The 54,262-nt window shown below is 61.0% G+C and carries 60 protein-coding genes and 4 tRNA genes (1 of these 64 only partly in view); 5 read left to right on the plus strand and 59 right to left on the minus strand.

Going from position 1 to position 54,262, the window contains the following annotated elements; translation table 11 throughout:
* The 4 genes in view from HDG32_RS21880 to pilM are tightly spaced (each overlapping or abutting the next) and all read right to left on the minus strand, a layout consistent with a single transcriptional unit that may run on beyond the window.
* On the minus strand, positions 1-260 hold the beginning of the coding sequence (locus HDG32_RS21880; RefSeq protein ID WP_184070658.1) for a type IV pilus secretin PilQ. 1,459 nt of this gene lie to the left of the window's left edge; only the first 260 of its 1,719 coding nucleotides appear in the window; its start codon is at positions 258-260; the stop codon falls past the left edge of the window.
* Positions 257-1,189, minus strand: coding sequence for a hypothetical protein (locus HDG32_RS21885; protein ID WP_184070660.1), 933 nt, complete (start codon positions 1,187-1,189; stop codon positions 257-259). Before HDG32_RS21885 ends, HDG32_RS21880 begins: the two co-directional genes overlap by 4 nt.
* Entirely contained in the window at positions 1,186-1,872 is a 687-nt protein-coding gene (locus tag HDG32_RS21890) for a fimbrial assembly protein (RefSeq protein WP_184070662.1), read from the minus strand. The genes HDG32_RS21885 and HDG32_RS21890 overlap by 4 nt, the downstream gene beginning before the upstream one ends.
* Positions 1,869-2,858, minus strand: a complete 990-nt coding sequence (gene pilM / locus HDG32_RS21895; RefSeq protein WP_184070664.1) for a pilus assembly protein PilM — start codon at positions 2,856-2,858, stop codon at positions 1,869-1,871. The genes HDG32_RS21890 and pilM overlap by 4 nt, the downstream gene beginning before the upstream one ends.
* Positions 2,859-3,128: 270 nt before the next feature.
* Between pilM and HDG32_RS21900 the strand changes: the two genes are divergently transcribed.
* On the plus strand, positions 3,129-5,525 hold the full coding sequence (locus HDG32_RS21900) for a penicillin-binding protein 1A (protein ID WP_184070666.1): 2,397 nt from the start codon (positions 3,129-3,131) through the stop codon (positions 5,523-5,525).
* 94 nt (positions 5,526-5,619) lie between these two features.
* Here the strand turns inward: HDG32_RS21900 and cyaY are convergent, their stop codons facing one another.
* Positions 5,620-5,940 (minus strand): iron donor protein CyaY, encoded by a 321-nt coding sequence (cyaY, locus tag HDG32_RS21905; protein ID WP_090802140.1) that lies wholly within the window; start codon positions 5,938-5,940, stop codon positions 5,620-5,622.
* A gap of 35 nt (positions 5,941-5,975) precedes the next feature.
* Between cyaY and lptM the strand changes: the two genes are divergently transcribed.
* Positions 5,976-6,320, plus strand: coding sequence for an LPS translocon maturation chaperone LptM (lptM, locus tag HDG32_RS21910; protein ID WP_184070668.1), 345 nt, complete (start codon positions 5,976-5,978; stop codon positions 6,318-6,320).
* Between the two features lie 9 nt (positions 6,321-6,329).
* Entirely contained in the window at positions 6,330-7,592 is a 1,263-nt protein-coding gene (gene lysA, locus HDG32_RS21915) for a diaminopimelate decarboxylase (protein ID WP_184070671.1), read from the plus strand.
* 111 nt (positions 7,593-7,703) lie between these two features.
* On the opposite strand, the gene msrQ is transcribed toward lysA, so the two are convergent.
* The 5 genes from msrQ to HDG32_RS21940 form a co-directional block, all read right to left on the minus strand.
* Positions 7,704-8,405, minus strand: coding sequence for a protein-methionine-sulfoxide reductase heme-binding subunit MsrQ (gene msrQ / locus HDG32_RS21920; protein WP_184070673.1), 702 nt, complete (start codon positions 8,403-8,405; stop codon positions 7,704-7,706).
* A 10-nt stretch (positions 8,406-8,415) separates the two neighbouring features.
* Positions 8,416-9,411, minus strand: coding sequence for a protein-methionine-sulfoxide reductase catalytic subunit MsrP (gene msrP / locus HDG32_RS21925; protein ID WP_184070675.1), 996 nt, complete (start codon positions 9,409-9,411; stop codon positions 8,416-8,418).
* Between the two features lie 207 nt (positions 9,412-9,618).
* Positions 9,619-10,830, minus strand: coding sequence for a c-type cytochrome biogenesis protein CcsB (ccsB, locus tag HDG32_RS21930; RefSeq protein ID WP_184070678.1), 1,212 nt, complete (start codon positions 10,828-10,830; stop codon positions 9,619-9,621).
* A gap of 4 nt (positions 10,831-10,834) precedes the next feature.
* The gene (locus tag HDG32_RS21935; RefSeq protein WP_184070680.1) at positions 10,835-13,045 is read right to left on the minus strand and encodes a cytochrome c biogenesis protein ResB; all 2,211 of its coding nucleotides are present in this window, start codon (positions 13,043-13,045) and stop codon (positions 10,835-10,837) included.
* 118 nt (positions 13,046-13,163) lie between these two features.
* Entirely contained in the window at positions 13,164-13,817 is a 654-nt protein-coding gene (locus tag HDG32_RS21940; protein ID WP_184036008.1) for a cytochrome c, read from the minus strand.
* 220 nt (positions 13,818-14,037) lie between these two features.
* On the opposite strand from HDG32_RS21940, the gene yihA reads away from it, so the two are divergent.
* Together yihA and hemB are read left to right on the plus strand one after the other, a co-directional pair.
* Positions 14,038-14,700 (plus strand): ribosome biogenesis GTP-binding protein YihA/YsxC, encoded by a 663-nt coding sequence (gene yihA / locus HDG32_RS21945; protein ID WP_184070682.1) that lies wholly within the window; start codon positions 14,038-14,040, stop codon positions 14,698-14,700.
* 278 nt (positions 14,701-14,978) lie between these two features.
* Positions 14,979-15,977, plus strand: a complete 999-nt coding sequence (gene hemB / locus HDG32_RS21950) for a porphobilinogen synthase (protein ID WP_184065475.1) — start codon at positions 14,979-14,981, stop codon at positions 15,975-15,977.
* Between the two features lie 123 nt (positions 15,978-16,100).
* Here hemB and dsbD read toward each other — a convergent pair whose 3' ends face one another.
* From dsbD to HDG32_RS22195, 49 genes are all read right to left on the minus strand, one after another.
* Entirely contained in the window at positions 16,101-17,981 is a 1,881-nt protein-coding gene (dsbD, locus tag HDG32_RS21955; protein ID WP_184070685.1) for a protein-disulfide reductase DsbD, read from the minus strand.
* Positions 17,974-18,300, minus strand: coding sequence for a divalent-cation tolerance protein CutA (gene cutA / locus HDG32_RS21960; protein WP_184070687.1), 327 nt, complete (start codon positions 18,298-18,300; stop codon positions 17,974-17,976). Before cutA ends, dsbD begins: the two co-directional genes overlap by 8 nt.
* A gap of 189 nt (positions 18,301-18,489) precedes the next feature.
* Positions 18,490-18,882: a 50S ribosomal protein L17 gene (gene rplQ, locus HDG32_RS21965; protein WP_013090750.1), complete on the minus strand. Its 393-nt coding sequence runs from the start codon at positions 18,880-18,882 to the stop codon at positions 18,490-18,492.
* Positions 18,883-19,077: 195 nt separating this feature from the next.
* Positions 19,078-20,055, minus strand: a complete 978-nt coding sequence (locus tag HDG32_RS21970) for a DNA-directed RNA polymerase subunit alpha (RefSeq protein WP_007730697.1) — start codon at positions 20,053-20,055, stop codon at positions 19,078-19,080.
* A gap of 124 nt (positions 20,056-20,179) precedes the next feature.
* The gene (gene rpsD / locus HDG32_RS21975) at positions 20,180-20,803 is read right to left on the minus strand and encodes a 30S ribosomal protein S4 (protein WP_013090752.1); all 624 of its coding nucleotides are present in this window, start codon (positions 20,801-20,803) and stop codon (positions 20,180-20,182) included.
* A gap of 147 nt (positions 20,804-20,950) precedes the next feature.
* A complete protein-coding gene (gene rpsK, locus HDG32_RS21980) occupies positions 20,951-21,355 on the minus strand; it encodes a 30S ribosomal protein S11 (protein ID WP_006052224.1) in 405 nt (134 codons plus the stop codon).
* A gap of 28 nt (positions 21,356-21,383) precedes the next feature.
* On the minus strand, positions 21,384-21,749 hold the full coding sequence (rpsM, locus tag HDG32_RS21985) for a 30S ribosomal protein S13 (protein WP_013589830.1): 366 nt from the start codon (positions 21,747-21,749) through the stop codon (positions 21,384-21,386).
* A gap of 41 nt (positions 21,750-21,790) precedes the next feature.
* The gene (gene rpmJ / locus HDG32_RS21990; protein WP_004199844.1) at positions 21,791-21,907 is read right to left on the minus strand and encodes a 50S ribosomal protein L36; all 117 of its coding nucleotides are present in this window, start codon (positions 21,905-21,907) and stop codon (positions 21,791-21,793) included.
* 20 nt (positions 21,908-21,927) lie between these two features.
* A complete protein-coding gene (gene infA / locus HDG32_RS21995; RefSeq protein WP_004521905.1) occupies positions 21,928-22,146 on the minus strand; it encodes a translation initiation factor IF-1 in 219 nt (72 codons plus the stop codon).
* An 8-nt stretch (positions 22,147-22,154) separates the two neighbouring features.
* Positions 22,155-23,501, minus strand: coding sequence for a preprotein translocase subunit SecY (gene secY / locus HDG32_RS22000; RefSeq protein ID WP_013090753.1), 1,347 nt, complete (start codon positions 23,499-23,501; stop codon positions 22,155-22,157).
* A 46-nt stretch (positions 23,502-23,547) separates the two neighbouring features.
* Positions 23,548-23,982 carry a 50S ribosomal protein L15 gene (gene rplO, locus HDG32_RS22005; RefSeq protein WP_018420156.1) on the minus strand — a complete coding sequence of 145 codons (435 nt, stop codon included), beginning with the start codon at positions 23,980-23,982 and terminating at the stop codon, positions 23,548-23,550.
* A 29-nt stretch (positions 23,983-24,011) separates the two neighbouring features.
* On the minus strand, positions 24,012-24,194 hold the full coding sequence (gene rpmD, locus HDG32_RS22010; protein WP_008923335.1) for a 50S ribosomal protein L30: 183 nt from the start codon (positions 24,192-24,194) through the stop codon (positions 24,012-24,014).
* Between the two features lie 11 nt (positions 24,195-24,205).
* Positions 24,206-24,724, minus strand: coding sequence for a 30S ribosomal protein S5 (gene rpsE / locus HDG32_RS22015; RefSeq protein ID WP_075303262.1), 519 nt, complete (start codon positions 24,722-24,724; stop codon positions 24,206-24,208).
* Positions 24,725-24,738: 14 nt separating this feature from the next.
* On the minus strand, positions 24,739-25,104 hold the full coding sequence (rplR, locus tag HDG32_RS22020) for a 50S ribosomal protein L18 (protein ID WP_008923336.1): 366 nt from the start codon (positions 25,102-25,104) through the stop codon (positions 24,739-24,741).
* A 12-nt stretch (positions 25,105-25,116) separates the two neighbouring features.
* Positions 25,117-25,647 carry a 50S ribosomal protein L6 gene (gene rplF / locus HDG32_RS22025; protein ID WP_018420154.1) on the minus strand — a complete coding sequence of 177 codons (531 nt, stop codon included), beginning with the start codon at positions 25,645-25,647 and terminating at the stop codon, positions 25,117-25,119.
* Positions 25,648-25,665: 18 nt separating this feature from the next.
* Complete coding sequence (gene rpsH / locus HDG32_RS22030) at positions 25,666-26,061, minus strand: 30S ribosomal protein S8 (RefSeq protein WP_006052216.1); 396 nt, start codon at positions 26,059-26,061, stop codon at positions 25,666-25,668.
* A 14-nt stretch (positions 26,062-26,075) separates the two neighbouring features.
* Positions 26,076-26,381: a 30S ribosomal protein S14 gene (rpsN, locus tag HDG32_RS22035; RefSeq protein WP_090802162.1), complete on the minus strand. Its 306-nt coding sequence runs from the start codon at positions 26,379-26,381 to the stop codon at positions 26,076-26,078.
* Between the two features lie 7 nt (positions 26,382-26,388).
* On the minus strand, positions 26,389-26,928 hold the full coding sequence (gene rplE / locus HDG32_RS22040) for a 50S ribosomal protein L5 (RefSeq protein WP_090802163.1): 540 nt from the start codon (positions 26,926-26,928) through the stop codon (positions 26,389-26,391).
* 16 nt (positions 26,929-26,944) lie between these two features.
* Positions 26,945-27,253 (minus strand): 50S ribosomal protein L24, encoded by a 309-nt coding sequence (gene rplX, locus HDG32_RS22045; RefSeq protein ID WP_184035555.1) that lies wholly within the window; start codon positions 27,251-27,253, stop codon positions 26,945-26,947.
* A 9-nt stretch (positions 27,254-27,262) separates the two neighbouring features.
* Positions 27,263-27,631, minus strand: a complete 369-nt coding sequence (gene rplN / locus HDG32_RS22050; RefSeq protein ID WP_006998478.1) for a 50S ribosomal protein L14 — start codon at positions 27,629-27,631, stop codon at positions 27,263-27,265.
* A gap of 290 nt (positions 27,632-27,921) precedes the next feature.
* The gene (gene rpsQ / locus HDG32_RS22055) at positions 27,922-28,194 is read right to left on the minus strand and encodes a 30S ribosomal protein S17 (RefSeq protein ID WP_184052225.1); all 273 of its coding nucleotides are present in this window, start codon (positions 28,192-28,194) and stop codon (positions 27,922-27,924) included.
* Complete coding sequence (gene rpmC, locus HDG32_RS22060; protein ID WP_007180130.1) at positions 28,191-28,385, minus strand: 50S ribosomal protein L29; 195 nt, start codon at positions 28,383-28,385, stop codon at positions 28,191-28,193. Before rpmC ends, rpsQ begins: the two co-directional genes overlap by 4 nt.
* 10 nt (positions 28,386-28,395) lie before the next feature.
* On the minus strand, positions 28,396-28,812 hold the full coding sequence (gene rplP / locus HDG32_RS22065; protein WP_008923342.1) for a 50S ribosomal protein L16: 417 nt from the start codon (positions 28,810-28,812) through the stop codon (positions 28,396-28,398).
* 2 nt (positions 28,813-28,814) lie between these two features.
* On the minus strand, positions 28,815-29,621 hold the full coding sequence (gene rpsC, locus HDG32_RS22070; protein ID WP_012434570.1) for a 30S ribosomal protein S3: 807 nt from the start codon (positions 29,619-29,621) through the stop codon (positions 28,815-28,817).
* Positions 29,622-29,632: 11 nt separating this feature from the next.
* Positions 29,633-29,962 carry a 50S ribosomal protein L22 gene (rplV, locus tag HDG32_RS22075; protein ID WP_004199272.1) on the minus strand — a complete coding sequence of 110 codons (330 nt, stop codon included), beginning with the start codon at positions 29,960-29,962 and terminating at the stop codon, positions 29,633-29,635.
* A 12-nt stretch (positions 29,963-29,974) separates the two neighbouring features.
* The gene (gene rpsS / locus HDG32_RS22080) at positions 29,975-30,250 is read right to left on the minus strand and encodes a 30S ribosomal protein S19 (protein ID WP_006998484.1); all 276 of its coding nucleotides are present in this window, start codon (positions 30,248-30,250) and stop codon (positions 29,975-29,977) included.
* A gap of 10 nt (positions 30,251-30,260) precedes the next feature.
* Positions 30,261-31,088 (minus strand): 50S ribosomal protein L2, encoded by an 828-nt coding sequence (gene rplB / locus HDG32_RS22085; RefSeq protein WP_018420149.1) that lies wholly within the window; start codon positions 31,086-31,088, stop codon positions 30,261-30,263.
* 2 nt (positions 31,089-31,090) lie between these two features.
* The gene (rplW, locus tag HDG32_RS22090; RefSeq protein WP_008923345.1) at positions 31,091-31,405 is read right to left on the minus strand and encodes a 50S ribosomal protein L23; all 315 of its coding nucleotides are present in this window, start codon (positions 31,403-31,405) and stop codon (positions 31,091-31,093) included.
* Entirely contained in the window at positions 31,402-32,022 is a 621-nt protein-coding gene (gene rplD, locus HDG32_RS22095; RefSeq protein ID WP_090802165.1) for a 50S ribosomal protein L4, read from the minus strand. Before rplD ends, rplW begins: the two co-directional genes overlap by 4 nt.
* Positions 32,022-32,681, minus strand: coding sequence for a 50S ribosomal protein L3 (rplC, locus tag HDG32_RS22100; RefSeq protein WP_090805499.1), 660 nt, complete (start codon positions 32,679-32,681; stop codon positions 32,022-32,024). The genes rplD and rplC overlap by 1 nt, the downstream gene beginning before the upstream one ends.
* A 201-nt stretch (positions 32,682-32,882) precedes the next feature.
* Entirely contained in the window at positions 32,883-33,194 is a 312-nt protein-coding gene (gene rpsJ, locus HDG32_RS22105; RefSeq protein WP_006998489.1) for a 30S ribosomal protein S10, read from the minus strand.
* Between the two features lie 127 nt (positions 33,195-33,321).
* A complete protein-coding gene (gene tuf, locus HDG32_RS22110; protein ID WP_184070689.1) occupies positions 33,322-34,512 on the minus strand; it encodes an elongation factor Tu in 1,191 nt (396 codons plus the stop codon).
* Between the two features lie 48 nt (positions 34,513-34,560).
* The gene (gene fusA, locus HDG32_RS22115) at positions 34,561-36,663 is read right to left on the minus strand and encodes an elongation factor G (protein ID WP_090802169.1); all 2,103 of its coding nucleotides are present in this window, start codon (positions 36,661-36,663) and stop codon (positions 34,561-34,563) included.
* Positions 36,664-36,794: 131 nt separating this feature from the next.
* Complete coding sequence (gene rpsG, locus HDG32_RS22120) at positions 36,795-37,265, minus strand: 30S ribosomal protein S7 (protein ID WP_006053291.1); 471 nt, start codon at positions 37,263-37,265, stop codon at positions 36,795-36,797.
* Between the two features lie 180 nt (positions 37,266-37,445).
* Positions 37,446-37,826, minus strand: coding sequence for a 30S ribosomal protein S12 (rpsL, locus tag HDG32_RS22125; RefSeq protein ID WP_006053290.1), 381 nt, complete (start codon positions 37,824-37,826; stop codon positions 37,446-37,448).
* Positions 37,827-38,043: 217 nt separating this feature from the next.
* A complete protein-coding gene (gene recQ / locus HDG32_RS22130) occupies positions 38,044-39,891 on the minus strand; it encodes a DNA helicase RecQ (protein ID WP_184070691.1) in 1,848 nt (615 codons plus the stop codon).
* A gap of 224 nt (positions 39,892-40,115) precedes the next feature.
* Positions 40,116-44,354 (minus strand): DNA-directed RNA polymerase subunit beta', encoded by a 4,239-nt coding sequence (gene rpoC, locus HDG32_RS22135; RefSeq protein WP_184070693.1) that lies wholly within the window; start codon positions 44,352-44,354, stop codon positions 40,116-40,118.
* Between the two features lie 21 nt (positions 44,355-44,375).
* Positions 44,376-48,482, minus strand: a complete 4,107-nt coding sequence (gene rpoB, locus HDG32_RS22140) for a DNA-directed RNA polymerase subunit beta (RefSeq protein WP_090802173.1) — start codon at positions 48,480-48,482, stop codon at positions 44,376-44,378.
* A gap of 369 nt (positions 48,483-48,851) precedes the next feature.
* On the minus strand, positions 48,852-49,229 hold the full coding sequence (gene rplL, locus HDG32_RS22145) for a 50S ribosomal protein L7/L12 (protein WP_018420143.1): 378 nt from the start codon (positions 49,227-49,229) through the stop codon (positions 48,852-48,854).
* A 63-nt stretch (positions 49,230-49,292) separates the two neighbouring features.
* Positions 49,293-49,796 carry a 50S ribosomal protein L10 gene (gene rplJ / locus HDG32_RS22150; protein ID WP_062129470.1) on the minus strand — a complete coding sequence of 168 codons (504 nt, stop codon included), beginning with the start codon at positions 49,794-49,796 and terminating at the stop codon, positions 49,293-49,295.
* Positions 49,797-50,099: 303 nt separating this feature from the next.
* Positions 50,100-50,798: a 50S ribosomal protein L1 gene (gene rplA / locus HDG32_RS22155; protein ID WP_184070695.1), complete on the minus strand. Its 699-nt coding sequence runs from the start codon at positions 50,796-50,798 to the stop codon at positions 50,100-50,102.
* On the minus strand, positions 50,799-51,230 hold the full coding sequence (gene rplK, locus HDG32_RS22160) for a 50S ribosomal protein L11 (RefSeq protein ID WP_008922976.1): 432 nt from the start codon (positions 51,228-51,230) through the stop codon (positions 50,799-50,801).
* A 163-nt stretch (positions 51,231-51,393) separates the two neighbouring features.
* Positions 51,394-51,951, minus strand: a complete 558-nt coding sequence (gene nusG, locus HDG32_RS22165) for a transcription termination/antitermination protein NusG (RefSeq protein WP_013090767.1) — start codon at positions 51,949-51,951, stop codon at positions 51,394-51,396.
* Position 51,952: 1 nt separating this feature from the next.
* Complete coding sequence (secE, locus tag HDG32_RS22170) at positions 51,953-52,333, minus strand: preprotein translocase subunit SecE (RefSeq protein WP_184040841.1); 381 nt, start codon at positions 52,331-52,333, stop codon at positions 51,953-51,955.
* 34 nt (positions 52,334-52,367) lie between these two features.
* Positions 52,368-52,443: transfer RNA gene (locus HDG32_RS22175), tRNA-Trp, on the minus strand.
* A 64-nt stretch (positions 52,444-52,507) separates the two neighbouring features.
* Positions 52,508-53,698, minus strand: coding sequence for an elongation factor Tu (gene tuf, locus HDG32_RS22180; protein WP_129958904.1), 1,191 nt, complete (start codon positions 53,696-53,698; stop codon positions 52,508-52,510).
* A 62-nt stretch (positions 53,699-53,760) separates the two neighbouring features.
* Positions 53,761-53,835, minus strand: a tRNA-Thr gene (locus HDG32_RS22185).
* A gap of 16 nt (positions 53,836-53,851) precedes the next feature.
* Positions 53,852-53,925: transfer RNA gene (locus HDG32_RS22190), tRNA-Gly, on the minus strand.
* 40 nt (positions 53,926-53,965) lie between these two features.
* Positions 53,966-54,051: transfer RNA gene (locus HDG32_RS22195), tRNA-Tyr, on the minus strand.
* Positions 54,052-54,262 lie beyond the last annotated feature (211 nt).

A 54,262-nucleotide genomic window follows, 5' to 3' on the forward strand; every position in this document is an offset into this window, starting at 1 on the left:
TCGCCGAACGGATTCGCCGCCTGGCCGATGCCGCCGCTCGGCAGCGGCGCCGTCTCGTAGGCGGTGTTGGCCCATACGGCCGGGTCGTCGAGCGCCGCGTAAGTCGGCAACGGCGGCAGCAGCAGTGGCGTCGCTGCCTGTGCGACGCCGGCACCCAGCGTCGCGGCGACGTAGAGCCCGAAACACCGTCCGCAGACGACGCGGACCTCGCGTCCGACACCCAGCGTCGCGACGCTCCATCGCTTGAGCGTGCGCATCATGACGCCTCCGTCAGCGTCAGCGTGCGCGTCGCGCCGCCGTTCGCGAGCGTAATGCCAAGCGCGTCGAGCTGTGTGACCCGCTCGACGCCCAGTCGTTGCCCGGCCGCGACCGTCGTCGTGCCGTCTGGCGTGTCGAGCAGCGCGAGCCCGCGGGTACGATCGCGCAGCAAACCGACAAGGCGCAACTCAGAAGCATCACCCAGCTCGCCGCTCGCGGAGATCTGCGACTTCGCAAACGGATCGAAGAACACGAGGCCTTCGTCGTCATCGTCGGCAACCTCGTCGGCGTCAGGGCTCGCCTCGGCGCTCGCAGCCGGGGTGTCGGGCACCGGTCGCAGCGCGGCGTACACCTGCAGCGTCGCGGCCACCGCGAGCCCTTTGCCGTCCTGCTTGACGGTCACGTCGACGGGAACGATCAGCACCGGCAGTTGCGCGAGCCCGTGGAAAAACGCCATCAGGTGAACGAAGTCGGTGCGCGCGGTGAGCTGCAGCACGCGCATCCGCTCGACGCCCTCGCCGCTCGCCGCGCCCGGTTCCACCGCAAGCAGCGCGACGCCGCTTTGCGTGGCCAGCTCGGAGACGATGCGCACGTCGTCGGCGGAGTTCCACGACACGGCGCTCGACGCCGTGGCCGGCATCGCCGCGGCTGCACGGCGCAGCGACGGCAGCTGTGCGAGCGTGTGCCGCGCGTCCGCGAGACGCTGTGTGCTGAGCGCGAGCGCCGCGCGGCTCGCTTCCAGTCCGGCGAGATCAGCCGCGTTCCAGCCGTACGCGCCGACACCGAACACGAGCGCGGCAAGCGTCGCCGCGACGAGCCAGCGACGGCGCCGGCTCCACGCCTCGAGCGGCATACGCGCCCGCTTGACCCAGCGCGAAAAACCCGCGGACCCATGCGCCGCACCACCCGCCTCGAAAAAGGTCGTGCTCATCGCGCACCTCCCGTTGGTGCGGCCTTCAGGGCGCGCGTCGCTTTATGCGGCGGATCGCCCCAGCGCAGGCGCGCATCGAACTCCACGGGTCCGCCTATCGCCTGTTCCGTCGACGCGCCGCCCTTCCCCGTCGGCCGATGCAGATCGCGCATCTCCGCGCCCTGCACGCCGTGGATCGCGCCGAGCCGCTTGAGCCACTCAGCCGACGCGATATGGCCACTCGAAGTCGCCAGCAATTCAGTCTCGTACTCGCGCTGGCGCAACTGCCGCAACACGACGCGATCGCCGGGTTCGAAGCTCAGCGCGTCGAGCAGATCGCGCAGATGTGCGAGCGGCCTTGCGAGACTCGCGGCGCGCGCCGCGGCTTCGCGCTCGTCCTGTTCGGCCCGCGACAGCTTCGCGTGCTCCGCGAGCGGCACGGCGAGCGGAGTCAGCGCCTGCCCGGCCGCCGCGCGCCGCGCATCGAGCCGCGCTGCGGCGAAGCTCTGCCAACCGGCGACGAGCAACACACCCGCGGCACCGACACAAGCGGCCACAGCCCAGTCGCGCATACAGCGGCGCCGCGCGAGTCGCGCGTTGCGTTGGCGATACGGCAGCAGATTGAAGCCGCCCAGCCACGGTACAGCGGCGCGCTGATCGGCATTCGCGGCGACGCCAGACGAAAACGACAGAACGGCCTTCATTCCAGCACCCCGCGCAACGCGAGCCCAAACGCGACCGCGCCAGCCGGCTCGTGCAGCAAGGCGTCGTCGAGCGGCCGCGCGTGGCTGCCGAGCAGCGCGCATTCGAACGGCAGCGCCGAGCAGCCGAGCACGTCGCCAATATCGGCGAGTGAAAAGCCGACGCCGTCGAGCAGATCGATTTCGCCGCCAATCAGCGCGCAGTCGAACTCCGGCCCGTGCGTGAGATCGCGCAACGCGTCGGCGAGATCGGCATGCTCGGGCGCCGGGTAGCGCATCTCGCCGACGCTCGCGCCATCGACGACGCTCCAGCCGTACACGCCGTCCGTACCGACCCACACCGCCGCGTACGGCTCGTTCGGGTCGAGCTCGCGACTGGCCGCGTGGCGCAGCGCGCGCAATGCCGCGTGCGGTTCGCCATCGATCGCGGACAGCGAAATCCCTGCGGTCGCGGCGCATTCGATCCGCGCTTCGAGATGCTGACGCGCGGTCGCGGCGATCTTCACCGAGCGCACCGGCGACGGCGTCTCGTCGACGTACCAGTCGACCGCGAGCGCATGACGCTCGAGGCCCGCGATGCGCTCCGCCTCTCCCATCACCGCGGGCGCAAGTCCGGCGAGCGCAACGCCGCCGTCCTCCGCCTCGCAGTCGCTCTGAGCGGCGAGCCGCGCGAGCGGCACTGTCGTCGTCAGCGTGGCCGACGAAGGCACGGCCATCGCGCAGCGCAGCGCGTGCGTCGCGCATACGCGCGGCAAACCGGCGAACGCATCGCGCAACGCCCGCGCGACGGCCTGCCGATCGACGATCTCGGCGCCCGCCATGGTGCCGGCCGCGAACGGCACCGTGCTCATATGTTCGAGATGCAGCGCGCCCCGGGCGCGTTGACTCACCACGACGAGACGCACGTTTTGCGAACCGACATCGATGCCGGCGGCGAAACGCTGCCGGCCCTCCCGCACCGCCTGAAGCCACGAATTTGTATAGGCCATACCGCCCTCCCTCTGACTCACGCGACGAACCATTCGAACGCGAGTAACGAGGGATCATTGTCGGCAGACGCACGTCCTAACGACATTCAGCCGAATGGCTAACGCGGATGCGAAGCCGCCCCGAGCGACATCAAAGCGACTACAGTTGGGACTACGGCGAAGTCATTCCCGCGCCGCCTGGCGTGTGCCGATTGCGCGTTATTCGTAAGCTTGTCGAAAGCAGAAAAACCCTGGCGGCTATAATCGCGGGACTGTTTTTCCGGTACTCCTATGCAAGCCACGTCTCCTGCGTCCCCACCGCCCGCGCCGAAAAAGCGCAAACGTCCGTTATGGCTGAAGCTGATCCTTGGCTTTGTCGGGTTGATCGTGGCGGGCATCGTATGCGTGGCGCTGGTGCTCGGCTATGCGCTCGTCGTCGCGACGCCGAACCTGCCGTCACTCGATGCATTGACTGACTATCAGCCCAAAGTGCCGCTGCGAATCTATACGGCCGATCACGTGCTGATCGGCGAATTCGGCGCGGAGCGGCGCGACATCGTGCACATCCAGGACGTGCCCGACAGCCTGAAGAAAGCGATCCTCGCGATCGAGGACGCGCGCTTCTATGAGCACGGTGGCGTCGACCTCACCGGCATCGCGCGAGCCGGCTTCGTCGCGCTGACCAACGGTCATGCGACGCAAGGCGCGAGCACGATCACGATGCAGGTCGCGCGCAACTTCTTTCTGTCCAGCGAGAAGACGTACACGCGCAAGATCTACGAGATGCTGCTCGCGTACAAGATCGAGTCGAAGCTGAGCAAGGATCAGATTCTCGAGGTGTACATGAATCAGATCTATCTCGGTCAGCGCGCGTACGGTTTCGCGAGTGCCGCGCGCGTGTACTTCGGCAAGGATCTGAAGGACCTGACGCTCGCCGAATCGGCGATGCTCGCCGGTCTGCCGAAGGCGCCCTCCGCGTATAACCCGGTCGTCAATCCGAAGCGTGCGAAGGTGCGCCAGGAGTACATCCTGCAGCGCATGTACGAATTGCACTACATCACTCAGGAACAGTACGACGAGGCGAGCCGGCAGCGGCTCGTCGTGAAGGGCATGGGCAAGGAGTACAGCGTACACGCGGAATACGTCGCGGAAATGGTGCGGCAGATGATGTACGCGCAGTATCGCGAGGAAGCCTACACGCGCGGCCTGAACGTCGTGACCACGATCGACTCGGCCGATCAGGACGTCGCCTACCACGCGGTGCGCAAAGGCTTGATGGACTACGAGCGCCGTCACGGCTATCGCGGCCCGGAGGCGTTCATCGATCTGCCGGCCGACGCCGACGAGCGCGAGCAGGCCATCGACGACGCGCTGCTCGAACATCCCGACAATGGCGAAATCATCGCGGCCGTCGTCACAGCGGCGAGCCCGAAGCAGGTCCAGGCGGCGTTCATCGACGGCAATGTCGCGACCATTCAGGGCGACGGCCTGCGCTATGCGCAGTTCGCGCTCGGCCCGCGCGCGCAGCCGAATCAGCGCATCCGGCCCGGCGCGATCGTGCGGCTCGTGAAGAACGACGAGGGCGACTGGTCGATCACGCAATTGCCCCAGGTGGAAGGCGCGTTCATCTCGCTGGTGCCGCAGGACGGTGCGATCCGCTCGCTGGTCGGCGGCTTCGACTTCAACAAGAACAAGTTCAATCACGTGACGCAAGCGTGGCGTCAGCCGGGCTCCAGCTTCAAGCCGTTCATCTATTCGGCGTCGCTCGAAAAGGGCCTCGGGCCCGCCACGATCATCAACGACGCGCCGCTCTTCTTCAGCGCCGCCGAAACCGGCGGCCAGGCGTGGGAGCCGAAAAACTACGGCGGCGGCTTCGACGGTCCGATGACGATGCGCACCGCGCTGCAGAAATCGAAGAACCTCGTGTCGATCCGCATCCTGAACCAGATCGGCCCGAAGTACGCGCAGCAATACATCACGCGGTTTGGCTTCGACGCGGACCGCCATCCCGCCTATCTGCCGATGGCGCTCGGCGCGGGTCTCGTGACGCCGCTGCAGATGGCCGGCGCGTTCTCGGTGTTCGCCAACGACGGCTACCGGATCAATCCGTATCTGATCGCGGAGGTCACCGATCAGCGCGGCGTCGTCGTCGCGCACGCGCAGCCGCTCGTGGCCGGGCAAAGCGCGCCGTTCGCGATCCAACCGCGCAACGCCTACGTGATGAACAGCCTGCTGCAAAGCGTCGCGCAGCACGGCACCGGGGCGAAGAGCAACGTGCTCAAGCGCACCGATCTCGCCGGCAAGACCGGCACGACCAACGATTCCCGTGACGCGTGGTTCGCCGGCTATCAGCACACGCTCACCGCGATCGCGTGGATCGGCTACGACAACCCGCGCAGCCTCGGCGACAAGGAAACCGGCGGCGGCCTGGCGCTGCCGGTGTGGATCGAGTACATGGGAAGCGCGCTGAAGGGGGTGCCCGAGTACAAGATGCCACGCCCCGACGACGTCAGCGAAATCGGCTCGGAGCTTTATTTCGACGAGTTCACGCCGGGCCACGGTTTCATCGCGACGGTCGGCGTCAGTCAGGCGACGCTCGATGCGGAGGCGAGCGCGGCAGCCGCCGCTCCGGAACAGGTTGGCGAACAGGAAAAGCAGGACATCATGAATCTGTTCCGCGGGCACTGAGGCTGCGTCGATGTCCCGCCAGAAAAGAAAAAACCGCCGCGTTCGTTACGCGGCGGTTTTGTTTTGAGAGCGTCTCGCGCTCATTACACCGCGCTCATAGCGCGGCGATCCGCACCGGCTCGCCAGCCTGCTGCGTCGCATACTGCGACAGCGCCGCGAAAAACTCCGCGCCGCTGCGCGTGTCGCGCCATTCACCGTCGACGAAACGGAAGTGGAAACCGCCGGCCTTCGCCGCGATCCAGATCTCGCTCATCGGCGGCTGAAGGTTGACGATGATCTTCGTGCGGTTCTCGAATTCGAGCGTCAAAACGTTGCCGCTGCGCTCGAGCTCGATGTCGGCGTCGATGTCGTCGAGCGCGCTCTCGATGGCGGCCAGCACGGCTTCCGCACGGGTCAGGTAATCACTATCGGACATGCTAAACTCCATCGATTATTCATTCAGGGACAGTCATGCGAGTCGTAACTCGGATGCGCGCGGCAGCGCCCGGCCGCGCGATTGTAGCGGTTTTAGTCATTCTCGCAGGTTGTGCGCTTACCGGCTGCGGCCAACGCGGCTCACTCTATCTGCCGACCGTACCGCCGATGCCTGCCCCGCCGGCTCACCGCACGCAAACGCCATCGACCGATCGAACGCAACCGGCTAGCGGCAGCGCGGCCGACACGGGTTCGATCCCGGACACCTCGGGCACGCCGCTCACGCTCGCCCCCGAAGACCAGCTCGCGGCGCCGCCCGCTTCGGCGGCATCGGCTCCCCCAGTGCCGCTGCCCGCCTCTGCCGTCCCTTCCGTTCAATAAGACTTTCGCATGACTCGATCCGCATTTGACTACGTCGACGGCGTATTGCACGCCGAAGGCGTGTCCGCCGTTTCTCTCGCCGAGCAGTTCGGCACGCCGCTCTACGTCTATTCGCGCGCCGCGCTCACCGCTGCCTGGAACGCCTATGCGGGCGCCTGCGCGGGGCGTCGCGCGAGCGTGCACGTGGCCGTCAAGGCCAACAGCAATCTCGCGGTGCTGAACGTGTTCGCGCGCCTCGGCGCGGGCTTCGACATCGTGTCGGGCGGCGAGCTCGCGCGCGTGCTCGCGGCCGGCGGCAAAGCGCAAAACACCGTGTTTTCGGGCGTTGGCAAGCAGGCAAGCGAAATGCGCGACGCGCTCGCGGCGGGCGTCAAATGCTTCAACGTCGAATCGATTCCCGAACTCGCCCGCCTCAACGCGGTGGCGGGCGAGATGGGCAAGAAAGCGCCGGTGTCGCTGCGCGTGAATCCCGATGTCGATGCGAAAACGCATCCGTACATTTCCACCGGACTCAAGACCAACAAGTTCGGCGTCGCGTTCGAAGATGCGCGTGCCACCTACCAGGCGGCCGCGGCGATGTCGAATCTCGAGGTGATCGGCATCGACTGCCATATTGGCTCGCAGATCACCGAAGTCGCGCCCTATCTCGACGCGATCGACAAGGTGCTGGAACTCGTCGAGCAGATCGAGGAGGACGGCGTGTCGATTCGCCATATCGACGTCGGCGGCGGTCTGGGCATCACCTACGACGACGAAACGCCGCCGGAAATCGGTGAGTTCGTGCGCACGGTGCTCGATCGCATCGAAGCGCGCGGCCACGGTCACCGCGAAGTCTATTTCGAGCCGGGCCGCTCGCTGGTCGGCAATGCGGGCGTGCTGCTCACACGTCTCGAGTTTCTGAAGCCGGGCGAGGACAAGAACTTCGCGATCGTCGACGCGGCGATGACCGATCTCGCGCGCCCCGCGATGTACGACGCCTATCATGCCATCGAGCCGGTCGTGAAGCGCGACGTCCCCGCGCATGTGTACGACGTGGTCGGCCCGGTCTGCGAAAGCGGCGACTGGCTCGGCCGGGAGCGGTTGCTCGCGGTCGAACCCGGCGATCTGCTCGCGATCCGCTCGGCCGGGGCGTACGGCTTCGTGATGAGTTCGAACTACAACACCCGTGCGCGCGCCGCCGAGGTGATGGTGGATGGTACACAGGCGCATGTGGTTCGCGCGCGCGAAGAGGTCAAGCAGCTGTTTGCGGATGAAACGATACTGCCGGCGTAAACGTCAGTACCTGCGACAGAGCGCGAAGGTCGAGCGCAGCAACGAAAATGGCGATGCCACGGTGGCATCGCCATTTTTATTTGAAACAGCGTGACGCCAATAAACTCGCCATCATCGTCGGCGCGTTCCCATCCTCCGCTCACGTATCCACACCACCAGCCGCCATCCCAGCAACGCGATCATCACCGCGCCGTAGATCTTCGGCAGCAGCAGGTCGTGCTTGCCCGCCTTCATCCACCAGAAATGCAGGATCGCGAGCACGCCGATCGCATAGATCGCGCGATGCAGCGTCTGCCAGCGACGTCCGAGCTTGCGCACCATCGCGCGCGGCGACGTGACCGCAAGCGCGATCAGCAGCACGAACGCGGTGAAGCCCACCGTGATGAACGGCCGCTTGCCGATGTCCTTCAGAATCTCCGCAACATCGAACCACTTGTCGAACCACAGGTACGTGGTGAAATGCAGCGTCGCGTAGAAGAACGTGTAGAGCCCGAGCATGCGGCGGAAACGCACGAACGCGGCGACGCCGGTCAGACGGCGTAGCGGCGTCACCGCGAGCGTGATGCACAGGAACACGAGCGTCCACAGGCCGGTCGAGCGCGTGATGAATTCAATCGGATTCGCGCCGAGCCGGTCGGTCAGGCCGAACAGCACGAGACGCGCGAGAGGATAGAGCGCCGCGATGAAGACTGCGACTTTGGTGGGCACGACCCAGCGCGCGCCGCCGGTGGAACGCGGCTTCACCGCCGACGCCGACGACGTCCGCCGCGTCGCAGGCTCGGTGCGGGTGACAGTTTGCGTATCGGAAACCATCGCGCTCGCCCTAGAAGTTCTTCTTCAGGTCCATGCCCTGATAGAGCGACGCGACCTGATCGCCGTAACCGTTGAACATCAGCGTCTTGCGTTTCGGCGTGAAAAAGCCGTCTTCGCCGATGCGCCGTTCAGTGGCTTGACTCCAGCGCGGATGATCGACATTCGGATTCACGTTCGAATAAAACCCATATTCGTTCGACGCGTACGTGTTCCAGCTCGTCGGCGGCTGCTTCTCGACGAAGCGGATTTTCACGAGCGACTTCGCGCTCTTGAAGCCGTACTTCCACGGCACCACGACGCGCACCGGCGCGCCGTTCTGATTCGGCAGTACCTGGCCATAGAGGCCCATCGTCAGTAGCGTCAGCGGATGCATCGCCTCGTCCATCCGCAGGCCTTCGGAGTACGGCCAATCGAGTATGGGTGCCGACAACCCTGGCATCTGCGACGGATCGGCGAGCGTGATGAACTGCACGTACTTTGCATTGCCGCTCGGTTCGACGCGTTTGATCAGCTCCGACAGCGAGACGCCGATCCACGGCACCACGATCGACCAACCTTCGACGCAGCGATGCCGGTACACACGCTCCTCGAGCGGCGCGAGCTTCAGCAGATCGTCGATGTCGTACACCTTCGGATTCTTGATCTCGCCCTCGACGCTCACCTTCCACGGATGCGGCCGCAACGTGCCCGCGCGCTGCGAGGGGTCGGATTTATCGGTGCCGAACTCGTAGAAATTGTTGTAGGTTGTGATGTCCTTGTACGGCGTGATCTTGTCGAGCGCGACGAACCTGGTGTTGGTTTTCGCCGCGAGCTTCTGCGCCTTCGGATCGGGCGACGAGTAGGTCGCGAGCGCCTCGCCGCTCACGCCGATCAGGCTGCCGAGCGCCATCGCGCCCGCCGCCTGCAGGATGCGTCGCCGGTTTTCGAACACGTGCCGCGGCGCGATTTCGCTGCGCGCGATGTCATCGCCGGTCAGTTGAATTCTGTCGCTTCGCTTGATCCACATCGTGCTGCTCCTTGCCGGCCCGCCGCGTCGCGCGCGTTGCGGAGCCTTATTGATGATCGCCCCTTTGGGGGCGTCTGTCATCCATGGGTAGTTGCTCCAGGTGCTCGACTGGCGAACACCGGGGCGCAACGAATATTCCATCGGCCATAAAAAAACCGCCGGTGCGAAAGCACGCGGCGGTTCTTAGTCGGTTCAGCGCGGCGGATCTTACAGCTTGCCGTAGCTATGCAAGCCCGACAGGAACATGTTCACGCCGAGGAACGCGAAGCTCGTGACCAGCAGCCCGGTCAGCGCCCACCACGCGGCGAGCGCGCCGCGCAGGCCCTTCATCATACGCATGTGCAGCCAGGCCGCGTAGTTCAGCCACACGATCAGCGCCCACGTCTCCTTCGGGTCCCAGCTCCAGTAGCCGCCCCAGGCTTGGGCGGCCCACAGCGCGCCGAGAATCGTCGCGATCGTGAAGAACGCGAAGCCGACCGCGATCGACTTGTACATCACGTCGTCGAGCACGTCGAGCGCCGGCAGACGATCCGCGAGCACGCCGCGTTCCTTCGCCAGATATGCGACGCCGACCATCGCCGACAGCGCGAAGCTGCCATAGCCGATGAAGTTCGCCGGCACGTGAATCTTCATCCACCAGCTTTGCAGCGCCGGCACGAGCGGCTGGATCTGCTGCGCGTCGCGCGCGACCGAGTACCACATCAGGAAGCCGACGGCTGCGCTGATCACGAGCAACACGAACGCGCCGAGCGCGCGCGTGTTGTAGTGCTGCTCGTAGTACAGATAGAACAGCGCGGTGATCAGGCTGAACAGCACGAACACTTCATAGAGGTTCGAAATCGGAATATGGCCGACGTCCGCGCCGATCAGATACGACTCGTACCAGCGCACCATCATGCCGACGAAGCCCATCAGCACCGCCGCCCACGTCATCTTCGAGCCGATCGCGGCGCCGGTCGGCGAGCGCGACAGCAGCGCGATCCAGTAGAACCCGGTCGCGAATACGAAGAGCGCGCTCATCCACAGGATCGCGGACTGGCTCGACAGGAAATACTTGAGGAAGAAAGCGTTGTCGGCGCGGCTCAGATCGCCGTGGTAGATCTGGATTGCGAGCAGCGACAGCGCGGCGATTCCCACCATCAGCGGACGCACCGGCTTCCAGCGCCAGCCGAGCACGACGAAAACCGGCACCGAGCACATCAGCACCAGTTTGTCGTAGTAGTTCATGAACGGGTGATAGCGCGACAGCGCGAACCCGGCGCCCCCGACGAGCGCGAGCGCGAACAGCCAGTCGACGATACCCAGGCGTTTCAGGAACGGCCGTTCGTCGAAGTTCGGGAGTTCGGGCGTGCTGCTCGCAAACGCCTTGTCGGCGCGTGGAGCAGAAGAAGAGGAGGAGGAAACCTGAGTCAAGTCCATGATCTTACCGGGTCGAATCCTGTGAGCTTGCCGACGCAGCGGCGGCCTGACCGGCCGGGCTGGCATCGGCTGCTTCGATGAGTTTCGCGCCCAGTGCGGCGCTCACGGCGGCCCGCGTCTGGACGAACTCTTTCTCGAAGTCTAGCGTCTTACGCGCGCTCGACATCGCCATTACGACGCTCGTGCCGTGGTCCGTGTCCTTGAGCCAGAACCATAGACGCCGTTCGCGAACGTAGAACATCGAGAAGATGCCCAATACGAGAAGCAGGCTGCCAAGATACACGACTTTTTTGCCCGGCGCGCGCGTCAACTGAAATACCGAAGCTTGCACCTGCTTGAATGAGTCAAGCTGCAAATAGACCGGCGATCCATACAGAAAGCTGTCGGAAATCGCATTAAGCGAGCTCTGGATGAAGCGGCTCGTGTCCGTATCGGCCGGCGCGGCGGGCTCGCCGAGCCGCTGGCGCGACAGTTGCCACAAGTCCCACGTCACGCCTTCGAGCATGCGAAGCAGCAGGCCCGCGGCCTTTTCCTGCTCGCCCTTCGGTACCGAGCGGTCGATAAACCCAGCGACCGCCTGGAAGCCGCCGAGCGTTTCGCCATTCGGCATCTTCATGCTGCTGTCGGCGCCCGCAAAAAGGGTCAGGACCCGCAAGGCGCTTTCCTCCAGATGTTGCTGCAACTCCGCATTTGAAACCGGCACCGAACGCTGCGCGAATTGATGAGCGGCGATGGCCCGTTGGTTCGGGTCTTCCAGCGTGGCGCGCAGATTCATCCATTCCTTGAGCGTGCCGCCGCTATCGGCGGGAATTCGCAGATAGCGGAACGGGTCGTCGGGATTCAAGCGCATGCCGGCGAGGAACATTTTCTCGCCGTTCACGTCGACGGGCAGCATGTAGTTGTTGTATTCGCGCGCCTGGCCATCCTTGCCGCGAATCTTGTACTGCACCGACGGGCCGACGTTGTGCAGATCGAGCGGCTTCGACGTTTTCGCGCCGGAGCCGAGGCGCTCGTCGAACGCTTCCTTCAGCGAGTGCTGCGCGACAACCCCGCGCGCATCGCTCTGCCCGTTGCCGTTCGAGATGTTTTCGACGTTGATCGCGCGGAAGTCGGTGAATTCGACGCTCTGGCCATCGGCCAGCGGCGTGGCCGAGCTCAACGGCGCGCTGCCGCCGATCGTGCCGCCAAACGGCGCGGGCTTAGCACTCGGGCCGGACATCGGGAAGGCAGTCATCTGCATCTGCGAGCCGCCGTCCTGGAAGCTCGATTGATAAATCGACACGCCGTCGTATTCGAACGGCTTGTTGACCTCGACGCGCGCCGGCACGCGTGCGCCGGTCTTGTGATCGATCACGACGATGTCGCTCGCGAACAGCTTCGGCATGCCGGTCGAGTAGTAATCGACGATGAACTTGTTGAGCTCGATCGAAAACGGCAGGTCCTGGATCAGCGAACCATTGGGCTGATTCAGGATCGCGGTCGACACGTGCTGCCCTTCGGGTACCCACGCGTAGCCGCGGAACGTCGGGTTCGATTGCGACAGCCGATGCTCGGGCGAAATCTCGTTGATCACCGTGTTCGAGTTGATCGGCGACTTGTCGAACAGCCACATTTGCAGCTTGATCGGCAGATTGCTGTCGAGCAGGCCGCCCAGGCAGATCACGACGATCGCGAGGTGCGCGAAGATGTAGCCGAACTTCGTCAGCGCGCCACGCTTCGCGGCGATCAACGTCGCGCCGTCCGACTCGCGCGTGACGAACTTGTAGCCGAGCTTCGCCGACAACCTTGCGAGCACCGCCGCCGACTGCGCGCGCGTGCCGTGCACCGCGAACTCACCCTTGTGATGGAACGCGCGCAGGCTGCCTTCTCGAACCTTGTCCTTCCAGCTCTTCGCGTCGGCGACCATCTTCGGCGCATTTCGGATCACGCAGAGCGACACAGACACCATCAGGAAGCCGAGAATCAGCATGAACCACCACGAGCTGTACACCGTGTAGAGGCTCAGCGCGCGGAAGATGTCCGCCCAGAACGGACCGAACTGGTTGACGTAGTTGGGATACGGATCGTCCTGCGTGAGGACGGTACCGATGATGCTGGCGATCGACAGAATGACCAGCAGCGCAATGGCGAAACGCATCGAGCTCAGGAGCTCGATGGCGCTGCGCATGACGCGATTGCCCGACTTCGACTGCAGACCCGACGTGGTGACGCTCATTCAAACTCCGACTGAACAGCAAAAAAGGGTGAAGGGCTGTCGTAGCGACGACACCCTCACCCTTTTCTTGTTTTTCACCGGCCTCGCCGGGCCGGTTGGATTTGCGCGGACGAAGCGCTTAATGCAGGCCCGCGATGTAGTCGGCAACCGCTTTGATTTCGTTGTCCGACAGACGCGATGCTATCGCATGCATCGCGTCGTTGTTATTACGAGCGCCCGGACCTTGCGTGAACGCGGTCAATTGCGTCACCGAGTACTCGGCCCACTGCCCCGACAGGCGTGGATACTGGATCGGAATACCCTGCCCCGTGGGCCCGTGACAGGCCGCGCAGGCCGGCACCCCGCGGTCGGCAATTCCACCGCGATAGATCTGCTGCCCCACCGCGACGGTCTTCTTGTTGTGCGCATAGCCTGGCTTGGGCGTCTGCGTCGAGAAGTAAGCCGCGACGTTGATCATGTCCTGATCGGAAAGCGCGGCGGCCATGCCCGCCATGATCGCATTGTTGCGCGCTGCCTGTTTGGCGCCCGGCTGCGCCTTGAAATCTCTGAGCTGCTTGACGAGGTACTCAGGATGCTGGCCCGCCAGTTTCGGGTATGCGCCGCCGGCACTGTTGCCGTCTGCGCCGTGACATGACGCGCATACCTGTACCGCGATTGCCTGCCCCCGATTGATGTCCGGCTTTGCCGGATCTGCTGCTCGTGCCTGAATTGCCAAACCTGAAAGACCTGCCGTTACATGAAGCACCATCAGAGTCTTGCACAGTCGATTCATTCGCACACCCTGTCTCGTCTTGTGGGATTTTAGATGTTCTGCAAAGTACGACGACGGCGACCGAGTGACCGCCAGGAGCCGCCAAGGCACGTGGGGCGGCCTCCTAAGGTTTTCAGTAAACCATCGTATTGTACAATAACTCGCTAATCGCTTAGACGCCAGTCGGGCTTGACCCCGTTCCCGCTGCGGGCTCCGCAGCTTCTCCAATCTGGCTTCCACCATGCCCTTCCTGCTCCACGAATCCCGCTTCTATACCACCGTCAATCATCTGCGCGACCTGCCGGCCACCGCGCAGCCCGAGATCGCTTTCGCGGGACGCTCGAACGCGGGCAAATCGACCGCGATCAACGTGCTCTGCAATCAGAAGCGACTTGCATTCGCAAGTAAGACGCCTGGCCGCACGCAGCACATCAATTATTTTTCGGTTGGCAAGGCGGATGAGCCGACCGCCTATCTGGTCGACCTGCCGGGCTACGGTTATGCGGAAGTGCCGGCTGCGGCGAAGGCGCACTGGGAAGCGCTGCTGTCCACGTATCTGCAATCGCGCTCGCAACTGCGCGGCATGATCCTCATGATGGATTCGCGCCGCCCTCTGACGGATCTCGATCGGCGCATGATCGAGTGGTTCGCGCCGACCGGCAAGCCGATCCACACGCTGCTCACCAAATGCGACAAATTGACGCGCCAGGAAAGCACGAACGCGTTGCGCACCGCGCAGAAGGGACTGGCCGAATATCGGGCTGCGGGCTATCGCGGCGAACTCACCGCGCAACTGTTTTCGGCGCTCAAGCGAACGGGGCTCGATGAAGCGCATGAGCTGATCGAGAGCTGGCTGATCCCGGAGGCAGCGGGCGAAACAGGCGAAACGCCGGCCGCGGGCTGAACGCATATCAATGCAGGAATCCCGCGGCACGCGTGATATGCCTGTAAAACCCGCGTCAGAGCGCGTTTGCGGCCGCGCATAAAAAAACCCGCCGCTTGAACGGCGGGTCAAACAGCCTAATCGAAAAACGACAGGCACCCGCTCAGGGAGGAGAAGCGGGGAGGTCAGCGCTAGGCGCCTTGCTCGATCGGTATGATATACCATTGTCTCGAAAAGTTTCCGGGAGCGGAGCCAGGTGCTATTTGTCCACTCCACCTATCCACGATCTTCGATTCGATATGAGCTTCTACCCGCACTACCGTCCGCGCCGCATGCGCCGTGACGACTTCTCGCGCCGCATGATGCGCGAAAACATCCTCACGACCAACGATCTGATTTACCCCGTGTTCATCGTCGAGGGAACCAACGTGCGGCAAGCCGTGCCGTCGATGCCGGGCGTCGAGCGTGTGTCGGTCGATCTGCTGATGGGCGTCGCCGGGCAGTGCGTCGAACTGGGCGTGCCGGTGTTGTCTCTGTTTCCCGCGATCGAGCCCTCGCTGAAAACACCCGAAGGCCGTGAAGCGGCCAACCCGGCGGGCCTGATCCCGCGCGCGGTGCGTGAGTTGAAGAAGAATTTTCCGGAGCTCGGCGTGCTCACCGACGTGGCGCTCGATCCGTATACGAGCCATGGTCAGGACGGCGTGCTCGACGAAGCCGGCTACGTGATCAACGACGAAACCGTCGAGATCCTCGTCGAGCAGGCTCGTGCGCAGGCGGAAGCCGGCGTCGACATCGTCGCGCCGTCGGACATGATGGATGGACGCATTGGTGCGATCCGCGAAATGCTCGAGAGCGAGGACCACATCCACACGCGCATCATGGCGTACGCGGCGAAGTACGCTTCGGCGTTCTACGGCCCGTTCCGCGATGCCGTCGGTTCCGCGACGAACCTCGGCAAGAGCAACAAGATGACCTACCAGATGGACCCGGCAAATTCCAACGAGGCGCTGCGCGAAGTGCAGGCCGACATCAACGAAGGCGCGGACATGGTGATGGTCAAGCCGGGCATGCCGTATCTGGACATCGTGCGTCGCGTGAAGGACGAGTTCCAGTTCCCCACCTACGTGTACCAGGTAAGCGGCGAATACGCCATGCTGAAGGCCGCCGCGCAGAATGGCTGGCTCGATCACGACAAGGTGATGATGGAATCGCTGCTCGCGTTCAAGCGTGCAGGCGCGGACGGCGTGCTGACGTATTTCGCGCTGGATGCCGCGAAGATCCTGCGTTCGCAGAAGTAAGCCAGGCGCGGTTTAGCGCGCGGCCGTCGAGAAAAAAACGGAGGCGAACCTTAGGGTTTCGCCTCCGTTTTTTTGTGCTGCCGTTTGCGAAGCGGCGGTCTTGCAACGCCCCGCGGCCTTCGATTACACCCCCGATGCACTCGCCCGATCCAGTGTGCGCAGGAATTTATCCGCCGATTCGTAGCCGACCACCCGCAACACTTCCTTGCCACCCTGATCGAAAAAAATAATCCCCGGCGGCCCGAACAGATTGAAGCGCTTGAGCAGCGCCTGGTCGTCGGTATTGTTCGCAGTGACGTCGGCGCGCAGCAGATTCATCTGCTTCAGCTTCGCCTGAACGCGCGTGTCGCTGAAGGTGAATTTCTCCATCTCCTTGCAGCTCACGCACCAGTCCGCGTAAAAATCGAGCATGGCTGGCTGCGCCGCCGTTTTGACGGCCTGGTCGAGCTGATCCGATGAACGTACCGGCGCGAACGTCAAATCGCTTTGCGGCGCCGGCGCGGCCGCGCTGGAGCCATCCTTCGCGATGCTCGCCTGATTGCCGACGCGAGCCGCGAGCACCGCCAGCGGTCGCAGCGGATCCAACGATCCCGCCGCGAGGCCAACTAGAAGCGCTGCTGCCCAAACCGCCATCACGACGCCGACCGCCCGCCCAAGCCGGTGCCATATCGAGGCGCCCGCAACCGACTTGGAAAACAGGCCGAGCGCAACCGCGGCGATCAGCAGCCAGAGGGCGCTCAACAGCATCGACGCCGCCCCGCCGAGCACCGGCCAAACAATCCACAGCGCCGCGGCCAGCAGAACGACGCCAAAGAACACTTTTACGCTGTCCATCCACTTGCCCGCGCGCGGCAGCAGTGTACCCGCGCCGAGGCCAATGATCAGCAGCGGCAGCCCGAGCCCGATGCCCATCGAGAACAGTGCCGCGCCACCGAGCACGGCGTTGCCGGTATGCGCGATGAACGCGAGCACCGCAAAAAGCGGCGCGGTCATGCAGGCGCCGACCACCAGCGCCGACAGCGCGCCCATTACGGCGACCGCGGTAAATTTGCCACTCGAGCGTCCCGCTGACGCGCTCGACATGCGATCGCGCCAGCGCGGCGGCAGTTCGAGATCCACACCGGCGATCAGCAGCAGCGCGAAAATCGTCAGAAGGCCGCCGAACGCGCCGAGCACCCACGGGTTCTGCAGCCATGCGCCGAGACTCTGCCCGACGAGTGCCGCCACGACACCCAGCACCGTGTACACGAGCGCCATCCCGACTACATACGCGAGCGACAGCGCGAAGCCACGCCTGCGCGTGACGCGCGCTCCCTCACCGATGATGATCGCCGACAGAATCGGAATCATCGGATACGAGCACGGCAGCAAGCTCAGAATGGCGCCGGCAACGAAATAAAGCCCGACGATCGCAAAAAAACCGCCACGCTGCAGCAGCGACTGCGCGTAATCGGCGCTGGTGGCGCGTTCGTACCAAGGTTCGTCGTCAGTGGCGGCGGATTGTTGCGCGGTTGGGGTCGCCGCCCCGCTGCCAGCCAGCTGCAGCGCCTCGCTGCTCACGTGGTACACGCGCTCCATCGGGGGGTAGCAGATGCCCGCGTCGGCACAGCCCTGCGACGTCACCGCAAGATCGAACGGTCCGGCAGCCTGCTTGACCGGAATACGAATCGTCAGCTCGTTGCGATACGTCTCGACATTCTTGTTGAATGTCTGATCGAACTTCACATGACCGCCTGGCAGTTCAGGCTCGCCAAGCGTCGCCGTGCCGTTGCGGGTCGCGAACGCGAAGCGCTCGCGGTACATGTAGTAGCCGTCCGCAATCTTGTAGGTGACGACGACTTGGCCGGGGGCCTCGGTCGCGCTGAACCGGAACGCGACGGACGGGTCGAGGAAGTCGTCCGCGGCGCGCGCGAGCGTGGCGACTTGCGCGAGGAACACGCAGCCGAGCAGAAAGAATGCGGTGCGCAGCGCAGCGCGCGCGCGCCGGTCGAGACCGTTAAACATGAACAGGGCGTTGGGTTTCAGCAGTGATCCACTGGCCGTAGGCGGCGGAGGCCATCGCTTGCCATGAGAGGATTTCCGGCGTGCCGTAGGGATGGTGAGCCTGAATGTATTGCTCCAGTTCGAGCGCGCGAGCGGCGCTGGTCTTGAACAGCAGCTGGATTTCCTGCGCGGTTTCGATCGCGCCCTGCCAGTGATAGCTCGACTGCACGCTGCCTAGCTGGGTGACGCACGCGCAAAGGCGAGCGGCGAGCGCGTCGGCTGCGAGCTTTTGAGCGCCGGCCGCATCCGGCACCGTTGTCAGCACCAAGGTCACATTCACACCAAGCTCCGGCGGCGCAGGATTTCGATCCCGATATCGTATCACCTGGCCCTGTCGCCCTGCAGGGCGCCACGCGGTGCGGCCGCGACATTTGGTCACTGCGAAGCGGCTTTCGCTATCAATGAAAAATCCGCCGCAGAAAACAAAAAAGCCAGGCGATGCGCCTAGCTTTTTGTCGAAGCAGAAAGCTTACTCAGCTTCTTGCACTTCCGTTTCTTCAACTTCCGGACGGTCGAGCAGTTCGACCAGTGCCATCGGCGCATTGTCACCAACGCGGAAGCCGAACTTCAGCACGCGCAGGTAGCCGCCCGGACGGTTTGCGTAGCGCGGGCCGAGCACGTCGAACAGCTTCGTGACCGAGTCACGATCGCGCAGGCGGTTGAACGCCAGACGACGGTTTGCGAGCGACGGCTTCTTGCCGAGCGTGATCAGCGGCTCGACGACTTTACGAAGTTCCTTGGCCTTCGGCAGCGTGGTCTTGATGACTTCGTGCTCGATCAGCGAGTTGGACATGTTACGGAGCATTGCCAAACGGTGGCTGCTCGTGCGGTTCAGTTTCCGCAGACCATGACGGTGACGCATGTTAATTCCTTCAGTTCAAAGTTTTGGTCCAGCTCTTCTATCGCACTCGTTCTGCAGCATCGACTACAAACAGTGAGCGCACGGGCCGGTAGTGACAAAAGACAAGACGCGGATTTTAAAGGAAAATCCGCGCCTTTGCCAGTACAGTACAGTACAGCGGTGCAATTCGCGGTCACACCCGACCGAGTTGTCCGCTTACTTGTCGAGACCAGCCGGCGGCCAGTTTTCGAGCTTCATGCCGAGCGTCAGCCCACGCGATGCCAGAACTTCCTTGATCTCGTTCAGCGACTTGCGACCCAGATTCGGAGTCTTGAGCAGTTCGTTCTCGGTACGCTGGATCAGGTCGCCGATGTAGTAGATGTTCTCGGCCTTCAGGCAGTTCGCGGAACGAACCGTCAGTTCGAGATCATCGACCGGACGCAACAGGATCGGATCGATCTGCGGTGCGCGCGACGGCGCTTCCGCCGCTGCTTCGGTACCTTCCAGCGCCGCGAACACCGACAACTGATCGACCAGAATGCGCGCCGATTGTCGGATCGCTTCTTCCGGCGAAATCACACCGTTGGTCTCGATGTTCATCACGAGCTTGTCGAGGTCGGTGCGCTGCTCGACGCGAGCGCTTTCGACCGCGTAGCTCACGCGACGAACCGGCGAAAACGAGGCGTCCAGCACGATCCGGCCGATGATCTTGGCCGACTCTTCACCGTAACGACGCACATTGCCCGGCACATAGCCGCGGCCCTTTTCGACCTTGATCTGCACGTCGAGCTTGCCGCCCTTCGACAGATGCGCAATCACGTGATCGGGATTGATGACTTCGCAATCGTGTGCGAGTTCGATATCGCCGGCCGTGACCACGCCTTCGCCTTCCTTCCGCAGCGTAACCGTCACTTCGTCACGATTATGCAGCTTGAAGACGACGCCCTTCAGGTTCAACAACAAGTTGACCACATCCTCTTGCACACCGTCGAGCGTCGAATACTCGTGCACGACGCCTGCAATCGTCACCTCGGTCGGGGCATAGCCCACCATCGACGACAACAGCACGCGCCGAAGCGCGTTGCCCAAGGTGTGGCCATAACCGCGTTCAAACGGCTCCATGACCACTTTCGCGTGGCTTTCGCCAAGCGATTCAACTGCAATAATCTTGGGCTTCAACAAACTGGTTTGCATAGGTTTTCCTTTTCAATACCCTCGGCTCGTTACACCGATAAGGCTGACCGGTAACAACCTGAAAATAAACAGCCGAGACGCCCCCTTGCGCAACGCAATCAGGGCGCCCCGGCCGTCAATCCGATTACCGCGAATACAATTCGACGATCAGGCTTTCGTTGATGTCGCCAGCGATGTCGCTGCGTTCCGGCTTCTGCTTGAAGGTACCTTCGAACTTCTTCGCGTCGACCGCGACCCAGCTCGGCATGCCGCCTTGCTCAGCGAGCGACAGCGCCTCAATGATGCGAGCCTGCTTGCGCTTCTGTTCGCGCACGGCGACGACGTCCCCCGCCTTCACTTGCATCGACGGGATGTTCGTCACGACGCCGTTCACCGTGATTGCCTTGTGGCCAACGAGCTGACGTGCTTCAGCACGCGTCGAGCCAAAGCCCATGCGATACACGACGTTGTCCAGACGCGATTCGAGCAGTTGCAGCAGGTTCTCACCCGTGTTGCCCTTCAGGCGGTCTGCTTCAGCGAAGTAGCGACGGAACTGGCGCTCGAGGACACCGTAGATACGCTTTACTTTTTGCTTCTCGCGCAGCTGAGTGCCATAGTCGGACGTACGTGCGCCCGAGGTACGGCCGTGCTGGCCGGGCTTGCTGTCAAGCTTGCACTTGTCAGCGAGCGAACGGCGCGCGCTCTTCAGGAAGAGGTCAGTGCCTTCACGGCGAGACAGCTTGGCCTTGGGGCCGATATAACGTGCCACGTTGATTCCTTCTGTGATTTGTCACGCGAATGCTTCCACTCGCGCTAGTCCGAACCCTTTGAGTCGAACGGTGGGCTTAGTCAATTCAATAACGCGCGCAGCCCGCCACCGCGCAAGGCGGCAACAGGCGCTCGAAATACCAGCGTCTTAGATACGACGACGCTTCGGCGGACGGCAGCCGTTGTGCGGGACCGGCGTCACGTCGGAGATCGCGGTGATCTTGATGCCAAGACCATGCAGCGCGCGCACCGCCGATTCCCGGCCAGGACCGGGGCCCTTGATCCGCACTTCGAGGTTCTTCACGCCGTATTCCATCGCCACGCGGCCAGCTGATTCAGCTGCGACCTGAGCTGCAAACGGAGTCGACTTACGCGAACCCTTGAAGCCCTGACCGCCCGACGTTGCCCAGGCAAGCGCGTTGCCTTGACGGTCGGTGATCGTGATGATGGTGTTGTTGAACGACGCGTGAACGTGAACCACGCCCTCGGCGACGTTCTTCTTGACCTTCTTGCGAACGCGTTGCGCCGCGGAGTTGTTCGAAGCCTTAGCCATTACGTTTTCCTGTAACTGTCAGTTCCGCTTACTTCTTCAGCGATTGCGCTGCACGACGCGGACCCTTGCGCGTACGGGCATTCGTACGCGTACGCTGGCCGCGCAGGGGCAGACCCTTACGATGCCGCACGCCACGATAGCAGCCGAGATCCATCAGGCGCTTGATGTTCATCGTCGTTTCACGGCGCAGATCGCCTTCAACGATGAACTTGCCGACTTCTTCACGCAGCTTTTCGAGGTCTGCGTCAGTCAGGTCTTTGACCTTCTTCGAAAATGCCACACCAGCAGCGACGCAAATGTCGCGCGAGCGCGTGCGACCGACACCGTAAATAGCCGTCAGGCCGATTTCAGTATGCTGGTGATTCGGGATGTTAACCCCTGCGATACGAGCCATTGTTTTTCCTCAAACAAAAAGCGCAAGCAAAAGCGCGGCGTTCAGCCTTGACGCTGTTTGTGGCGCGGATCAGAACTGCAAATCACGCGCACAACGCCTTTGCGCTTGATGATCTTGCAATTGCGGCAAATGCGCTTAACCGATGCCATCACTTTCATGATATTACCCTTTTTTCAAATCACTTCGCCCGGAACACGATCCGCGCACGCGACAGATCGTAAGGCGTCAATTCAACCGTCACCTTGTCGCCCGGCAAGATCCGGATGTAGTGCATCCGCATTTTGCCGGATATGTGTCCCAACACGACATGGCCGTTTTCCAGCTTCACCCTGAAGGTAGCATTAGGCAGGTTCTCGATTACTTCGCCCTGCATCTGGATAACATCGTCTTTGGCCATAAGTCCTTTCAACGCATCGGGACGCCGCCGCCTTTGAAATTAGCTTTCTTCAGCAGCGATTCATACTGTTGCGACATAACGTACGACTGCACCTGCGCCATGAAATCCATTGTGACGACGACAATGATCAGCAGCGACGTTCCACCAAAATAAAACGGCACGTTCCAGCGTAGCACCAGAAATTCAGGCAGCAGGCAAACGAACACGATGTAGATCGCACCGGCAAGCGTCAAACGCGTGAGGATGCGGTCGATATATCGCGCCGTCTGATCGCCCGGGCGGATACCTGGGACGAAAGCGCCGCTCTTTTTCAGGTTGTCGGCCGTTTCCCTGCTGTTAAACACCAGTGCAGTGTAGAAGAAGCAGAAGAAGACGATCGCCAACGCGTACAGCAACACGTACACCGGTTGACCGGGCTTCAGGGCCTCGGCAACGTTGTGCAACGTGTCTGCGAACCAGCTGGTACGCGAACCCGAACTGAACCAGTTCAGGATAGTTGCCGGGAAGAGAATGATCGACGATGCGAAGATCGGCGGAATCACGCCCGACATATTCAGCTTCAGCGGCAAATGCGAAGACTGGCCGCCGTAAATCTTGTTGCCCACCTGCCGCTTCGCATAATTCACAAGTATCTTGCGCTGGCCGCGTTCGATGAACACCACCAGATAGGTCACAGCAGCAATCAGCGCGACGACGATAATCGCCGAGATGATGCTCATCGAGCCGGTTCGCACCAGTTCAAAGAGACCACCGATTGCGTTCGGGAAACCCGCCGCAATACCGCCGAATATGATGATCGAGATACCGTTGCCAAGCCCGCGCTCCGTGATCTGCTCACCCAGCCACATCAGGAACATCGTGCCGGTCACCAGCGTCACGACCGTCGTCAAGCGGAAAACCATCCCCGGATCGATCACGAGGCCCGGCTGATTTTCCAGAGCGACGGCAATACCGAACGCCTGGAACGTCGCCAGCACAACCGTGAAGATCCGCGTGTACTGCGTAATCTTTCGCTGACCTGCCTGCCCTTCCTTTTTCAGCGCTTCGAGCTGCGGCGAAACAATCGCCAGCAACTGCATGATGATCGACGCCGAAATGTACGGCATGATCCCCAGCGCGAAAATCGTGAACCGCGAAAGTGCGCCACCCGAGAACATGTTAAACATGCCAAGGATGCCGCCCGACTGGCTTTGGAACAGTTTCGCCAGTTGGTCCGGGTCGATACCCGGCACCGGAATATGCGCGCCGATACGGTAGACGACTAGCGCCAGCAGCAGGAACACTGCTCGCCGGCGCAGATCGCCAAACTTCGCCGCGCTGCGACCGGGTTTTGCGAGACTCGGGCTGTTAGCCAAGTACCTTCTCCGATGCAAGTGCTAGTGACGGCAATTAACTTGCGCGTTACTCGGCAAAAGAGCCACCGGCTGCCTCGATAGCAGCACGTGCGCTCTTCGTCGCACCCAGACCCTTCACAACGACCTTGCGCTTGAGCTCGCCCGTTGCAATGATCTTGGCGCTACGGATCAGCTCGCCGACGAGGCCGGCTTGCTTGAGAGCCAGCAGATCGATTTCGTCGACCGGCAGCTTCTCCAGATCCGAGAGACGTACTTCACCGACGAATTCCTTCGTCAGCGAGGTGAAGCCACGCTTCGGCAGGCGACGTTGCAGCGGCATTTGACCGCCCTCAAAGCCAACCTTGTGAAAGCCGCCCGAACGCGACTTCTGACCCTTGTGACCACGGCCAGCGGTCTTGCCGAGGCCGGAGCCGATGCCGCGACCAACGCGGCGCTTTGCGTGCTTCGCGCCTTCGGCCGGCTTCAGGTTATTCAATTCCATTATCAACTCCTTGAGTCCTGGTCAGCCGCTTAGCTGATGACCTTAACGAGGTACGAAACCTTGTTGATCATGCCGCGCACAGCCGGCGTATCCTGCAACTCGCTAACCGAGTTGAGTCGGCGCAGGCCCAGGCCACGCACCGTTGCACGGTGCGATTCACGGGTGCCGATCAGGCTCTTGACGAGCTGGACCTTGACAGTTTTATCAGACATGGTGTCCACCTTTAGCCCAGAATTTCTTCGACGGACTTGCCACGCTTCGCAGCGATGTCGGCCGGCGTGGACTGCTTGCGCAGGCCATCGAGCGTCGCACGAACGAGGTTGTACGGGTTCGTCGAGCCGTGGCTCTTGGCCACAACGTTCTGCACGCCCATCACGTCGAACACGGCGCGCATCGGGCCGCCCGCGATCACGCCGGTACCGTCCTTCGCCGGAGCGAGGAGGACCGTCGATGCGCCGTGCTTACCGTGCACTTCGTGTTGCAAGGTACCGTTCTTCAAAGGCACCTTGAACATGTTGCGGCGAGCCTGTTCCATCGCCTTCTGGACAGCGACCGGCACTTCCTTCGCCTTGCCCTTGCCCATACCGACGCGGCCATCACCGTCGCCAACCACGGTCAGTGCAGCGAAGCCGAGAATACGGCCCCCCTTCACGACCTTGGTCACGCGGTTAACCGCGATCATTTTTTCACGAAGGCCGTCGTCGCGTTCGTCAGCCTGAACTTTAGCTTGCATCTTTGCCATGACGAATTCTTCCCTTAGAACTTGAGTCCGGCTTCGCGCGCCGCGTCAGCCAGCGCTTTCACGCGGCCGTGGTAACGGAAACCCGAACGGTCGAAGGCGACGGATTCGATGCCGGCAGCCTTAGCCTTTTCTGCAATGCGCTTGCCGATCAGGGTGGCAGCAGCAACGTTGCCGCCCTTTCCCGATTGATCGGCCAGTTGCGCACGCACTTCGGCTTCGAGCGTCGACGCGCTAGCGAGCACCTTGGTGCCGCACGGCGAGAACACTTGCGCATAGATGTGCGTGTTCGTGCGATGCACGGCGAGACGCGCGACCTGCAGCTCCGCGATCTTGATACGCGTCTGACGAGCGCGGCGCAGGCGAGATTGAGTCTTATCCATGATTGCGCACCCTTACTTCTTCTTCGTTTCTTTGAGGATCACAACCTCATCGGCGTAACGCACGCCCTTGCCCTTGTAGGGCTCCGGCGGACGGTAGCCGCGCACTTCTGCAGCGACTTGACCGACTTGTTGCTTGTTGATCCCCTTGATCACGATTTCGGTTTGCGACGGGGTTTCTGCCTTGACGCCAGCCGGCATCTGGTGCACCACCGGGTGCGAGAAACCCAGCGACAGGTTCAGCTTGTCGCCTTGCGCTTGTGCGCGGTAACCGACGCCAACCAGCGTCAGCTTGCGCTCGAAACCCTTCGTCACGCCGTGCACCATGTTCGCAACCAGCGCGCGCATCGTGCCCGACATCGCATTCGCCTCGCGGCTTTCATCGACCGGCTCGAACTTCAGCGTGCCGCTGTCGTTCACTACCTTCACGAGGCTGTTGGCAGCCTGCGAAATCGTACCCAGCGGACCCTTGACAGTAATGCTGTCGGCGCTCAGGGCCACTTCCGCGCCTTGCAGCGCGATTGGGCTCTTACCTACTCGAGACATGTTTCTCTCCTTTCGGCCTTAAGCGACATAGCAGATGACTTCGCCGCCAACGCCCGTTGCACGTGCCTTGCGGTCCGTCATCACGCCCTTCGGCGTCGACACGATTGCCACGCCCAGGCCATTCATGACCACGGGGATGTCGTTACGGCCGCGGTACACACGCAGACCAGGCTTCGAGACGCGTTCAATGCGCTCGATGACCGGACGGCCAGCGTAATACTTCAACACGATGTTCAATTCCGACTTCGCACCTTCGGACTTCACTGCGAAATCGTCGATATAACCTTCGTCCTTCAGGACCTGCGCAATCGCAACCTTGACTTTCGACGAGGGCATAGTCACCGAAACCTTCTCGACCATCTGCGCATTGCGGATGCGAGTCAGCATATCGGCGATAGGATCACTCATGCTCATTTATGTTTCTCCTATTACCAGCTCGCCTTGGTCAGGCCAGGGATCTCGCCGCGGAACGCGATTTCGCGAATCTTATTACGCGCCAGCCCGAATTTACGGAACGTGCCGCGCGGACGACCGGTAATTGCGCAACGGTTGCGCTTACGGGTCGGGTTAGAGTTTCGCGGCAGTTGCTGCAGTTCCAGGCGTGCTGCGTAATGCTCTTCTTCCGACTTGCTCGTATCGCCAATGATTGCCTTCAATGCTGCACGCTTGGGAGCGTACTTGGCGGCGAGGCGAGCACGCTTCTTTTCACGTTCGATCAGTGCCAGTTTAGCCACGGTAACCTCAGTTTCTGAACGGGAACTTGAAGCTGGCGAGCAGAGCCTTTGCTTCGTCGTCAGTCTTCGCAGTCGTCGTGATGCTGATGTTCAGCCCACGCAGTGCGTCGATCTTGTCGTAGTCGATTTCGGGGAAAATGATCTGCTCTTTCACACCGACGTTGTAGTTGCCGCGACCATCGAACGCCTTGCCCGACACGCCACGGAAGTCGCGCACACGGGGGAGCGCAACCGTCACGAAACGGTCCAGGAATTCGTACATTGCCTGGCCACGCAGCGTGACCATTGCACCGATCGGATAGCCCTGACGGATCTTGAAGCCAGCGATTGCCTTGCGTGCCTTCGTGATCACCGGCTTCTGGCCCGCGATCTTCGTCAGATCGCCAACGGCGTTTTCGATGATCTTCTTGTCAGCGACGGCTTCGCCAAGGCCCATGTTCAGGGTGATCTTGGTGATGCGCGGCACTTCCATCACGGACTTGTAACCGAACTTCTCGATGAGGCCGGGTACAACCTTCTCTTTGTAAAACTCTTGCAAACGAGCCATTTTTTACTCCGCAGCGTCAGGCGCTCAGTACGGCACCGGTCGTCTTCAGGAAACGGACCTTCTTGCCCCCTTCGACCTTGATGCCTACACGCGATGGCTTGCCATTCGCGTCCACCAATGCGACGTTCGAAATTTGCAGCGGCATCGTCTTGGCTTCCACGCCGCCCGTCGTACCCTTCATCGGGTTCGGCTTGACGTGCTTCTTGACGAGGTTGATGCCCTCGACAGTGACGGTCTCGCCGTGAACGGCCAGCACCACGCCACGCTTGCCCTTATCTTTGCCGGTGATGACGATAACTTCGTCACTCTTGCGAATCTTGTTCATCGCGACTCCTTACAGCACTTCAGGCGCCAGCGAAACGATCTTCATGAATCGTTCGCTACGCAACTCGCGCGTGACAGGCCCAAAAATACGGGTACCGATCGGTTCGAGCTTGGTGTTGAGCAACACAGCCGCGTTGCCGTCGAACTTAATCAGCGAGCCGTCCTGACGACGCACGCCCTTGGCGGTGCGAACCACCACGGCGTTGTAGATTTCGCCTTTCTTCACGCGCCCGCGCGGCGTTGCCTCTTTGACAGTCACCTTGATGATGTCGCCAATGCTGGCATAACGACGCTTCGAGCCGCCGAGCACCTTGATGCACATGACTTCACGTGCACCCGTGTTGTCGGCCACTTCAAGCCGAGTTTCGGTCTGGATCATGGTTTATCTTTCCCAACTTAATCCGGTCACACCACCATGGCGCTTCCCGGTCAGTCTTGGTCCCGTCAGCCGATCGGCTGCTTGGGTTAGAACAGCAGCGACGGCAAACGAAACCCGCCATCGCAATCCGGTGAATCCTTCGGTCTAGGCTGGCGCCCGAACCGCTTCCCCCACCAACTTCGCCCGCGACGGGGCTCCCACAAAGAGGGAAGACCGAGAGTATATCAAATAATCTCGGTCTTGCAAGCGAAACTTACTGCGATTTCAACTACTTCTACAGCTTTGCGACATTAGATGACGCGAGCAGCCTCGACCAGGCGAGCCACAACCCAAGCCTTCGTCTTCGAAATCGGACGAGTTTCCTGGATTTCAACGAGGTCGCCCTCGTTGTACGTGTTCGCGTCGTCATGCGCGTGGTACTTCTTCGACCGCACGACGTACTTGCCGTAGATCGGGTGCTTCACGCGGTGCTCGACCAGCACGGTAACCGTCTTGTCCATCTTGTTGCTGACGACCTTGCCGACCAGCGTCCGCTTGAGCGAGTTTTTTACGCTATCGTTCATTTCTGGTTCGCCTTCTCAGTCAGGACGGTCCGCACACGCGCGATGTCGCGACGGACCTTCTTCAGCTGGCTCGTGTTCGTGAGCTGCTGGGTCGCGAGTTGCATGCGCAGGCCAAATTGCGCCTTCAACAGGTCCGACAGCTCCTTGTTGAGCGCGGCCTGATCTTTCTGGTGAAGTTCGGAAGCCTTCATCATTTGCTCCTTAGGCGCCGAGCTGACGCACGATAAACGTCGTCTTCAGCGGCAGCTTCGCTGCAGCCAGACGGAACGCTTCGCGCGCCAGTTCTTCGGTTACGCCGTCCATTTCGTACAGCATCTTGCCCGGTTGAATCTCAGCGACGTAGTACTCCGGGTTACCCTTACCGTTACCCATACGCACTTCCGCCGGCTTGGTCGAGATCGGCTTGTCCGGGAAAATCCGGATCCAGATGCGGCCACCGCGCTTGATGTGACGCGTCATTGCACGACGCGCCGCTTCAATCTGGCGCGCGGTCAGACGGCCACGACCGACAGCCTTCAGGCCGAACTCACCGAACGACACCGCGTTGCCGCGGGTAGCAACGCCGGTGTTACGACCTTTCTGCTCTTTGCGATACTTTCTGCGTTTCGGTTGCAGCATCGTTATTCTCCAGTCTTCCCGTCGCCGCCGGCACCGCCAGCACGTCGGGGAGCGCCACGGCGTGCACCTGCCGGGCCACCACCTTCACCATCACGACGCGGACGGCGATCGCCACCCGGACGTGCGTTGCGGCGCGGACGCTTTTCTTCGGCGACTTCTTCGACCACCGGTGCGTCGTTGCGGCCGAGCGTGTCGCCCTTGTAGACCCACACCTTCACACCGATGATGCCGTACGTCGTCTTTGCTTCCGACGTTGCGTAGTCGATATCCGCACGCAGCGTATGAAGCGGCACGCGACCTTCGCGATACCATTCCGTACGGGCGATTTCGATACCGTTCAGACGGCCAGCGCTCATGATCTTGATGCCTTGAGCACCCAGACGCATCGCGTTCTGCATCGCACGCTTCATCGCGCGGCGGAACATGATCCGGCGCTCGAGCTGTTGCGTGATCGAATCAGCGATCAGTTGCGCGTCCGTTTCCGGCTTGCGGATTTCTTCGATGTTGACGTGAACCGGAACGCCCATGCGCTTTTGCAGCTCGGACTTCAGCAGTTCGATGTCTTCACCCTTCTTGCCGATCACGACACCCGGACGCGAGCTGAAAATCGTGATACGCGCGTTCTTTGCAGGACGCTCGATCACAACGCGGCCGACGGACGCGTTCTTCAGCTTCTTCTTCAGGTATTCCCGAACACCGATGTCTTCCTGCAACATCGCCGCAAAATTGTTGTTGTTCGCGTACCAACGCGAAGCCCAATTGCGGCTGACGGCCAAACGGAAGCCAGTCGGATGAATTTTCTGTCCCATCGTATGGCCCCTTAATTCCCGACCGTCACAGTGATGTGACAGGATTGCTTCTCGATGCGGTTACCGCGGCCTTTAGCGCGCGCGGTGAAACGCTTCAGCGATGCTGCCTTGTCGACGTAGATGCTCTTGATCTTGAGCTCGTCGATATCGGCGCCTTCGTTGTGCTCCGCATTCGCGATCGCCGACAGCACGACCTTTTTCACGATCCCCGCAGCCTTCTTCGGCGAGAATGTCAGAACGTTCAGCGCCTTGTCGACCGGCAAACCGCGGATCTGGTCAGCCACAAGGCGCGTTTTCTGCGCCGAGATGCGGGCACCGCGATGAATTGCTTTCACTTCCATCTTGATTGCCCCTTATTTCTTGGCCTTCTTGTCGGCCGCGTGTCCCTTGAACGTACGGGTCAGTGCGAACTCGCCAAGCTTGTGGCCGACCATGTTTTCCGTGACATACACCGGAACGTGTTGACGGCCGTTGTGAACGGCGATCGTCAGGCCGATGAAGTCCGGCAGGATCGTCGAGCGACGCGACCAGGTCTTGATCGGTTTCTTGTCACGCGATGCTGCAGCCGCCTCAACCTTCTTCAGCAAATGGGCGTCGCAGAACGGACCTTTCTTAATAGAACGTGCCATTGCCTACTCCTTAACGCTTGTGACGGCGCTGGACGATCATGCTCGTCGTGCGCTTGTTGCTGCGGGTGCGATAGCCCTTCGTCGGCGTGCCCCACGGGCTCACCGGATCGCGGCCTGCCGCAGTCTTGCCCTCGCCACCACCGTGCGGGTGGTCGACCGGGTTCATTGCAACGCCACGCACCGTCGGGCGGATACCGCGCCAGCGGTTCGCACCAGCCTTACCGATTTGACGGAGGCTATGCTCTTCGTTGCCTACTTCACCGATCGTTGCGCGGCATTCAACGTGAACGCGGCGGATTTCGCCCGAACGCAGACGAACCTGCGCGTAGATGCCTTCGCGAGCCAGCAGCATCGCCGACGTACCCGCCGAACGCGCCATTTGCGCGCCCTTGCCCGGCAGCATTTCGATGCAGTGAATCGTCGTACCGACCGGGATGTTGCGGATCGGCAGCGTGTTACCTGCGCGGATCGGCGCCTCCGAACCCGACATCAGCTGTTGACCGACGGTAATACCCTTCGGAGCGATGATGTAGCGGCGCTCGCCGTCTGCGTACAGAACCAGCGCGATGTTCGCGCTACGGTTCGGGTCGTACTCGAGACGCTCGACCTTTGCGGGAATACCATCCTTCGTGCGACGGAAGTCGACGACACGATAGTGATGCTTGTGACCACCACCCTTGTGACGCGTGGTGATGTGACCGTTGTTGTTACGGCCGGCGGTCGACGACTGCGTGTCGAGCAGCGCTGCGAACGGCTTGCCCTTGTGCAGTTCCTTGTTGACCACCTTGACCATCGCGCGGCGACCCGGCGAAGTCGGCTTAACTTTCACGATTGCCATGATTACTTGGCCTCCGCTTCAAAGTTGATTTCCTGGCCGGGCTTCAGGCAGACGTACGCCTTCTTCACGTCCTTGCGCTTGCCCATGAAGCGACCAAAGCGCTTGGCTTTGCCCTTCGCGACCAGCACGTTGACGGAATCGACTTCCACCTTGAACAGCAGCTCGACTGCAGCTTTCACTTCCTGCTTCGTGGCATCCGGCGCGACTTCGAACACAACCTGTTCGTTCTTGTCGGCCACCAGCGTCGCCTTTTCGGAGACCACCGGCGCGAGCAGGACCTGCATCAAACGATGATCGTTCTTGCGAATCTCGCTCATGACAGCAACTCCTCGATCTGGGCGACCGCAGCCTTCGTGATCAGGATCTTCTTGAAGTAGATCAGCGACAGCGGGTCGGCGTAACGCGGCTCCACAACCGCCACGTGGGCGAGGTTGCGCGACGCGAGGTACAGGTTTTCGTCAACCGTGTCGGTAATCACCAGCACGGAATCGAGACCCATCGCCTTGAATTTTTCGGCCAGCAGCTTCGTCTTCGGCGCTTCGAGCGTCAACTCGTCGACCACCGAGATGCGGCCTTCGCGGGCCAACTGCGAGAAGATCGAGCAGAGACCTGCACGATGCATCTTCTTGTTGACCTTGTGCGAAAAGTTTTCTTCCGGCGAATTCGGGAAAATACGGCCACCGCCGCGCCACAGCGGGCTCGACGACATACCGGCACGGGCGCGGCCCGTACCCTTCTGGCGCCACGGCTTCTTGGTCGTGTGTTTGACCTGCTCACGATCCTTCTGCGCGCGGTTGCCGCTACGGGCATTCGCCTGGTACGCAACCACCACCTGGTGAATCAGGGCTTCGTTGTAGTCGCGGCCGAACACGACGTCCGACGCGCTAACGCCTGCACTTTCCTGACCATTGGCATTCAGGAGCTTAAGTTCCATTATTTCGCTCCTTTCACGGCACGCGTCTTCACGGCCGGCGTAACGAATACCTTGCCACCCTTCGCACCCGGAACGGCGCCCTTGACCAGCAGCAGCTTGCGGTCAGCATCGATACGAGCGATTTCGAGGTTTTGCACCGTTACCTTCTCATCACCCATGTGACCGGTCATGCGCTTACCCGGGAAAACACGACCCGGATCCTGCGCCATACCGATCGAGCCCGGCACGTTGTGCGAGCGCGAGTTACCGTGGGATGCACGGCCAGACGAGAAGTTATAACGCTTGATGGTACCGGCGTAGCCTTTACCGATCGACACGCCTTGCACGTCGACCTTCTGGCCCACTTCGAACAGCTCGGGACCAACCACGGCGCCGCTCGACAGTTCGGCAGCCTTAGCGGCATCGATCTGGAATTCTTTGAGGATTTCACCGGCTTGAACACCGGCTTTGGCGAGATGACCTGCCAACGGCTTCGTCACGCGGGATGCACGGCGCGTACCGAAGGCAACCTGCACGGCCGTGTAGCCGTCGGTTTCAACAGTCTTGATCTGCGTCACGCGGTTGTCGGACACGTCCAGCACGGTGACGGGAATTGAATCCCCTTCAGCCGTGAAGATACGGGTCATGCCAACCTTGCGACCTACGAGTCCAAGGCTCATCGTTTTCTCCATTCCCGACTGCGATTGGTCGGGGCTAATTTACAAAATGCCGGCACCGCTTCGGGCATGAAACCATGCTGCAGGACGCCGACTTTTTTACGCAAATGCGCGAAAAGCTCAACAGTATAGCGAGCCTTTTCGTTTTCCGCAAGCAATCAATGACTTAGCGTTGCCCGGGTGGCCGGGCAAGGGCTGGAAGCCTTACTGCAGCTTGATTTCAACGTCCACGCCAGCCGGGAGATCCAGCTTCATGAGCGCGTCGACGGTCTTGTCCGTCGGGTCAACGATGTCCATCAGACGCTGGTGGGTGCGGATTTCGAGCTGGTCACGCGACGTCTTGTTGACGTGCGGCGAACGCAGGATGTCGAAGCGTTGAATGCGGGTCGGCAGGGGTACGGGACCACGAACAATCGCGCCAGTCCGCTTTGCCGTATCGACGATTTCAGCTGCCGATTGGTCGATCAGGCGATAGTCGAAAGCCTTCAGGCGAATGCGGATTTTCTGGTTCTGCATGACAAATTCCTTGAAAAGAGCGAGGCGATATTGCACCGCCGATTAGAAAAAGAACGTAGGCTCGGACGCTCGCGCAGAGCGAGTGCCCGAGCCCGGGCGCTACAGACTGCTACAGCAATCGTCGATTTTACTCGATGATCTTGGCGACGACACCAGCGCCGACCGTACGGCCACCCTCGCGAATTGCGAAGCGCAGACCTTCTTCCATCGCGATCGGGTTGATCAGTTTCACCGTGATCGACACGTTGTCGCCCGGCATCACCATTTCCTTGTCCTTCGGCAGCTCGATCGAGCCGGTCACGTCCGTCGTACGGAAGTAGAACTGCGGACGGTAGTTGTTGAAGAACGGCGTGTGACGGCCGCCTTCGTCCTTGCTCAGCACGTACACTTCAGCCGTGAAGTGCGTGTGCGGGTTGATCGAACCCGGCTTGGCCAGAACCTGACCACGCTCCACGTCTTCACGCTTCGTGCCGCGCAGCAGGATACCAACGTTGTCGCCTGCCTGACCCTGGTCGAGCAGCTTGCGGAACATTTCCACGCCCGTGCAGGTCGTCTTGGCCGTTGCGCGGATACCGACGATCTCGATTTCCTCGCCAACCTTGATCACGCCGCGCTCGACGCGACCCGTCACCACCGTGCCGCGACCCGAGATCGAGAACACGTCTTCCACCGGCATCAGGAACGCACCGTCAACCGCGCGCTCCGGCGTCGGGATGTACGTGTCCAGCGCATCGGCCAGGTTCATGATCGCTACCTCACCCAACTCGCCCTTGTCGCCTTCCAGCGCCAGCTTGGCCGAACCCTTGATGATCGGCGTGTCGTCGCCCGGGAAGTCGTACTTCGACAGAAGTTCGCGAACTTCCATCTCGACGAGTTCCAGCAGCTCGGCGTCGTCCACCATGTCGCACTTGTTCAGGAACACGATGATGTACGGAACGCCAACCTGACGCGCCAGCAGGATGTGCTCACGCGTTTGCGGCATCGGGCCGTCGGCAGCCGAGCACACCAGGATTGCGCCGTCCATCTGCGCCGCGCCCGTGATCATGTTCTTCACGTAGTCTGCGTGGCCCGGGCAGTCGACGTGTGCGTAGTGGCGGTTAGCCGTTTCGTACTCGACGTGCGCGGTGTTGATGGTAATGCCACGCGCCTTTTCTTCCGGCGCCGCGTCGATCTGGTCGTACGCCTTCGCTTCGCCGCCAAACTTCTGCGTCAGGACCGTCGTGATCGCTGCCGTCAACGTGGTCTTGCCGTGGTCAACGTGACCGATCGTGCCCACGTTCACGTGCGGCTTGCTCCGCTCGAATTTACCTTTAGCCATGTTTCTCTTCTTTCAGAAAGTTAATCGTTGAATGACTTTGCCGCGCGATTACTTCGACTTCGCGTTGATGATCGCTTCCGACACGTTACGCGGAGCTTCAGCGTAGTGCTTGAACTCCATCGTGTACGTTGCACGGCCTTGCGTCAGCGAACGCAGAGACGTCGAGTAGCCGAACATTTCCGACAGCGGCACTTCGGCGCGAACGATCTTGCCGCCGCCAACCATGTCATCCATGCCCTGAACAATACCGCGACGGCCAGAGAGGTCGCCCATCACGTTGCCCATGTAGTCTTCCGGCGTTTCGACTTCGACAGCCATCATCGGTTCGAGGATGACCGGCTGTGCCTTGCGCATCGCTTCCTTGAACGCCATCGAACCGGCCATGCGGAACGCGTTTTCGTTCGAGTCGACATCGTGGTAGGAACCGAACGTCAGGTGAACCTTCACGTCCACGACCGGGAAGCCCGCCAGCACGCCGGCCTTCAGCGTTTCCTGGATACCCTTGTCGACTGCCGGGATGTATTCACGCGGAATCACACCGCCCTTGATCTCGTCCAGGAACTCGTAGCCCTTGCCTTGCTCGTTCGGCTCGAGCGTGATGACCGCGTGACCGTACTGGCCGCGACCACCCGACTGCTTGACGAACTTGCCGTCAACGTCTTCCGCCTTGCCGCGAATCGTTTCGCGGTAAGCCACCTGCGGCTTGCCAACCGTTGCTTCAACGCCGAACTCACGCTTCATCCGGTCGACCAGAATTTCCAAGTGGAGCTCGCCCATGCCCGAAATAATGGTTTGACCCGATTCTTCGTCCGTTTGAACGCGGAACGACGGATCTTCCTGCGCCAGACGGTTCAGGGCCAGACCCATCTTTTCCTGGTCCGGCTTCGTCTTCGGCTCAACAGCCTGCGAAATCACGGGTTCCGGGAAAACCATGCGCTCGAGCACGATCGGGCTCGTCGGATCGCACAGCGTGTCGCCCGTGGTCGCGTCCTTCAGGCCGACCGCAGCGGCGATGTCGCCTGCGCGCACTTCCTTGATTTCTTCGCGCTGGTTCGCGTGCATCTGCAGAATACGGCCCAGACGTTCCTTCTTGTCCTTGGTCGCGTTCAGCAGGGTGTCGCCCGAATTCACAACGCCAGAGTACACACGGAAGAAGATCAGTTGGCCGACGAACGGGTCGGTCATGATCTTGAACGCCAGTGCCGAGAACTTTTCGTCGTCAGCAGCGCGGCGCTCACCCTTTTCACCGTTTTCCAGCTCGCCGGTAACCGGCGGGATGTCGATCGGCGACGGCAGGAAGTCGAGCACGGCGTCCAGCATGCGCTGCACACCCTTGTTCTTGAACGCGGTGCCGCACAGCATCGGCTGGATTTCGCAAGCGATCGTACGGTCGCGCAGACCCTTGATGATTTCCTCTTCGGTCAGCTCACCCGACTCCAGGTACTTGTTCATCATGTCTTCGTTCGCTTCCGCCGCGGCTTCGACCATCTTTTCACGCCATTCGTTGCATGTGTCGACGAGCTCTGCCGGGATGTCTTCGTACGAGAACTTGGTGCCTTGCGACGCGTCGTCCCAAATGATCGCCTTCATCTTCATCAGATCGACGACGCCCGTGAAGTTCTCTTCCGCGCCGATAGGCACGACGACCGGAACCGGGTTCGCCTTCAGACGCAGCTTGAGCTGGTCGTAGACCTTGAAGAAGTTCGCGCCGGTACGGTCCATCTTGTTGATGAACGCGAGACGGGGAACCTTGTACTTGTTAGCCTGACGCCACACGGTTTCCGACTGGGGCTGCACGCCGCCTACAGCGCAGTACACCATGCACGCGCCGTCGAGCACGCGCATCGAGCGCTCGACTTCAATCGTGAAGTCGACGTGACCCGGGGTGTCGATGATGTTGATGCGGTGTTCGGCGCGGTCGCCCGCCATGCCCTTCCAGAATGCCGTGGTAGCAGCGGAAGTAATCGTGATGCCGCGCTCCTGTTCCTGCTCCATCCAGTCCATGGTGGCAGCGCCGTCGTGAACTTCACCAATCTTGTGGTTCACGCCCGTGTAGAACAGAATGCGCTCGGTCGTCGTCGTTTTGCCGGCGTCGATGTGAGCGCTAATACCGATGTTACGGTAGCGCTCGATAGGAGTCTTGCGAGCCACTTTGATCCTCTATTGGGATGACGCGATGCGAGAGATGTCCATCGCGCTGTAACACAAACGGGCGAGGCGCCTTTGAAGCGCACCCGCCCGGAATTTCTTTCCGTTTTCCGCTAAACCCGGGGTGGGGAAGCTTAGAAACGGAAGTGCGAGAACGCCTTGTTGGCTTCTGCCATCCGGTGAACTTCGTCGCGCTTCTTCATCGCGCCGCCACGGCCTTCGGCCGCTTCGGAGAGCTCACCTGCCAGACGCAGGGCCATCGACTTCTCGCTGCGCTTCTTCGCGGCTTCACGCAGCCAACGCATCGCCAATGCCATACGACGCGACGGGCGCACTTCGACCGGAACCTGATAGTTCGCACCACCAACGCGGCGGCTCTTCACTTCTACCACCGGCTTGACGTTGTTGAGCGCCACCGTGAACACTTCCAGCGGGTCCTTGCCACCCTTGGTCTGGATCTGTTCGAAAGCGCCGTACACGATACGCTCGGCAACCGACTTCTTGCCGGAGAGCATCAGCACGTTCATGAATTTTGCTACATCAACGTTGCCAAACTTCGGATCCGGCAACACTTCCCGCTTGGGGACTTCGCGACGACGCGGCATGTTTCTTCCTTTACTTTTCAGTTGGAGCTGCTTACAGCCCCGCGGCCACCAACTAACCCGATTCATCCGTAAGACTAACCAGCCTGGTCGGGTGACCACTTACTCGATAGCACCGGCGATTCCGGCACCATCGCTATTACCGCCTTTGCAGGCGACCTGAAACTACGATCGACCGGCTAATTACTTGCCAGCCTTGGCACGCTTTGCACCGTACTTCGAGCGAGCCTGCTTACGATCCTTGACGCCCTGGGTATCCAGCGAGCCGCGAACCATGTGGTAACGCACACCCGGCAAGTCCTTCACACGGCCGCCGCGAATCAGCACGACCGAGTGTTCCTGCAGGTTGTGGCCTTCGCCACCAATGTACGAAATGACTTCGAAGCCGTTCGTCAGACGAACCTTGGCGACCTTACGGAGTGCCGAGTTCGGCTTCTTCGGCGTCGTGGTGTACACACGGGTGCACACGCCGCGACGCTGGGGGCAGTCCTGCAAAGCCGGGCTCTTGCTCTTCGTCGTTTCCGACGTGCGGCCTTTGCGAACCAGTTGATTGATGGTTGGCATTGATTATTCCTGAAATTGAACAAAATCGACGCATCGGTTTCCGGGCAAAGCGGAAACGCCCGCGCATCGAACTTCCGGCTGGCCCGCTCACGCACGAACTGAAGTTGCGCGTAGCATTCCAAGAACCGGAACCTAGCATAATATTCCGAAAATACTAAGGGAGTCAACAGGTTGCGGTGTTTCGCCCCTGTCAATCCGGCTAAACAGCCAGACGACGTCAGTCTGCCGCTACGACGTGCAGCAATTCGTAGCCGAAACGGTCCAGTTTACGCGCCCCCATGCCCGGAATCCCGCGCAGATCGTCGATCGAATCGGGGCCGAGACGGGCGATTTCCGCGAGCGTCGCGTCATGGAAAATCACATAAGCCGGCACTCCGTCGCTCTTCGCGGTTTCTGTGCGCCACATGCGTAGACGCTCCCAGCGGGCCCGCTCGCGAGGGCCCATGCCAATGGTCGGATCGGCGCGCTCGCTCGTACGACCCGACGATTGACGCGTGCGTGTCGGCTTGACGTAGCGACGCATCGTCACCTTCTGCTCGCCCTTGAGCACCGGCTTGCTCGCCTCCGTCAGCACGAGCGAACCGAAGCCCTCGTGGTCGACCGTCAGGTAACCGAACGCGACGAGTTGGCGAAAGATCGCACGCCACTCCGGCTCACCGAGCGCCGCGCCGATACCGAACGTGGTCAGCTTCTCGTGGCCACGCTGCAGGATTTTTTCGCTGCGGTTGCCACGCAAAATATCTATCAGGTGTCCGGCTCCGAAATGAAAGCCGCTCGCACGCTGCGCGCGAAACACGCACGACAGCGCCATCTGAGCCTCGCGCGTTGCATCCCAGGTCGGCGGCGGCTCGAGGCAGTTGTCGCAGTTGCCGCACGGCTGGCTCGTTTCGCCGAAGTACGCGAGCAGGCGCACCCGCCGGCAAGTCGCCGTTTCGCACAAACCGAGCAGCGCGTCGAGCTTGCCGGTCTGGACCCGCTTGTGCGCGTCGTCTGCTTCGGATTCGTCGATCATCTTGCGCTGCTGCACGACGTCGCCGAGCCCGTAGGCCATCCACGCGTTCGACGGCAGTCCGTCGCGGCCCGCGCGGCCGGTCTCCTGGTAGTACCCTTCCACGCTCTTGGGCAAATCCAGATGCGCGACGAACCGCACGTCGGGTTTGTCGATGCCCATGCCGAACGCAATCGTCGCGCACATCACGATGCCTTCCTCGCGCTGGAACATCTCCTGATGTTTCTGGCGCACCTCGAACTCCATGCCGGCGTGGTATGGCAGCGCGCGCATGCCCTTTTCCTTCAGCCACTCCGCGGTTTCCTCGACCTTGCGGCGCGACAGGCAATAAACGACGCCCGCGTCGGTCGTACCGTCGGCTTTCGTATGCTCGGCGCGGATGAAGTCGAGCAGTTGCGTGCGCGCGTTGTCTTTTTCGGCGATGCGATAGCGGATGTTCGGCCGATCGAAACTCGACACGAACACGCGCGCATCTTCGAGCGCGAGACGGTGGATGATTTCGTCGCGCGTGATCGCGTCGGCGGTCGCCGTCAGCGCGATGCGCGGGACATTCGGAAAGCGCTCGTGCAGCACCGACAGCTGAATATACTCGGGCCGGAAATCGTGTCCCCATTGCGACACGCAGTGCGCTTCGTCGATCGCGAAAAGACCGATGCGCGTGCGTTCGAGCAGTTCCTGGAAGCGCGGCGTCATCAGCCGCTCCGGTGCGACGTAGAGCAGATCGATGTCGCCGTCGCGGAGCGCCCGCTCGGTGGCCACCGCCTCCGCGCTCGACAACGTTGAGTTCAGGTACGCGGCCCGCACGCCGACTTCGGTCAGCGCGGCCACCTGATCCTGCATCAGCGCGATCAGTGGCGACACCACGATGCCGGCGCCAAAGCCGCATTCGCGCCGCACCAGCGACGGGATCTGATAGCACAGCGATTTGCCGCCGCCCGTCGGCATCAGCACAAGGCAATCGCCACCGTCGGCGACGTGCTCGACAATTTCGCCCTGCTGCCCTCTGAACGCGGGATAACCAAAGACTTCATTGAGGATTTCGAGCGGTCGGGACATGTATTTGAGAGAGACGGCGAAAGGAACGGCACGCAGGCGGTGAGACGAATTTTACCAACCCATTCGTGCCGCGCCCGCGCTTTGCGACAACGTTAGCCATCGGGCCTAGGACTGCTCCGGCACGTGGCACCCATGCACGCGCAAAAAGAGCAAAAAAAAACCGCTCAGTCGAAACTGAGCGGCCTTCGTGGCTCGTGAGGCATGGCGGCTTGCGCCGCCAGCACTTACTCGCCCGAGTGTTGCTGTTCGGCAGCCGGCGTTTCCGGCGTACCGAATTCGAACGACTCTTCCGCTGCGATCTGATCGAAACGCTCGCGGTCGGCCAGTTCCTTGCTCTTGCGCGCCTTGTGGAACGCGAGACCCGTACCGGCCGGAATCAGGCGGCCGACGATCACGTTTTCCTTCAGGCCACGCAGGTCGTCGCGCTTGCCCATGATCGCCGCTTCGGTCAGCACGCGGGTCGTTTCCTGGAACGACGCCGCGGAGATGAACGAATCGGTCGACAGCGACGCCTTCGTGATACCGAGCAGCACGTTTTCGTACGTTGCCGGACGCTTGTCTTCCGCGATCATACGGTCGTTCTCGTCGAGCATGTCCGACCGCTCGACCTGTTCGCCCGGGATGAAACGCGTGTCGCCGTTGTCCGAAATCTGCACGCGGCGCAACATCTGACGCACGATCACTTCGATGTGCTTGTCGTTGATCTTCACGCCTTGCAGACGGTACACGTCCTGCACTTCGTCCACGATGTAGCGCGACAGCGCCTCGACGCCCTGCAGACGCAGGATGTCGTGCGGATCCGCCGGTCCGTCGACGATCATTTCGCCCTTGTTGACGACCTGACCATCGTGCACCAGAACCTGCTTTTCCTTCGCGATCAGGAACTCGTGCTGGTTGCCCTCGAGGTCCGTGATAACGAGACGCTGCTTGCCCTTCGTGTCCTTACCGAACGACGTCGTACCCGTGACTTCCGCCAGGATACCCGCGTCCTTCGGCGAACGTGCTTCGAACAGTTCCGCCACACGCGGCAGACCACCGGTAATGTCACGCGTCTTCTGCGATTCGGTCGGGATACGTGCGAGCACTTCGCCGACCTGCACCTGCTGACCGTCCTTCACGGTGATCAGCGCGCCGACCTGGAAGCCGATCTGCACCGAGTGCTCGGTGTTCGGGATCTTCACTTCCTCGCCATTCGCATCGAGCAGCTTGACCTGCGGACGCACCGTCTTCGACGCCTGCGAACCACGACGCTTCACGTCGATCACGACGAGCGTGGACAGACCCGTCACGTCGTCGATCTGTTTCGCGACCGTCACGCCTTCCTCGACGTTCTCGAACTTCACCGTACCACCATACTCGGTGATGATCGGACGCGTCATCGGATCCCACGTGGCCAGTTGCGTGCCAGCCTTGATCTGCGCACCGTCGAGCTGCAGCAGCGTGGCGCCGTACGGCACCTTGTGACGCTCGCGCTCGCGGCCGTGATCGTCGGTGATCATCGCTTCACCCGAACGCGAGATGACGATCTGCTCGCCCTTCGCATTCGTGACGTAACGCATCGTCGACGTGAAACGCACCGTACCGTTCGACTTCGCTTCGACCGACGATGCCACCGCCGCACGCGACGCCGCGCCACCGATGTGGAACGTACGCATCGTGAGCTGCGTGCCCGGTTCACCGATTGACTGCGCCGCGATCACGCCGACCGCTTCGCCGACGTTCACCAGCGAGCCGCGGCCGAGGTCGCGACCGTAGCAGGCCGCGCACAGACCGTAGCGCGTTTCGCAGGTCAGCGGCGTGCGCACGCGCACTTCGTCGATGCCGAGGCGTTCGATGTCTTCGACCGCGTCTTCGTCGAGCAGTGTGCCCGCTTCGAACAGCGTTTCCTGCGATTCCGGGTTGACGATGTCAGCCACGGCCACGCGACCCAGGATACGGTCACGCAGCGCTTCGACCACTTCACCGCCTTCCACGAGCGCCTTCATCGCCACGCCGTTCGACGTGCCGCAATCCTCCTCGACGACGACCAGATCCTGCGTCACGTCGACGAGACGACGCGTCAGGTAACCCGAGTTCGCGGTCTTCAGTGCCGTATCAGCCAGACCCTTACGTGCACCGTGGGTCGAGATGAAGTACTGCAACACGTTCAGACCTTCGCGGAAGTTCGCCGTAATCGGCGTCTCGATGATCGAGCCGTCCGGCTTCGCCATCAGACCGCGCATACCGGCCAGCTGACGGATCTGAACCGCGGAACCACGAGCGCCTGAGTCCGCCATCATGTAGATGGAGTTGAACGACTCCTGACGCGTCTGGTTGCCGTCGCGGTCCGTGACCGGTTCCGTCGACAGTTGCTCCATCATTGCCTTGCCGACCGCTTCCGACGTCGCCGACCAGATGTCGACCACGTTGTTGTAGCGCTCCTGCGCAGTGACGAGACCCGACATGTACTGACGGTCGTATTCCTTCACCTTCTTCGCGGCGTCGCCAACGATGGTTTCCTTCTGCGGCGGTACGAGCATGTCGTCGACGCAAATCGAAATACCAGCACGCGTTGCCAGACGGAAGCCCGACTGCATCAGTTGGTCGGCGAAAATCACCGTCTCACGCAGACCGCACTTGCGGAACGCGGTGTTGATCAGACGCGAGATTTCCTTCTTCTTCAGCGGCTTGTTCAGCACCGAGAACGGCAGACCCGGCGGCAGGATTTCCGACAGGATCGAGCGGCCAACCGTGGTCGCATACAGCGTGATCTTCGGTACGAACGCCGGCCCGCCTTCCGACTTGTCTTCGTTGTGGACCATTTCGGTGATCCGCACGTTGACGCGCGAGGCCAGTTCGACTTCCTTGTTCTCGTACGCGCGCAGCACTTCCGACACGCCCGTGAATGTCAGGCCTTCGCCCTTGCCGTTCACCGCTTCACGCGTCGCGTAGTACAGGCCGAGCACGATATCCTGCGACGGCACGATCGACGGATCGCCGTTGGCCGGGAACAGTACGTTGTTCGACGCGAGCATCAGCGTGCGCGCTTCCATCTGCGCTTCGAGCGACAGCGGCACGTGAACGGCCATCTGGTCACCGTCGAAGTCGGCGTTGAACGCCGCGCAAACGAGCGGGTGCAGCTGGATTGCCTTACCTTCGATCAGCACCGGCTCGAAAGCCTGGATGCCGAGACGGTGCAGCGTCGGCGCACGGTTCAGCATGACCGGATGTTCGCGGATCACCTCTTCGAGGATGTCCCACACCACCGGTGTCTGGTTCTCGACCTCCTTCTTCGCAGCCTTGATGGTGGTAGCGACACCCATCACTTCGAGCTTGTTGAAGATGAACGGCTTGAACAGTTCGAGCGCCATCAGCTTCGGCAGACCGCACTGATGCAGCTTCAGCGTCGGGCCGACCACGATCACCGAACGGCCCGAGTAGTCGACACGCTTACCGAGCAGGTTCTGACGGAAGCGACCGCCCTTACCCTTGATCATGTCCGCGAGCGACTTCAGCGGACGCTTGTTCGCACCGGTCATCGCCTTGCCGCGACGGCCGTTGTCGAGCAGCGAGTCGACGGCTTCCTGCAGCATCCGCTTTTCGTTGCGGACGATGATTTCAGGCGCCTTCAGCTCGAGCAAACGCTTCAACCGGTTGTTACGGTTGATCACGCGGCGATACAGGTCGTTCAGGTCCGACGTCGCGAAACGGCCGCCGTCGAGCGGGACGAGCGGACGCAGTTCCGGCGGCAGCACCGGCAGCACTTCGAGGACCATCCAGTCCGGCTTGATGCCCGAACGCTGGAACGCCTCGAGCACTTTCAGGCGCTTCGCGTACTTCTTGATCTTCGCTTCCGAGCCGGTGTTCTTGAGCTCCGTGCGCAGCAGCTCGACCTGCTCGTCGATGTTGATCGCGCGCAGCAGTTCGCGAATACCTTCCGCGCCCATCTCGGCACGGAATTCGTCGCCGTATTCCTCGACCTTGTTGTAGTAATCCTCTTCGGTCATGATCTGCCGCGCTTTGAGCGGCGTCATGCCCGGATCGATCACCACGTATGCTTCGAAGTACAGCACGCGCTCGATGTCGCGCAGCGTCATGTCGAGCACCATGCCCAGACGCGACGGCAGCGACTTCAGGAACCAGATGTGCGCGACCGGCGAGGCCAGCTCAATGTGGCCCATTCGCTCACGACGCACCTTCGCGAGCGTCACTTCGACGCCGCACTTCTCGCAGATCACGCCGCGGTGCTTCAGGCGCTTGTACTTGCCGCAAAGGCATTCGTAGTCCTTGATCGGACCGAAAATCTTCGCGCAGAACAGACCATCGCGCTCCGGCTTGAACGTGCGGTAGTTGATGGTTTCCGGCTTCTTGACTTCACCGAACGACCACGAACGGATCTTGTCCGGCGAGGCCAGACCGATCTTGATCGCGTCGAAAACTTCAGGTTGTTGGACTTGCTTGAATAGATCGAGCAAAGCTTTCATCGCTTCTCTCCAGTAGTCCGATTAGTTCCGGTCCAGGTCGATGTCGATACCCAGCGACCGGATTTCCTTCACCAACACGTTGAACGACTCAGGCATGCCGGCATCGATCACGTGATCGCCCTTGACCAGGTTCTCGTAAACCTTGGTCCGGCCCGTCACGTCGTCCGACTTCACCGTCAGCATTTCCTGCAGCACGTACGATGCGCCGTACGCTTCGAGCGCCCACACTTCCATTTCACCGAAACGCTGGCCACCGAACTGCGCCTTACCGCCCAACGGCTGCTGCGTGACGAGCGAGTACGGGCCCGTGGAACGCGCGTGCATCTTGTCGTCGACCAGGTGGTGCAGCTTCAGGTAGTGCATGTAGCCGACCGTCACCGTACGTTCGAACATCTCGCCCGTGCGACCGTCGAACAGACGCACCTGGTTCTTCGACGGCGTCATGCCGAGGTTTTCAGCGATGTCGTCCGGGAACGCCAGATCGAGCGCGCGGGACATTTCTTCTTCCGTCGCACCGTCGAACACCGGCGTTGCGAACGGCACGCCTTCGCGCAGGTTCTTCGCCAGTTCGAGGATTTCGTCGTCGCTGAAGCTGTCCAGCTCTTCGGCGCGGCCCGATTCGTTGTAGATCTTGATCAGGAATTCGCGCAGTTCAGCGATCTTCGCCTGACGCTGCAGCATTTCGCCGATACGCCAGCCGAGACCCTTCGCGGCCCAACCCAGATGCACTTCGAGAACCTGACCCACGTTCATCCGCGACGGCACGCCGAGCGGGTTCAGAACGACGTCAGCCGGACGGCCGTCGGCCATGTAGGGCATGTCTTCGATCGGCACGATCTTCGACACGACACCCTTGTTACCGTGACGGCCTGCCATCTTGTCGCCAGGCTGCAGACGGCGCTTCACCGCCAGATACACCTTGACCATCTTCAGCACGCCCGGCGGCAGTTCGTCGCCTTGCGTGAGCTTCTTGCGCTTCTCTTCGAACGCGAGGTCGAACTGGTGACGCTTCTCTTCGATCGAGTTCTTGATCGCTTCGAGCTGGGCCGCTGCTTCTTCATCCGCGAGGCGGATGTCGAACCAGTGATAGTGGTCCAGATCTTCGAGGTAAGCGCGGTCGATCTTCGTGCCCTTCGCGAGCTTCTTCGGACCGCCGTTCACCACCTTGCCTTCGAGCATGCGTGCGAGACGCTGGAACGCATCGCCTTCCACGATACGCAGCTGGTCGTTCAGGTCGAGACGATAGCGCTTCAGTTCATCGTCGATGATCTGTTGCGCGCGCTTGTCGCGCTGGATGCCTTCACGTGTGAATACCTGCACGTCGATCACAGTGCCGCTCATGCCCGACGGCACGCGCAGCGACGTGTCTTTCACGTCCGACGCCTTCTCACCGAAGATCGCGCGCAGCAGCTTTTCTTCCGGGGTCAGCTGCGTTTCGCCCTTCGGCGTGACCTTGCCGACCAGCACGTCGCCCGCTTCGACTTCCGCGCCGATGTACACGATGCCCGACTCGTCGAGACGGCCAAGCTGCACTTCGGCGAGATTCGAGATGTCGCGCGTGATTTCTTCCGGTCCGAGCTTCGTGTCGCGTGCAACGACGTTCAGTTCTTCGATGTGAATCGACGTGTAACGGTCGTCCGCAACGACCTTCTCCGAAATCAGGATGGAGTCTTCGAAGTTGTAGCCGTTCCATGGCATGAACGCGATCAGCATGTTCTGGCCGAGCGCGAGCTCGCCCAGATCGGTCGATGCGCCGTCAGCCAGCACGTCGCCGCGCGCAACCTTGTCGCCCATCTTCACGATCGGACGCTGGTTGATGTTCGTGTTCTGGTTCGAACGCGTGTACTTGATCAGATTGTAGATGTCGACGCCGACTTCACCCGCGACCGCTTCGTCGTCGTTCACGCGAATCACGATACGGCCCGCGTCGACGTAATCGACCACACCGCCACGCAGTGCCTGAACCGTCGTGCCCGAGTCGACCGCCACGGTGCGTTCGATGCCCGTACCGACGACCGGCTTTTCCGGACGCAGACACGGGACGGCCTGACGCTGCATGTTCGAGCCCATCAATGCGCGGTTCGCGTCGTCGTGCTCGAGGAACGGAATCAGCGAAGCTGCGACCGACACGATCTGCGACGGCGCCACGTCCATGTACTGAATGCGGTCCGGCGTGACCATCAGCGTTTCGCCCGCTTCACGCGACGACACGAGTTCATCGGTCAGCGTGCGGTCGTCAGCCACCGCCGCGTTCGCCTGAGCGATCACGTAACGGCCTTCTTCGATCGCCGACAGATAGTCAATCTGGTCGGTCACCTTGCCGTCCGCCACCTTGCGATACGGCGTTTCGAGGAAGCCGTATTCGTTCAGGTGCGCGTACAGAGCGAGCGAGTTGATCAGACCGATGTTCGGACCTTCCGGCGTTTCAATCGGGCACACACGGCCGTAGTGAGTTGGGTGCACGTCGCGGACTTCGAAGCCTGCGCGCTCACGAGTCAGACCGCCCGGGCCTAGTGCAGAAACACGACGCTTGTGCGTGATTTCCGACAGCGGATTGGTCTGGTCCATGAACTGCGACAGTTGCGACGACCCGAAGAACTCGCGAATCGCCGACGAGATCGGCTTCGAGTTGATCAGGTCGTGCGGCATCAAGTTTTCGCTTTCGGCCTGGCCGAGGCGTTCCTTCACAGCACGTTCGACACGCACGAGGCCCGCGCGGAACTGGTTCTCAGCGAGTTCGCCGACGCAGCGCACACGACGGTTGCCGAGGTGGTCGATGTCGTCCACTTCGCCCTTGCCGTTGCGCAGCTCGACGAGGATCTTGATCGTCGCGAGAATGTCGTCGTCCTGCAGCGTCATCGGACCGACGATTTCATCACGGCCGACGCGCCGGTTGAACTTCATACGACCCACCTTCGACAGGTCGTACGCTTCTTCGCTGTAGAACAGACGGTTGAACAGTGCCTCGACCGCTTCTTCGGTCGGCGGCTCGCCCGGACGCATCATGCGGTAGATCGCGATACGTGCGGCCATCTTGTCGGCCGTTTCGTCGATACGCAGCGTCGACGAGATGTACGGACCCTGGTCCAGATCGTTCGTGTAGAGCGTCTGGATGTCCTTGATCTTCGCTTCGCGTAGCTTCTCGAGCACGGATTCGGTAATTTCGTCGTTGGCGTTCGCGATGACTTCACCCGTATCGCCGTCGATCACGTTCTTCGCGAGCACACGGCCGAGCAGATAATCTTCCGGCACCGAGATGAACTTGGTCTTCGCGTTATCGAGGTCGCGAATGTGCTTGGCGTTGATCCGCTTGTCCTTCTGGACGATCACGTTGCCATCGCGGTCCGTGATATCGAAGCGCGCGACTTCACCGCGCAAACGCTCCGGCACGAATTCCATCTGCGCGCCTTCCGGCATCAGCGTGAAATTGTCGAACACGAAGAAGTTTGCGAGGATCTGTTCCGGCGTCAGGCCGATTGCCTTTAGCAGGATCGTAACCGGCATCTTACGACGACGGTCGACGCGGAAGTACAGCACGTCCTTCGGGTCGAATTCGAAGTCGAGCCACGAGCCACGGTAGGGAATGATACGTGCCGAAAACAGCAGCTTGCCCGAGCTGTGCGTCTTGCCCTTGTCGTGTTCGAAGAAAACACCCGGCGAACGGTGCAGCTGCGAAACGATCACACGTTCGGTGCCGTTGATGACGAACGAACCGGTCGGCGTCATGAGCGGGATTTCGCCCATGTACACTTCCTGTTCCTTCACTTCTTTGACGACCGGCTTGCTCGGTGATTCTTTGTCGAGCAGCACCAGACGCACCTTGGCGCGCAGCGCCGAGCAGTACGTCAGACCGCGCTGCTGGCATTCCTTGATGTTGAATGCCGGCGGCGACAGCATGTAGCTGACGAACTCAAGACGCGCGAAGCCGTTGTGCGAAACGATCGGAAAAACGGAAGTAAACGCGGCCTGCAAGCCTTCCGGCTTGCGTTGCGTAGATGACGTATCTGCTTGCAGAAACGTGCTGAATGATTCAAGCTGGGTAGCCAGCAGGAAAGGTACTTGGTGAACGATGGGGCGCTTCGCAAAACTCTTGCGAATACGCTTCTTCTCGGTGAAGGAATATTGCATACGATCTCCGAATCACGGCGGGCATAGTTGTCGAGGCAGGATACCTTGATGAGACAACCCGAGTGTTCACCGACTGAGACCCGATGGCCGTCCGATGGCTTGAACGAGCCTAGAAGCTTGGTGGTTGGCCGCTACCAACCGCTGGCTGACGGCAGCGGATGCCTGTGTTGCCCGCTACCCGACCAAACTTGCCTTCTGCAGTCGCTTCAGAAGACAAAGAAAAATGCCGGTCAAAATTACCGTGGGCGTTTTTCTTTGGCTTCTCGGAATCACATTCCTGCCGGCATACGCCCGCAAAAACGCGTCCTCCACAAAGCACAAAAAGGCCGGCGGTGAAAAACCGCCAGCCTTCGCACAGCGCGTTGAAGCTTACTTGATTTCAACCTTCGCGCCGGCTTCTTCCAGCTTCTTCTTGGCTTCTTCAGCAGCAGCCTTGGGCACCGCTTCCTTAACGGGCTTCGGTGCACCGTCGACCAGATCCTTCGCTTCCTTCAGGCCGAGACCCGTCAATTCGCGAACAGCCTTAATGACCGAAACCTTGTTTGCACCGGTTTCTGCCAAGATGACCGTGAATTCGGTCTGCTCTTCAGCAGCAGCAGCGCCGCCGGCTGCACCTGCCGGGCCAGCCACTGCAACAGCAGCTGCCGAGACGCCAAACTTTTCTTCGAACGCCTTGACCAGCTCGTTCAGTTCCAGAACCGACATCGAGCCTACGGCTTCGAGGATGTCTTCTTTTGCGATTGCCATTTGAAATACTCCTAAATTGAATTCGGATACAGCCAGCGATCAATCACGCTCGACTGAAGTGCATTACGCAGCGGCTTCTTCGCCTTGTTTCTTTTCTGCCAGCGCGGCCAGAGCGCGCGCGAAGCCAGAAACAGGTGCCTGCATAACGTACAACAGCTTGGAGAGCAGTTCTTCGCGGCTCGGGATGCTTGCCAGCGCTTGCACGCCAGCCTTGTCCATCACCTTGCCTTCGTAGGAACCAGCCTTGATGACCAACTTGTCATTGCTCTTGCTGAAGTCATTGACGACCTTAGCAGCAGCAATCGCATCTTCCGAGATGCCGTAGATCAGGGGGCCAGTCATCTGCTCTGCCAGCGGAGCAAACGGGGTACCCTCGACGGCGCGACGCGCCAGCGTGTTCTTCAACACGCGAAGGTAAACCTGTTGCTCACGCGCTTTCGCGCGCAGCTTGGTCAGATCGCCAACCGCGATTCCACGATACTCAGCCAGAACCACGGTCTGAGCTTTCGCGACTTGCGCGGCAACCTCAGCGACGACGGCCTGCTTGCTTTCTTTGTTTAGTGGCACGGTTAACCTCCAGATTCGATACACGCAGCGTGCGCCTTGTGTACCGCATTCAATAACGGCGTCCGACCAGTCAGGAGTATTTCGACCGTCAAAAATCCGTATCGCTACAGACATCCAACGGCTTCATCACTACAAAACCTTTTCGGGTTCGCCATCTGCGTTGGCTTTACATTAAGGACCCGCCTACTTGCTGCGTGCCCACCAACGGTCTTTGACAACCGGTCGCGCGATGCAGACTGCCACCTCGCAACCGCCCAAAGCCCTTAAAAGCCGCCCCAACTCGCGCCGGAGCGGCGAAATTCATTACTGGGCAGCGATCGACGTCTGGTCGACACGAACACCAACACCCATCGTGCTCGACAAAGCGACCTTGCGCAGATACACGCCCTTGCTCGTTGCCGGCTTCGCCTTCTGCAGCGCTTCGATCAGCGCATTCAGGTTGTTGCGCAGTGCTGCCGGTTCAAACGAAGCGCGGCCGATCGTTGCGTGGATAATGCCGGCCTTGTCGACACGGAATTGCACCTGACCAGCCTTGGCGTTCTTGACCGCGGTCGCGACGTCCGGCGTGACCGTGCCAACCTTCGGGTTCGGCATCAGGCCACGCGGGCCGAGAATCTGCCCGAGCGTACCGACGATACGCATCGTGTCCGGCGAAGCGATCACGATGTCGAAGTTCAGGTTCCCGGCCTTGACCTGTTCGGCCAGGTCTTCCATACCGACGACGTCAGCACCAGCGGCACGAGCCTGCTCAGCCTTTTCGCCCTGCGCGAACACAGCGACGCGGACCGACTTACCGGTACCAGCGGGCAGCACGACCGAGCCGCGAACCACTTGATCCGACTTCTTTGCGTCAATGCCGAGTTGCACGGCGACGTCGATCGACTCGTCGAACTTCGCGCTTGCGCATTCCTTCACGAGCGACAGAGCGTCTTCGATCCGGTACAGCTTCTGACGATCCACTTTGGCTGCAAATGCTTGCAGACGCTTCGAAAGCTTAGCCATTTACACGCCCTCCACGGTGATGCCCATCGAGCGCGCGCTACCAGCGATCGTACGAACCGCTGCGTCCAGATCAGCAGCCGTCAGATCGGGCATCTTGGTCTTGGCGATATCTTCAGCTTGAGCGCGGGTGATCTTGCCGACCTTGTCGGTATGCGGCTTGCTCGAACCCTTGTCGAGCTTCGCTGCCTTCTTGATCAGAACCGTAGCCGGCGGCGTCTTCAGAACGAACGTGAAGCTCTTGTCCGCGAATGCCGTGATCACGACAGGAATCGGCAGACCCGGTTCCATCGCTTGAGTCTGCGCGTTGAACGCCTTGCAGAACTCCATGATGTTCAGGCCGCGCTGACCCAGTGCCGGACCAACCGGCGGCGACGGGTTGGCTTTACCTGCAGGAATCTGCAGCTTGATAAAGCCGATAATTTTCTTTGCCATTTTTCGAGAACCTCTGTGGAACGCCGCCTTACGGGCGGACGCTCAGTGAGTAGTAGCGCGTGTTCGCCGACAAACTGACTAGTTACGCTCCTCAACGGCCATTACGCGGACCGTAAGCGCGAAATACGGAACGCACCTAGCGGTGCGTTCCGTAAAATCTAGACTACAACTTTTCGACTTGGCCGAATTCCAACTCGACCGGCGTTGCGCGGCCGAAGATTGTAACGGAAACACGGACTCGCGACTTTTCGTAGTTCACTTCTTCGACGCTGCCGTTGAAATCTGTGAACGGGCCTTCTTTCACGCGCACCATCTCGCCTACCTCAAACAGGGTCTTCGGACGCGGCTTCTCCACGCCCTCCTGCATCTGCGACATGATCTTTTCAACTTCCCGAGGGGAGATCGGGCTCGGCCGATTACGCGCCCCGCCGACGAAGCCGGTCACCTTCGCCGTATTTTTCACGAGGTGCCACGTTTCGTCTGTCATTTCCATTTCGACTAAAACATAGCCCGGGAAGAAACGACGTTCGGTTACTGATTTGTGACCGCCCTTTACCTCAACAACCTCTTCCGTTGGAACGAGGATCTGGCCGAACTGTTCCTGCATACCAGCCCGCTCGATGCGCTCCTGAAGCGCTCGTTGCACGCTCTTCTCCATACCGGAATATGCGTGCACTACGTACCAACGTTTGCCGCTCGGGGATGCCGGAGTATCACTCATATCATTTCCAACCCAGAATCGCCGAGAAAATCGCCCACTCAATGGATTTATCACAAACCCAGAGGAAGATAGCCATCACGACTACGAAGCCGAAGACCACGAGTGTTGTTTGGGTCGCCTCTTTGCGACTCGGCCAAACTACCTTGCGGACCTCTTTGTATGAGTCATTGGCGAAAGCGATGAAACCCTTGCCAGGCGCCGAGAGAAGACCGACTGCGACACCCGCGATCGCACCAACAGCCAAGGCGGCTCCGCGGATGTACCATTCCTGGCCATTAAGCCAGAAGAACCCCACGAACCCGGCCAAGACCAGCAACACACCTGCGATCAACATCAACTTGTCGCCGGATGTATTTACAGTTTCGACGGAAGGATTCGCCATAACACCTTAACAAGCGCCACTACGGCGCGATAGTTGGCAGGGGCAGAGGGAATCGAACCCCCAACCTTCGGTTTTGGAGACCGACGCTCTGCCAGTTGAGCTATACCCCTAAACCATTTGGGGTTGACGACACCGCCAACCCCGATACAACCGATTATCGAGAACTCTCTGGCGTTACTCGATGATCTTGGCGACGACACCAGCGCCGACCGTACGGCCACCCTCGCGAATTGCGAAGCGCAGACCTTCTTCCATCGCGATCGGGTTGATCAGTTTCACCGTGATCGACACGTTGTCGCCCGGCATCACCATTTCCTTGTCCTTCGGCAGCTCGATCGAGCCGGTCACGTCCGTCGTACGGAAGTAGAACTGCGGACGGTAGTTGTTGAAGAACGGCGTGTGACGGCCGCCTTCGTCCTTGCTCAGCACGTACACTTCAGCCGTGAAGTGCGTGTGCGGGTTGATCGAACCCGGCTTGGCCAGAACCTGACCACGCTCCACGTCTTCACGCTTCGTGCCGCGCAGCAGGATACCAACGTTGTCGCCTGCCTGACCCTGGTCGAGCAGCTTGCGGAACATTTCCACGCCCGTGCAGGTCGTCTTGGCCGTTGCGCGGATACCGACGATCTCGATTTCCTCGCCAACCTTGATCACGCCGCGCTCGACGCGACCCGTCACCACCGTGCCGCGACCCGAGATCGAGAACACGTCTTCCACCGGCATCAGGAACGCACCGTCAACCGCGCGCTCCGGCGTCGGGATGTACGTGTCCAGCGCATCGGCCAGGTTCATGATCGCTACCTCACCCAACTCGCCCTTGTCGCCTTCCAGCGCCAGCTTGGCCGAACCCTTGATGATCGGCGTGTCGTCGCCCGGGAAGTCGTACTTCGACAGAAGTTCGCGAACTTCCATCTCGACGAGTTCCAGCAGCTCGGCGTCGTCCACCATGTCGCACTTGTTCAGGAACACGATGATGTACGGAACGCCAACCTGACGCGCCAGCAGGATGTGCTCACGCGTTTGCGGCATCGGGCCGTCGGCAGCCGAGCACACCAGGATTGCGCCGTCCATCTGCGCCGCGCCCGTGATCATGTTCTTCACGTAGTCTGCGTGGCCCGGGCAGTCGACGTGTGCGTAGTGGCGGTTAGCCGTTTCGTACTCGACGTGCGCGGTGTTGATGGTAATGCCACGCGCCTTTTCTTCCGGCGCCGCGTCGATCTGGTCGTACGCCTTCGCTTCGCCGCCAAACTTCTGCGTCAGGACCGTCGTGATCGCTGCCGTCAACGTGGTCTTGCCGTGGTCAACGTGACCGATCGTGCCCACGTTCACGTGCGGCTTGGTCCGCTCAAACTTACCCTTGGCCATTTTCGACTCCTAAGAGGATTTTCCGTACGTTGCGCCGGGCGCAAACAATCACCGATTACTTCTGGTGCCCATGGGCAGGATCGAACTGCCGACCTCTCCCTTACCAAGGGAGTGCTCTACCACTGAGCCACATGGGCGCTACCTCTGTGTTGCTGGAGCGGGTGAAGGGAATCGAACCCTCGTCGTAAGCTTGGAAGGCTTCTGCTCTACCATTGAGCTACACCCGCAAGGATCATGGATTCCCAACAACTGCCACATCTTGCATTCTGGTGGAGGAGGTTGGATTCGAACCAACGTAGGCGTAAGCCAACAGATTTACAGTCTGCCCCCTTTAGCCACTCGGGCACCCCTCCGCAGAGAACTGACGATTATGGGGGAACAATGTCTCTTTGTCAAGGGCTGCTTGACCGTTCCGATCCCAACGCTCTCACTTATATAGTGATTGGGTGTTAGCCGTCCGTAAACGCAAAAACCCCACCGCGGCGGGTGGGGTTTCTGACTGGGGGGGAGCCTGACGATTACCTACTTTCACACGGGCAATCCGCACTATCATCGGCGTGGAGT

The organism is Paraburkholderia sp. CI2, assembly GCF_014201055.1.
In the GTDB taxonomy this organism is placed as follows: Bacteria; Pseudomonadota; Gammaproteobacteria; order Burkholderiales; family Burkholderiaceae; genus Paraburkholderia; species Paraburkholderia tuberum.

Excerpts from the sequence above, each read along its gene's own strand:
- rplF (WP_018420154.1), bottom strand. The coding sequence starts at position 25,647 with ATGTCTCGAGTAGGTAAGAGCCCAATCGCGCTGCAAGGCGCGGAAGTG.
- rplO (WP_018420156.1), bottom strand. The coding sequence starts at position 23,982 with ATGGAATTGAATAACCTGAAGCCGGCCGAAGGCGCGAAGCACGCAAAG.
- recQ (WP_184070691.1), bottom strand. The coding sequence starts at position 39,891 with ATGTCCCGACCGCTCGAAATCCTCAATGAAGTCTTTGGTTATCCCGCG.
- tuf (WP_184070689.1), bottom strand. The coding sequence starts at position 34,512 with ATGGCTAAAGGTAAATTCGAGCGGAGCAAGCCGCACGTGAACGTGGGC.
- rpsL (WP_006053290.1), bottom strand. The coding sequence starts at position 37,826 with ATGCCAACCATCAATCAACTGGTTCGCAAAGGCCGCACGTCGGAAACG.
- dsbD (WP_184070685.1), bottom strand. The coding sequence starts at position 17,981 with ATGTTTAACGGTCTCGACCGGCGCGCGCGCGCTGCGCTGCGCACCGCA.
- HDG32_RS21970 (WP_007730697.1), bottom strand. The coding sequence starts at position 20,055 with ATGCAAACCAGTTTGTTGAAGCCCAAGATTATTGCAGTTGAATCGCTT.
- rpsC (WP_012434570.1), bottom strand. The coding sequence starts at position 29,621 with ATGGGACAGAAAATTCATCCGACTGGCTTCCGTTTGGCCGTCAGCCGC.
- secE (WP_184040841.1), bottom strand. The coding sequence starts at position 52,333 with ATGGCGAATCCTTCCGTCGAAACTGTAAATACATCCGGCGACAAGTTG.
- rplW (WP_008923345.1), bottom strand. The coding sequence starts at position 31,405 with ATGAGCGAGATTCGCAAGAACGATCATCGTTTGATGCAGGTCCTGCTC.
- hemB (WP_184065475.1), top strand. The coding sequence starts at position 14,979 with ATGAGCTTCTACCCGCACTACCGTCCGCGCCGCATGCGCCGTGACGAC.
- rplR (WP_008923336.1), bottom strand. The coding sequence starts at position 25,104 with ATGGATAAGACTCAATCTCGCCTGCGCCGCGCTCGTCAGACGCGTATC.
- rplK (WP_008922976.1), bottom strand. The coding sequence starts at position 51,230 with ATGGCAAAGAAAATTATCGGCTTTATCAAGCTGCAGATTCCTGCAGGT.
- HDG32_RS21900 (WP_184070666.1), top strand. The coding sequence starts at position 3,129 with ATGCAAGCCACGTCTCCTGCGTCCCCACCGCCCGCGCCGAAAAAGCGC.
- tuf (WP_129958904.1), bottom strand. The coding sequence starts at position 53,698 with ATGGCCAAGGGTAAGTTTGAGCGGACCAAGCCGCACGTGAACGTGGGC.
- rpsJ (WP_006998489.1), bottom strand. The coding sequence starts at position 33,194 with ATGCAGAACCAGAAAATCCGCATTCGCCTGAAGGCTTTCGACTATCGC.
- rplB (WP_018420149.1), bottom strand. The coding sequence starts at position 31,088 with ATGGCAATCGTGAAAGTTAAGCCGACTTCGCCGGGTCGCCGCGCGATG.
- rpsM (WP_013589830.1), bottom strand. The coding sequence starts at position 21,749 with ATGGCTCGTATCGCAGGGGTTAACATCCCGAATCACCAGCATACTGAA.
- rpmD (WP_008923335.1), bottom strand. The coding sequence starts at position 24,194 with ATGTCTGATAAAACTGTCAAGGTCCAGCTCGTCAAGAGCCTGATCGGC.
- msrP (WP_184070675.1), bottom strand. The coding sequence starts at position 9,411 with ATGTGGATCAAGCGAAGCGACAGAATTCAACTGACCGGCGATGACATC.
- infA (WP_004521905.1), bottom strand. The coding sequence starts at position 22,146 with ATGGCCAAAGACGATGTTATCCAGATGCAGGGCGAAGTAATCGAGAAC.
- rplN (WP_006998478.1), bottom strand. The coding sequence starts at position 27,631 with ATGATCCAGACCGAAACTCGGCTTGAAGTGGCCGACAACACGGGTGCA.
- HDG32_RS21935 (WP_184070680.1), bottom strand. The coding sequence starts at position 13,045 with ATGAGCGTCACCACGTCGGGTCTGCAGTCGAAGTCGGGCAATCGCGTC.
- pilM (WP_184070664.1), bottom strand. The coding sequence starts at position 2,858 with ATGGCCTATACAAATTCGTGGCTTCAGGCGGTGCGGGAGGGCCGGCAG.
- rpmC (WP_007180130.1), bottom strand. The coding sequence starts at position 28,385 with ATGAAGGCTTCCGAACTTCACCAGAAAGATCAGGCCGCGCTCAACAAG.
- rplA (WP_184070695.1), bottom strand. The coding sequence starts at position 50,798 with ATGGCTAAGCTTTCGAAGCGTCTGCAAGCATTTGCAGCCAAAGTGGAT.
- cyaY (WP_090802140.1), bottom strand. The coding sequence starts at position 5,940 with ATGTCCGATAGTGATTACCTGACCCGTGCGGAAGCCGTGCTGGCCGCC.
- rpmJ (WP_004199844.1), bottom strand. The coding sequence starts at position 21,907 with ATGAAAGTGATGGCATCGGTTAAGCGCATTTGCCGCAATTGCAAGATC.
- rplV (WP_004199272.1), bottom strand. The coding sequence starts at position 29,962 with ATGGAAGTGAAAGCAATTCATCGCGGTGCCCGCATCTCGGCGCAGAAA.
- HDG32_RS21885 (WP_184070660.1), bottom strand. The coding sequence starts at position 1,189 with ATGAGCACGACCTTTTTCGAGGCGGGTGGTGCGGCGCATGGGTCCGCG.
- rpsQ (WP_184052225.1), bottom strand. The coding sequence starts at position 28,194 with ATGAACGATAGCGTAAAAAACTCGCTCAAGCGGACGCTGGTCGGCAAG.
- rplE (WP_090802163.1), bottom strand. The coding sequence starts at position 26,928 with ATGGCTCGTTTGCAAGAGTTTTACAAAGAGAAGGTTGTACCCGGCCTC.
- rplD (WP_090802165.1), bottom strand. The coding sequence starts at position 32,022 with ATGGAACTTAAGCTCCTGAATGCCAATGGTCAGGAAAGTGCAGGCGTT.
- yihA (WP_184070682.1), top strand. The coding sequence starts at position 14,038 with ATGCCCTTCCTGCTCCACGAATCCCGCTTCTATACCACCGTCAATCAT.
- rpsS (WP_006998484.1), bottom strand. The coding sequence starts at position 30,250 with ATGGCACGTTCTATTAAGAAAGGTCCGTTCTGCGACGCCCATTTGCTG.
- rplC (WP_090805499.1), bottom strand. The coding sequence starts at position 32,681 with ATGAGCCTTGGACTCGTAGGTCGCAAGGTTGGCATGACCCGTATCTTC.
- msrQ (WP_184070673.1), bottom strand. The coding sequence starts at position 8,405 with ATGGTTTCCGATACGCAAACTGTCACCCGCACCGAGCCTGCGACGCGG.
- rplP (WP_008923342.1), bottom strand. The coding sequence starts at position 28,812 with ATGCTGCAACCGAAACGCAGAAAGTATCGCAAAGAGCAGAAAGGTCGT.
- rpsH (WP_006052216.1), bottom strand. The coding sequence starts at position 26,061 with ATGAGCATGAGTGATCCTATCGCCGATATGCTGACTCGCATCCGCAAT.
- lptM (WP_184070668.1), top strand. The coding sequence starts at position 5,976 with ATGCGAGTCGTAACTCGGATGCGCGCGGCAGCGCCCGGCCGCGCGATT.
- rplL (WP_018420143.1), bottom strand. The coding sequence starts at position 49,229 with ATGGCAATCGCAAAAGAAGACATCCTCGAAGCCGTAGGCTCGATGTCG.
- rpoB (WP_090802173.1), bottom strand. The coding sequence starts at position 48,482 with ATGCAATATTCCTTCACCGAGAAGAAGCGTATTCGCAAGAGTTTTGCG.
- HDG32_RS21940 (WP_184036008.1), bottom strand. The coding sequence starts at position 13,817 with ATGAATCGACTGTGCAAGACTCTGATGGTGCTTCATGTAACGGCAGGT.
- HDG32_RS21890 (WP_184070662.1), bottom strand. The coding sequence starts at position 1,872 with ATGAAGGCCGTTCTGTCGTTTTCGTCTGGCGTCGCCGCGAATGCCGAT.
- rpsG (WP_006053291.1), bottom strand. The coding sequence starts at position 37,265 with ATGCCGCGTCGTCGCGAAGTCCCCAAGCGGGAAGTGTTGCCGGATCCG.
- rpoC (WP_184070693.1), bottom strand. The coding sequence starts at position 44,354 with ATGAAAGCTTTGCTCGATCTATTCAAGCAAGTCCAACAACCTGAAGTT.
- rplQ (WP_013090750.1), bottom strand. The coding sequence starts at position 18,882 with ATGCGTCACCGTCATGGTCTGCGGAAACTGAACCGCACGAGCAGCCAC.
- rpsE (WP_075303262.1), bottom strand. The coding sequence starts at position 24,724 with ATGGCAAAGATGCAAGCTAAAGTTCAGGCTGACGAACGCGACGACGGC.
- lysA (WP_184070671.1), top strand. The coding sequence starts at position 6,330 with ATGACTCGATCCGCATTTGACTACGTCGACGGCGTATTGCACGCCGAA.
- ccsB (WP_184070678.1), bottom strand. The coding sequence starts at position 10,830 with ATGGACTTGACTCAGGTTTCCTCCTCCTCTTCTTCTGCTCCACGCGCC.
- rpsK (WP_006052224.1), bottom strand. The coding sequence starts at position 21,355 with ATGGCTAAGGCTTCGAACAACTCCGCGGCGCAACGCGTTCGCAAGAAG.
- rplX (WP_184035555.1), bottom strand. The coding sequence starts at position 27,253 with ATGAACAAGATTCGCAAGAGTGACGAAGTTATCGTCATCACCGGCAAA.
- nusG (WP_013090767.1), bottom strand. The coding sequence starts at position 51,951 with ATGAGTGATACTCCGGCATCCCCGAGCGGCAAACGTTGGTACGTAGTG.